The sequence below is a fragment of the Nocardia sp. NPDC058518 genome (assembly GCF_042719655.1).
Taxonomy (GTDB): domain Bacteria; phylum Actinomycetota; class Actinomycetes; order Mycobacteriales; family Mycobacteriaceae; genus Nocardia.
In genome coordinates, this window is sequence record NZ_JBHXNJ010000002.1 from 106795 (window position 1) to 158997 (window position 52203).

The 52203-nt window shown below is 66.9% G+C and carries 48 protein-coding genes; 17 read left to right on the forward strand and 31 right to left on the reverse strand.

The window, feature by feature from the left end; genetic code table 11:
• Positions 1 to 168: 168 nt before the first annotated feature.
• Both greA and ACFWPX_RS05240 read right to left on the reverse strand, forming a co-directional pair.
• On the reverse strand, positions 169 to 660 hold the full coding sequence (gene greA / locus ACFWPX_RS05235; RefSeq protein ID WP_056813695.1) for a transcription elongation factor GreA: 492 nt from the start codon (positions 658 to 660) through the stop codon (positions 169 to 171).
• Between the two features lie 239 nt (positions 661 to 899).
• Entirely contained in the window at positions 900 to 1358 is a 459-nt protein-coding gene (locus ACFWPX_RS05240; RefSeq protein ID WP_378926302.1) for a DUF4307 domain-containing protein, read from the reverse strand.
• Between the two features lie 120 nt (positions 1359 to 1478).
• Between ACFWPX_RS05240 and mca the strand changes: the two genes are divergently transcribed.
• A complete protein-coding gene (mca, locus tag ACFWPX_RS05245) occupies positions 1479 to 2345 on the forward strand; it encodes a mycothiol conjugate amidase Mca (RefSeq protein WP_378919424.1) in 867 nt (288 codons plus the stop codon).
• Positions 2345 to 2590, forward strand: coding sequence for a hypothetical protein (locus ACFWPX_RS05250; RefSeq protein ID WP_378919586.1), 246 nt, complete (start codon positions 2345 to 2347; stop codon positions 2588 to 2590). The genes mca and ACFWPX_RS05250 overlap by 1 nt, the downstream gene beginning before the upstream one ends.
• Before the next feature lie 60 nt (positions 2591 to 2650).
• On the opposite strand, the gene ACFWPX_RS05255 is transcribed toward ACFWPX_RS05250, so the two are convergent.
• From ACFWPX_RS05255 to ACFWPX_RS05295, 9 genes are all read right to left on the reverse strand, one after another.
• The gene (locus ACFWPX_RS05255) at positions 2651 to 2824 is read right to left on the reverse strand and encodes a hypothetical protein (RefSeq protein ID WP_378919422.1); all 174 of its coding nucleotides are present in this window, start codon (positions 2822 to 2824) and stop codon (positions 2651 to 2653) included.
• 90 nt (positions 2825 to 2914) lie between these two features.
• On the reverse strand, positions 2915 to 3313 hold the full coding sequence (locus tag ACFWPX_RS05260; protein WP_378636247.1) for an NUDIX domain-containing protein: 399 nt from the start codon (positions 3311 to 3313) through the stop codon (positions 2915 to 2917).
• Between the two features lie 75 nt (positions 3314 to 3388).
• On the reverse strand, positions 3389 to 4225 hold the full coding sequence (eutC, locus tag ACFWPX_RS05265; protein ID WP_378926303.1) for an ethanolamine ammonia-lyase subunit EutC: 837 nt from the start codon (positions 4223 to 4225) through the stop codon (positions 3389 to 3391).
• 58 nt (positions 4226 to 4283) lie between these two features.
• The gene (locus ACFWPX_RS05270) at positions 4284 to 5696 is read right to left on the reverse strand and encodes an ethanolamine ammonia-lyase subunit EutB (RefSeq protein ID WP_378926305.1); all 1413 of its coding nucleotides are present in this window, start codon (positions 5694 to 5696) and stop codon (positions 4284 to 4286) included.
• A gap of 31 nt (positions 5697 to 5727) precedes the next feature.
• Complete coding sequence (gene eat, locus ACFWPX_RS05275) at positions 5728 to 7155, reverse strand: ethanolamine permease (protein ID WP_378926306.1); 1428 nt, start codon at positions 7153 to 7155, stop codon at positions 5728 to 5730.
• A 162-nt stretch (positions 7156 to 7317) separates the two neighbouring features.
• Positions 7318 to 7695, reverse strand: coding sequence for a DUF779 domain-containing protein (locus ACFWPX_RS05280; protein ID WP_378919412.1), 378 nt, complete (start codon positions 7693 to 7695; stop codon positions 7318 to 7320).
• Positions 7695 to 9212 (reverse strand): aldehyde dehydrogenase, encoded by a 1518-nt coding sequence (gene adh / locus ACFWPX_RS05285; RefSeq protein WP_378926307.1) that lies wholly within the window; start codon positions 9210 to 9212, stop codon positions 7695 to 7697. The genes ACFWPX_RS05280 and adh overlap by 1 nt, the downstream gene beginning before the upstream one ends.
• 87 nt (positions 9213 to 9299) lie before the next feature.
• Positions 9300 to 10511: a transcriptional regulator gene (locus ACFWPX_RS05290; protein ID WP_378926309.1), complete on the reverse strand. Its 1212-nt coding sequence runs from the start codon at positions 10509 to 10511 to the stop codon at positions 9300 to 9302.
• A 251-nt stretch (positions 10512 to 10762) separates the two neighbouring features.
• A complete protein-coding gene (locus ACFWPX_RS05295; RefSeq protein ID WP_378919406.1) occupies positions 10763 to 11548 on the reverse strand; it encodes a helix-turn-helix domain-containing protein in 786 nt (261 codons plus the stop codon).
• Positions 11549 to 11630: 82 nt separating this feature from the next.
• On the opposite strand from ACFWPX_RS05295, the gene ACFWPX_RS05300 reads away from it, so the two are divergent.
• Positions 11631 to 12251, forward strand: a complete 621-nt coding sequence (locus ACFWPX_RS05300) for an alpha/beta fold hydrolase (RefSeq protein WP_378926310.1) — start codon at positions 11631 to 11633, stop codon at positions 12249 to 12251.
• Between the two features lie 74 nt (positions 12252 to 12325).
• On the opposite strand, the gene ACFWPX_RS05305 is transcribed toward ACFWPX_RS05300, so the two are convergent.
• Positions 12326 to 12907, reverse strand: coding sequence for a TetR/AcrR family transcriptional regulator (locus tag ACFWPX_RS05305; RefSeq protein WP_378926311.1), 582 nt, complete (start codon positions 12905 to 12907; stop codon positions 12326 to 12328).
• Positions 12908 to 12994: 87 nt separating this feature from the next.
• Between ACFWPX_RS05305 and ACFWPX_RS05310 the strand changes: the two genes are divergently transcribed.
• Both ACFWPX_RS05310 and ACFWPX_RS05315 read left to right on the forward strand, forming a co-directional pair.
• Entirely contained in the window at positions 12995 to 13198 is a 204-nt protein-coding gene (locus ACFWPX_RS05310) for a hypothetical protein (RefSeq protein WP_378926312.1), read from the forward strand.
• Positions 13199 to 13224: 26 nt separating this feature from the next.
• Positions 13225 to 13395 (forward strand): hypothetical protein, encoded by a 171-nt coding sequence (locus tag ACFWPX_RS05315; RefSeq protein ID WP_378919400.1) that lies wholly within the window; start codon positions 13225 to 13227, stop codon positions 13393 to 13395.
• A 127-nt stretch (positions 13396 to 13522) separates the two neighbouring features.
• On the opposite strand, the gene ACFWPX_RS05320 is transcribed toward ACFWPX_RS05315, so the two are convergent.
• From ACFWPX_RS05320 to ACFWPX_RS05355, 8 genes are all read right to left on the reverse strand, one after another.
• The gene (locus ACFWPX_RS05320) at positions 13523 to 15136 is read right to left on the reverse strand and encodes a dipeptide ABC transporter ATP-binding protein (RefSeq protein ID WP_378926313.1); all 1614 of its coding nucleotides are present in this window, start codon (positions 15134 to 15136) and stop codon (positions 13523 to 13525) included.
• Positions 15133 to 16002, reverse strand: a complete 870-nt coding sequence (locus ACFWPX_RS05325; RefSeq protein ID WP_378926314.1) for an ABC transporter permease — start codon at positions 16000 to 16002, stop codon at positions 15133 to 15135. Before ACFWPX_RS05325 ends, ACFWPX_RS05320 begins: the two co-directional genes overlap by 4 nt.
• A 91-nt stretch (positions 16003 to 16093) precedes the next feature.
• Positions 16094 to 17104 (reverse strand): ABC transporter permease, encoded by a 1011-nt coding sequence (locus ACFWPX_RS05330; RefSeq protein WP_378926315.1) that lies wholly within the window; start codon positions 17102 to 17104, stop codon positions 16094 to 16096.
• Between the two features lie 183 nt (positions 17105 to 17287).
• Positions 17288 to 18925 (reverse strand): ABC transporter substrate-binding protein, encoded by a 1638-nt coding sequence (locus ACFWPX_RS05335; RefSeq protein WP_378926553.1) that lies wholly within the window; start codon positions 18923 to 18925, stop codon positions 17288 to 17290.
• Positions 18925 to 20931: an acetyl/propionyl/methylcrotonyl-CoA carboxylase subunit alpha gene (locus ACFWPX_RS05340; protein ID WP_378926316.1), complete on the reverse strand. Its 2007-nt coding sequence runs from the start codon at positions 20929 to 20931 to the stop codon at positions 18925 to 18927. The genes ACFWPX_RS05335 and ACFWPX_RS05340 overlap by 1 nt, the downstream gene beginning before the upstream one ends.
• Positions 20928 to 22493 (reverse strand): acyl-CoA carboxylase subunit beta, encoded by a 1566-nt coding sequence (locus ACFWPX_RS05345; protein ID WP_378926318.1) that lies wholly within the window; start codon positions 22491 to 22493, stop codon positions 20928 to 20930. Before ACFWPX_RS05345 ends, ACFWPX_RS05340 begins: the two co-directional genes overlap by 4 nt.
• On the reverse strand, positions 22490 to 23725 hold the full coding sequence (locus tag ACFWPX_RS05350; protein WP_378926319.1) for an aminotransferase class I/II-fold pyridoxal phosphate-dependent enzyme: 1236 nt from the start codon (positions 23723 to 23725) through the stop codon (positions 22490 to 22492). Before ACFWPX_RS05350 ends, ACFWPX_RS05345 begins: the two co-directional genes overlap by 4 nt.
• Before the next feature lie 6 nt (positions 23726 to 23731).
• Positions 23732 to 24910: an MFS transporter gene (locus ACFWPX_RS05355; RefSeq protein WP_378926320.1), complete on the reverse strand. Its 1179-nt coding sequence runs from the start codon at positions 24908 to 24910 to the stop codon at positions 23732 to 23734.
• Between the two features lie 266 nt (positions 24911 to 25176).
• Here ACFWPX_RS05355 and ACFWPX_RS05360 point away from each other — a divergent pair, with 266 nt between their 5' ends.
• Positions 25177 to 27228, forward strand: a complete 2052-nt coding sequence (locus ACFWPX_RS05360) for a thioredoxin domain-containing protein (protein WP_378926321.1) — start codon at positions 25177 to 25179, stop codon at positions 27226 to 27228.
• A 98-nt stretch (positions 27229 to 27326) separates the two neighbouring features.
• On the opposite strand, the gene ACFWPX_RS05365 is transcribed toward ACFWPX_RS05360, so the two are convergent.
• The 6 genes from ACFWPX_RS05365 to ACFWPX_RS05390 all read right to left on the reverse strand — a co-directional run bounded on the left by ACFWPX_RS05365 (position 27327) and on the right by ACFWPX_RS05390 (position 37147).
• The gene (locus ACFWPX_RS05365) at positions 27327 to 30719 is read right to left on the reverse strand and encodes an SAV_2336 N-terminal domain-related protein (protein WP_378926322.1); all 3393 of its coding nucleotides are present in this window, start codon (positions 30717 to 30719) and stop codon (positions 27327 to 27329) included.
• Positions 30716 to 31678 (reverse strand): AAA family ATPase, encoded by a 963-nt coding sequence (locus ACFWPX_RS05370; protein WP_378926323.1) that lies wholly within the window; start codon positions 31676 to 31678, stop codon positions 30716 to 30718. Before ACFWPX_RS05370 ends, ACFWPX_RS05365 begins: the two co-directional genes overlap by 4 nt.
• Positions 31675 to 33612: a caspase family protein gene (locus ACFWPX_RS05375; protein WP_378926324.1), complete on the reverse strand. Its 1938-nt coding sequence runs from the start codon at positions 33610 to 33612 to the stop codon at positions 31675 to 31677. The genes ACFWPX_RS05370 and ACFWPX_RS05375 overlap by 4 nt, the downstream gene beginning before the upstream one ends.
• Positions 33609 to 34760 (reverse strand): hypothetical protein, encoded by a 1152-nt coding sequence (locus ACFWPX_RS05380; RefSeq protein WP_378926326.1) that lies wholly within the window; start codon positions 34758 to 34760, stop codon positions 33609 to 33611. The genes ACFWPX_RS05375 and ACFWPX_RS05380 overlap by 4 nt, the downstream gene beginning before the upstream one ends.
• 127 nt (positions 34761 to 34887) lie before the next feature.
• Complete coding sequence (locus ACFWPX_RS05385; protein WP_378926327.1) at positions 34888 to 36378, reverse strand: adenylate/guanylate cyclase domain-containing protein; 1491 nt, start codon at positions 36376 to 36378, stop codon at positions 34888 to 34890.
• A gap of 115 nt (positions 36379 to 36493) precedes the next feature.
• Positions 36494 to 37147, reverse strand: coding sequence for a hemolysin III family protein (locus ACFWPX_RS05390; RefSeq protein WP_378926554.1), 654 nt, complete (start codon positions 37145 to 37147; stop codon positions 36494 to 36496).
• A 118-nt stretch (positions 37148 to 37265) separates the two neighbouring features.
• Here ACFWPX_RS05390 and ACFWPX_RS05395 point away from each other — a divergent pair, with 118 nt between their 5' ends.
• Both ACFWPX_RS05395 and ACFWPX_RS05400 read left to right on the forward strand, forming a co-directional pair.
• Positions 37266 to 38048 carry an isoprenyl transferase gene (locus ACFWPX_RS05395; protein ID WP_378926328.1) on the forward strand — a complete coding sequence of 261 codons (783 nt, stop codon included), beginning with the start codon at positions 37266 to 37268 and terminating at the stop codon, positions 38046 to 38048.
• A gap of 248 nt (positions 38049 to 38296) precedes the next feature.
• Positions 38297 to 39412 carry a hypothetical protein gene (locus tag ACFWPX_RS05400; protein WP_378926329.1) on the forward strand — a complete coding sequence of 372 codons (1116 nt, stop codon included), beginning with the start codon at positions 38297 to 38299 and terminating at the stop codon, positions 39410 to 39412.
• Between the two features lie 34 nt (positions 39413 to 39446).
• On the opposite strand, the gene coaA is transcribed toward ACFWPX_RS05400, so the two are convergent.
• Positions 39447 to 40379 (reverse strand): type I pantothenate kinase, encoded by a 933-nt coding sequence (coaA, locus tag ACFWPX_RS05405; RefSeq protein ID WP_378919376.1) that lies wholly within the window; start codon positions 40377 to 40379, stop codon positions 39447 to 39449.
• Positions 40380 to 40578: 199 nt separating this feature from the next.
• Between coaA and ACFWPX_RS05410 the strand changes: the two genes are divergently transcribed.
• The 4 genes from ACFWPX_RS05410 to ACFWPX_RS05425 all read left to right on the forward strand — a co-directional run bounded on the left by ACFWPX_RS05410 (position 40579) and on the right by ACFWPX_RS05425 (position 44894).
• Positions 40579 to 41790, forward strand: coding sequence for a DUF885 domain-containing protein (locus ACFWPX_RS05410; RefSeq protein ID WP_378926331.1), 1212 nt, complete (start codon positions 40579 to 40581; stop codon positions 41788 to 41790).
• A 139-nt stretch (positions 41791 to 41929) separates the two neighbouring features.
• The gene (glyA, locus tag ACFWPX_RS05415) at positions 41930 to 43225 is read left to right on the forward strand and encodes a serine hydroxymethyltransferase (protein ID WP_378926332.1); all 1296 of its coding nucleotides are present in this window, start codon (positions 41930 to 41932) and stop codon (positions 43223 to 43225) included.
• 153 nt (positions 43226 to 43378) lie between these two features.
• Positions 43379 to 43591, forward strand: coding sequence for a hypothetical protein (locus ACFWPX_RS05420; RefSeq protein ID WP_378915301.1), 213 nt, complete (start codon positions 43379 to 43381; stop codon positions 43589 to 43591).
• 4 nt (positions 43592 to 43595) lie between these two features.
• A complete protein-coding gene (locus ACFWPX_RS05425; protein ID WP_378926333.1) occupies positions 43596 to 44894 on the forward strand; it encodes a hypothetical protein in 1299 nt (432 codons plus the stop codon).
• A 6-nt stretch (positions 44895 to 44900) separates the two neighbouring features.
• On the opposite strand, the gene ACFWPX_RS05430 is transcribed toward ACFWPX_RS05425, so the two are convergent.
• The 3 genes from ACFWPX_RS05430 to ACFWPX_RS05440 all read right to left on the reverse strand — a co-directional run bounded on the left by ACFWPX_RS05430 (position 44901) and on the right by ACFWPX_RS05440 (position 47099).
• Positions 44901 to 45884 carry an LLM class F420-dependent oxidoreductase gene (locus tag ACFWPX_RS05430; protein WP_378915305.1) on the reverse strand — a complete coding sequence of 328 codons (984 nt, stop codon included), beginning with the start codon at positions 45882 to 45884 and terminating at the stop codon, positions 44901 to 44903.
• Positions 45885 to 45954: 70 nt separating this feature from the next.
• Positions 45955 to 46845, reverse strand: a complete 891-nt coding sequence (locus ACFWPX_RS05435) for an FAD-dependent oxidoreductase (RefSeq protein WP_378926334.1) — start codon at positions 46843 to 46845, stop codon at positions 45955 to 45957.
• Positions 46845 to 47099: an FAD-dependent monooxygenase gene (locus tag ACFWPX_RS05440; RefSeq protein ID WP_378926335.1), complete on the reverse strand. Its 255-nt coding sequence runs from the start codon at positions 47097 to 47099 to the stop codon at positions 46845 to 46847. Before ACFWPX_RS05440 ends, ACFWPX_RS05435 begins: the two co-directional genes overlap by 1 nt.
• A 109-nt stretch (positions 47100 to 47208) precedes the next feature.
• On the opposite strand from ACFWPX_RS05440, the gene ACFWPX_RS05445 reads away from it, so the two are divergent.
• Both ACFWPX_RS05445 and ACFWPX_RS05450 read left to right on the forward strand, forming a co-directional pair.
• Positions 47209 to 47958 (forward strand): TetR/AcrR family transcriptional regulator, encoded by a 750-nt coding sequence (locus ACFWPX_RS05445; RefSeq protein WP_378926336.1) that lies wholly within the window; start codon positions 47209 to 47211, stop codon positions 47956 to 47958.
• Positions 47959 to 47967: 9 nt separating this feature from the next.
• A complete protein-coding gene (locus ACFWPX_RS05450; RefSeq protein ID WP_378926337.1) occupies positions 47968 to 48387 on the forward strand; it encodes a limonene-1,2-epoxide hydrolase family protein in 420 nt (139 codons plus the stop codon).
• Here ACFWPX_RS05450 and ACFWPX_RS05455 read toward each other — a convergent pair whose 3' ends face one another.
• On the reverse strand, positions 48388 to 48660 hold the full coding sequence (locus tag ACFWPX_RS05455) for a hypothetical protein (RefSeq protein WP_378915313.1): 273 nt from the start codon (positions 48658 to 48660) through the stop codon (positions 48388 to 48390).
• A 308-nt stretch (positions 48661 to 48968) separates the two neighbouring features.
• On the opposite strand from ACFWPX_RS05455, the gene ACFWPX_RS05460 reads away from it, so the two are divergent.
• From ACFWPX_RS05460 to ACFWPX_RS05470, 3 genes are all read left to right on the forward strand, one after another.
• Positions 48969 to 50363 (forward strand): PhoH family protein, encoded by a 1395-nt coding sequence (locus ACFWPX_RS05460; RefSeq protein WP_378926338.1) that lies wholly within the window; start codon positions 48969 to 48971, stop codon positions 50361 to 50363.
• 185 nt (positions 50364 to 50548) lie between these two features.
• Positions 50549 to 51175, forward strand: a complete 627-nt coding sequence (locus ACFWPX_RS05465) for an LGFP repeat-containing protein (RefSeq protein WP_378915317.1) — start codon at positions 50549 to 50551, stop codon at positions 51173 to 51175.
• An 82-nt stretch (positions 51176 to 51257) separates the two neighbouring features.
• Positions 51258 to 52112, forward strand: coding sequence for an acyl-ACP desaturase (locus tag ACFWPX_RS05470; RefSeq protein WP_378926339.1), 855 nt, complete (start codon positions 51258 to 51260; stop codon positions 52110 to 52112).
• Positions 52113 to 52203: the final 91 nt, after the last annotated feature.

Below are 52203 nucleotides of genomic sequence, written 5' to 3' on the forward strand. Positions count from 1 at the left end.
AACGAAGGGATGCGAGAGATGGCGATCGAGGTCGGAACCAAGGCCCCGGACTTCGAGCTCAAGGACAACCACGGCGCCACCGTGCGGCGCGCCCCGCGCGGGCGCCCCCCCCGGGCGGGGGGGGGCGCCCGCTTGCGTTCGGGTTCTGGACCTACGGGTTCAGCGGGCTCAGCTGTGGTACGGCTCCGCGCTGACCAGCGTCACCTTCATGGTGTTGCCGTTGGGGAGTGTGTACTCGCGGGTCTCGCCCACCTTGGCGTCGATGAGCGCGCCGCCCAGCGGCGAGTTCGGCGAGTAGGCCTCGAGGCCGGTGGCGCCGAGTCCCTCTTCGCGGGTCGCGATGAGGAAGGTCTCGGTATCGCCTTCGTCGCCGTCGTAGTAGACCGTGACGACCGAGCCCGGCAGCGCCACGCCGGATTTGGTGGGGGCGACGCCGACCTTGGCGTTGTTCAGCAGTTCCTGCAGCTGGCGGATACGCGCCTCCTGCTGACCCTGCTCTTCACGCGCGGCGTGGTAGCCACCGTTCTCCTTGAGGTCGCCCTCTTCGCGGCGCTCGTTGATCTCGGCGGCAATGACCGGACGATTGGCAATGAGCGAGTCCAACTCGCCCTTGAGCCTGTCGTGCGACTCCTGGGTAAGCCAGGTCACATTCTCGGTCATCTCGATCACTCCCTAGTAGTTGTTCCCGGCGCACCGGGATTCCTGAGAAACCAGTGCGATTCCTCCCGGAGGAGGGCATGCACCAGCCCGACGGCTGGAGCGATCCTGGGGGTGAACCCGATACCCGCAAACAGCACCGCTGGCCGCCAATGCAGCAAACACGGCTCCGAACCCCGGAACCGTGTATCAACCCATTTTAGCATGTCTCATAAAAATGCAGGTCAGGCTAGTCAGGCAGGCTATTCGGTGCGCAGATACCCAGGAATCTGGTCGCTGCAACCATAAATATCGCCCGCCGAAGCGCGTGCCGATGTCTTGACCGTAGTGCTCACCTGCACGCTGGTCGAGTCCGAACCGGGGACCAGTACTTCGCGCCGTCCCACTTCGGCGCTGTCGCGATCCATCGCCCGCACGAAGCAGACCACGGCCTGCTGTGGGTCGTCACGGGTGACCTTGATCCGCACCTCCAGGGTGGCATCGTCGACGACCACATAGCCGAGCTGCTCGGTTTCGACCGCCTTCGGACCATATTTCTGGAAGCCGAGATAGGCCACGGCGAAACCGGCGACAACGACGCCGACACCGAGCAAAACCATCACCCACAGGCGACGCGCAGGTGGTTTTGTGCCGTATCGGTCGGCGTGTCGCGCTGCTGCGGCGGCCGAGGTCGCGGCGGAGTCCGGTGCGGGCTCGGTCATCGGTTTCGCGCTCCCGGGGGTGGTCGGAACAAACGGGGGGTCGGATGGAACTATAGGTAACGACATCTGACACCCGCGAGCGAGAGCGACGGTGAACGAGAAGTGAGTGGCCTTCGCCTCATGGCAGTGCACGCCCACCCCGACGACGAATCGAGCAAGGGCGCCGCGACGACCGCAAGGTACGCCGCGGAGGGCGTCGAGGTGCTCGTCGTGACGTTGACCGGTGGCGAGCGCGGCAGCATCCTGAACCCGGCCATGGACACCCCCGGTGTGCTCGACCGGATCAACGAAGTGCGGCGCGAGGAGATGGCCGCGGCCGCCCACGCGCTCGGCGTGCGCCAGCACTGGCTGGGATTCGTCGACTCGGGCCTGCCAGAGGGCGACCCGCTGCCGCCGCTGCCGGAGGGCTGCTTCGCGCTGGTGCCGCTCGAGGAGTCCACCGAGGCGCTGGTGCGCGTGATCCGCGAGTTCAAGCCGCAGGTGATCACCACCTACGACGAGAACGGTGGCTACCCCCACCCGGACCACATCCGCTGCCACGAGGTGTCGATGGCCGCCTACGAGGCCGCGGGCGATCCGACGAAGTTCCCCGCGGCGGGCGAGCCGTGGACGCCGCTCAAGCTCTACTACGACCACGGTTTCAGCATGAAGCGCCTCGAGGCCTTCGCCGAGGAGTACGAGCGCATCGGCGAACCGTTCCCGCTGCAGGAGTGGCTGGACCGGATGAAGCAGTACCAGGCGGCGCGCGGCGACATCATGGGCCGGGTCACCACCCAGATCGAATGCTCGAAATACTTCCCCCAGCGTGACGACGCCCTGCGCGCCCACGCGACCCAGATCGATCCCAACGGCGCGTTCTTCGCGATCCCGTTGGAGATGCAGCAGCGGCTCTGGCCGACCGAGGAGTTCGAATTGGCCAAGACGCGCGTGTCCACCGCCATCCCGGAGACCGACCTGTTCGCCGGCATCGAGGACAACGACCGGTGATGTTGGCCTACCTCGCACAGCAACCGACGGGCCCCGAATTCGGCAAGGCCTCACCCCTCGGCCTGCTGGTCATCCTGATCCTGCTGGCAGGCACGGTGCTGCTGGTCCGCTCGATGAACAAGCACCTCAAGGGTCTGCCCGAAACGTTCGAACCCGAGCATCCGGAACCGGATCAGAAGGCCGACGACGGTACCGAGCCCGGTGTGATCACGGTCGAGGATTCGGAACCGAAGCAGAGTACGTAGGCGGCACAGGCGCGCAGCGGTCCTCAGCCGCGCATGGCCGGAGCGAATGCGGAGGTACGCCTAGCGCGCCGCGGCCAGGTCGGCGACGAGTTCGCCGACCAGGTCGCGCGCGGTGGCGGCGTGCTCGGCCACCGACCGCGGCGCCCCGCTGGCATTCAACTCGATCATCGTGTTCATCAGGCCGAACAGTGCGACGAGTCGGCGTAGCGCTGCGCTGCGCTCCGACACTGTCATCGGCGCGGTGGATATGGGGATGTTCACAGCTATGGGATCGTCGCCGTTCGAAGGTTCGTTTCGGCCGATATCCAATCGAGGCCGTTCGCGCTACCAGTCGATGAGGTCGAGTTCGTGCAGGCGCCGGAACACCATCATCGAACCGGGTGCGACGTGCTCCATCGCGGCGTATTCACTCACGGTGAAGTAGCGGAATTCGGCGATTTCGCCGGTGGCGTGGGGTTCTCCGGTGAGTTCGGCACGGAAACAGGTCATGTGCAGACCGGTGTTGCGGCGGTGTCCGAAGGCTTCGGCTTCGAAGACGCCGAACTCGGCGACACCGGCCAGTCCGACGCCGAGTTCTTCCTCGATCTCGCGATGTAGCGCCTGTAAAGGGGTCTCGCCGGGGTCGATCTTGCCGCCCGCCATGTAGAAGACATCCTTGCCTTCGGGACGCGTCTGAATCAGCCTGCGGTCGCGGACATGGGCGAGGGCGGCGGTGCGGATCATGGGGATCACTCTAGGGAGCGATAGGCCCCGTCTCATGCCGAACGTGCTCCGCGTCACGCTGGTGTCTGGGTCAGCTCAGCGAGTCGGTGCCTGCGTCGGCGCGTCGACGGTCAGCGTTTCGGCTGCGGTCAGCGAGTCGGTACGCGAGGTGTCTTTGAGGTCGACTCCCGAGCGGCCGAGTGCGCGGGCCCCCGCGATCAGACCTGCCACCACGCGGGCGGCGTCGGCGTAGGCGAGGCCGTCTGGTGGGTGGATGTTGGAGATGCAGTTGCGTTCGGCGTCCGCGCGGCCGGGGCGCGGTAGGTGGGTCAGGTAGATGCCGAGGCTGTCGGCGACCGAGAGGCCGGGACGCTCGCCGATCAATACCAGAACAGTGCGCACGCCCATGGCTTCGGCGATGTGGTCACCCAGCGCCACTCTGGCCTGGGTGGCGATCACCGGTGGGGCCATGGTGTAGCGGTCGCCGAGTTCGGTTGCCAGGGCGGCGAGCAGATCGGGGGCGTGCTCGGACAGTGCCAAGGGGGACAGCCCGTCGGCGAGAACGAAGCCGATGTCCGCGTCGGTAGCGGTGACGGGGGTGAGATCGTCGGGCACTCGGCCGAGATCGGGGCGGCGCAGGTACTCGGCGCGATCGGCTGCCCTGCTGGCTACGGAGACCGGAGTGCCGAGGCCGAGTGCGGCGATGTGTTCGGTCAAGGTCGCGACGTCGAGAGGAAGGTGCACGGCGTCACGGGCCGCGGCATGTGCGGCGCGCAAGGCTAGGACGTCGGTCGTCGGCAACGCGTCGCCCGTGCGGCCGAGCCCGATTCTGGCTTGCGTACTACCCCGAAGATCTCGCCAGAAGTCCTCGGCGACAGGCGATTGCGTCTCGTGCCCAGCGGCCACCGGTGGGGCCGGAACAGGTGGGGTCACAGGCGGTTCCGTTCTGCGTCGATGTTCGTGAGCGGCTCGTTCGGCTGACGCGGTGCGCTCATCGAGTGGCTGTCAGGGCTCGCAAGGGTGAGGACAGCGGTTCCACCTGTCGCACACGGCCGTTCGCGTCGAGCATGCCGAGGCCTGACAGCCAGGCCTCGAATTCCGGTGCGGGGCGCAGGTTCAGGACCTGGCGGGCATAGAGGGCGTCGTGGAAGCTGAGGCTCTGGTAGCCGAGCATCACGTCGTCGGCGCCGGGAACCGCGATGACGAAGGCGCAACCGGCCGCACCCAGCAGCGTGAGCAGGGTGTCCATGTCGTCCTGGTCGGCCTCGGCGTGGTTGGTGTAGCAGACATCCACACCCATCGGCAGGCCGAGCAGTTTGCCGCAGAAGTGGTCCTCGAGTCCGGCGCGGATGATCTGCTTCCCGTCGTAGAGGTACTCCGGCCCGATGAAGCCGACGACCGTGTTCACCAGGAGCGGTTGTAGATCCCTGGCCACGGCATACGCGCGAGCTTCCAGGGTCTGCTGGTCCACCGGCCGATCACCGACGCCCAGATGGGCATTGGCGCTCAGCGCCGACCCCTGCCCGGTTTCGAGGTACATCACGTTGTCGCCCACGGTGCCGCGCCGCAGCGATCGCCCCGCCTCGTTCCCCTCCCGCAACAGCGAGATGTTCACGCCGAAGCCGGTATTCGCGCCCTCGGTACCCGCCACGGACTGGAACACCAGGTCCACCGGCGCCCCGGCCTCGATCAGCCCGATGGTCGTGGTGACGTGGGAGAGCACGCACGACTGGGTCGGGATATCGAAGCGCGATCGCACCTCGTCGAGCAGATGCAGCAGATCCGAGGTGGCCTGCGGTGAATCGGTGGCGGGGTTGATCCCGATCACCGCATCGCCACAGCCGAGCAGCAGCCCGTCCAAGGTGGCGGCGGCGATCCCGCGCGGATCATCGGTGGGATGGTTGGGCTGCAATCGCGTGCTCAACCGGCCGGGCAGGCCGATGGTGGTGCGGAATCCCGCGGTCACCTCGGCCGCCTTGGCCACCGCGATCAGGTCCTGATTGCGCATGATCTTGCTGACCGCGGCGACCATCTCCGGCGTCAGCCCCGGCGACACCGCGGACAGCGTCGCCGCTGAATCCTCGGTGGCGGCGACCGCGAGCAGCCAATCCCGCAGCCCGCCGACCGTCAGCTGCGCGATCGGCCCGAAGGCCACCCGGTCGTGACTGTCGATGATCAGCCGGGTGACCTCGTCGGTTTCGTAAGGCACAAGGACCTCGTTGAGGAATGTGGTCAGCGGCAACTCCGCCAACGCCCACTGCGCCGCGGCGCGCTCGGCATCGGTGGCGGCCGCGCATCCGGCGAGTTCGTCGCCGCTGCGCAGGGGCGTGGCCTTCGCCATCAGGTCGATCAGACCGTCGAAACTGTAGGTCGTGACACCGATTGTGCTGCGGTACAAGGTCATCGGCTGTCGTCTCCTTTCGAAGCGTTCGCAGTTATCCGAGTTCGGATTCCGCCTCGGCGATCGCCGCGAACTCCTCATCCGGCGACTTGGCGACCAGGTGTTTGCGACTGTAGAGCCCGAAGTAGGCCATGAAGGCGACGAACACACCGAGGGTCCACAGTGCGGCCTCCGGGTCGACGAGGAAGGTGGCGGCCACCGCGATGGCCGCGATGACCAGGGCGAACGCCGTGGTGACAATGCCGCCGGGTGTGCGGTACGGACGCGGCATTGCAGGCTCGCGCACGCGGAGCACGATGTGGCTCACCATCATCAGCACGTAGCTCAGCGCCGCGCCGAACACGGCCATGTTCAGCAGCATCGCGCCCTCGCCGGTGAGCGAGAGGGCGAAGCCGATGACGCCGGGCACGATCAGCGCCAGCACCGGTGCCTTGCGGGAGTTGGTGACCGACAGGCTGGTCGGCAGGTAGCCGGCGCGCGAGAGGGCGAAGGTCTGCCGGGAGTAGGCGTAGACGATGGAGAAGAAGCTGGCGACCAGACCGGCCAAGCCGATGTAGTTGACCACCTTGGCTGCCGAGCTGTCGCCCAGCGCCTCCACCAGGGGGTTACCCGAGGCCGACGCGTCCTGGGCGCCGAGTGCGCCGGTGACCAGGAACAGCACCACCGCGCCGGTGACGACCAGCAGCAGCATCGCGACGATGATGCCCTTCGGCACGTTCTTCTCCGGCTCGCTGGCTTCCTCGGCGGCCAGCGGCACGCCTTCCACCGCCAGGAAGAACCAGATCGCGAACGGGATGGCGGCCCAGATACCCATGTATCCGAACGGCAGGAACGACGACGATCCGGTCGCCGCGGGATCGGCCGCGATATCGGTCAGGTTGGCCACGTCGAACCTGCCGAGTGCCGCCACCGCGAAGATCGCCAGCCCGACCAGCGCGATGGCGGTGATCACGAACATCGCCTTGAGCGCCTCGCCCGCACCGGCCAGGTGGATGCCGATGAACAGTGCGTATACCGCCAGATACACCCACCAGCCGTCGGTGATCCCGAACAGGTTCAGCGATTCCACATAGGCGCCGATAAAGGTGGCGATGGCGGCGGGCGCGATCGCGTACTCGATGAGAATGGCTGTGCCGGTGGCGAATCCGCCCCATGGTCCGAGCGCGCGCCGGGCGAAGGTGTAGCCGCCGCCCGCCGCTGGCAACGCCGAGGACATCTCGGCCATGCCGAGCACCATGGCCAGATACATCGCGGCGATCACGACGGTGGCGATCAGCAGACCACCGAAACCGCCTTCGGCGAGACCGAAGTTCCAGCCGGAGAAGTCGCCGGAGATCACGTAACTCACGCCGAGGCCGGCGAGCAGCACCCAGCCCGCCGAGCCCTTGCGCAGGGTGCGTTTGGCGAGATAGTCGTCGACCGGTACGCCCTCGCCGGTGGCGGGGCTGGTTTCTGTACTCACGTGGAGCTCCTCATCAACAAGCAATGCGCGTTCGCCAGGCAACGGTGATCGTCGAGGGTTGAAGAATGGTTGACGACTGTTACGCGCGTGGATCCGTCAGGTCAGCGGTGCGTATCGAGCACCGCTGACCTGCGGAAACGAACTGATTACGGGTGTTTCAGATCACCCGGTTGGCGGCGGCGCCGACTCCAGCGCGGCCGCTTCCTCGTCGGTGAACAGACGTGAGCGGATCAGGAACCGCACGCCTTCGGGAGCCTCGAGGGAGAACCCGCCGCCGCGGCCCGGCACCACGTCGACGGTGAGGTGGGTGTGTTTCCAGTATTCGAACTGGTCGGCACTCATCCAGAACGGGGTGTCGCCGGGCAGGTACCCGAGCAGCACATCCGAACCGCCGACGCGGAATTCCCCACGCGGGTAACACATCGGCGAACTGCCGTCGCAGCAACCACCGGACTGGTGGAACATGACCGGGCCGTGCTGCCCGGTCAAGTCCCGCAGCAGCGCCGCCGCCTGTTCGGTGAGGTCGACGCGCTGCACCATCAGAAGAAGCCGAGCTTCGTCGCCGAGTAGCTGACCAGGATGTTCTTGGTCTGCTGGTAGTGATCGAGCATCATCTTGTGGTTCTCGCGCCCGATGCCGGACTTCTTGTAGCCGCCGAACGCCGCGTGCGCGGGGTAGGCGTGGTAGCAGTTGGTCCACACCCGACCGGCCTTGATGCCCCGGCCGAGGCGGTAGGCGGTGTTCATATCGCGTGTCCACACGCCGGCACCGAGGCCGTAGAGGGTGTCGTTGGCGATCGACAGCGCCTCCTCGGTGGAGTCGAAGGTGGTGACCGCGACGACGGGGCCGAAGATCTCCTCCTGGAACACGCGCATGTCGTTGCTGCCCTTGAAGATCGTCGGCTCGATGTAGTAGCCCTCGGCCAGCCCGTCGACACTGCGGACCGCGCCACCGGTGAGTACCTCGGCGCCTTCCTTCTTGCCGATATCGATGTAGGACAGGATCTTCTCGAACTGATCGTTGCTGGCCTGGGCGCCGATCATGGTCGCTTCATCGAGGGGATTGCCGCTGATGATGGCCTTGGTGCGCTCGATACAGCGGGCCATGAACTCGTCGTAGATCGACGAGGCGATCAGCGCGCGTGACGGACAGGTGCACACTTCGCCCTGGTTGAGGGCGAACATGACGAACCCCTCGATCGCCTTGTCCAGGTAGTCGTCGTCGGCGGCCATCACATCGGCCAGGAAGATGTTGGGGCTCTTGCCGCCCAGCTCGAGGGTGACCGGGATGATGTTCTCGCTCGCGTACTGCATGATCAGCCTGCCGGTGGTGGTCTCACCGGTGAACGCGACCTTCGCCACGCGCGGGCTGGAGGCCAGCGGCTTACCGGCTTCGACACCGAAACCGTTGACCACGTTGAGAACTCCCGGCGGGAGCAGATCCGCGACGAGTTCGACGACCTTCATGATCGAGGCCGGGGTCTGCTCGGCGGGCTTGAGCACCACCGCGTTGCCCGCGGCGAGGGCGGGAGCCAGCTTCCAGGTGGCCATCAGGATCGGGAAGTTCCACGGAATGATCTGTGCGACAACGCCGAGCGGCTCGTGGAAGTGGTAGGCGATGGTGTCCTTGTCGACCTCGCTGATGCCGCCTTCCTGCGCGCGCAGCACCCCGGCGAAGTAGCGGAAGTGGTCGACCGCGAGGGGGAGGTCGGCGGCCAGGGTTTCGCGGACCGGCTTGCCGTTGTCCCAGGTTTCGGCCACGGCGAGGGCCTCGAGGTTGGCCTCGATCCGGTCGGCGATCTTGTTGAGGATGTTGGCGCGCTCGGCGGCCGAGGTCTCACCCCAGGCAGGCGCCGCGCGGTGGGCGGCGTCGAGCGCCAGTTCCACATCGGCGGCGCTCGAGCGGGCGATCTCGCAGAACGGCTGCCCGTCGACCGGGGAGGTGTTCTCGAAATAGCGGCCTTCTACCGGCGGAATCCACTTGCCGTCGATGAAATTGTCGTATCGCGGCGCGTAGCTGACGATGCTGCCCTCGGTGCCCGGCTTGGCGTAGATCATGTGCGGTGGCTCCTCGCTGATTCCGGTGAAGCGTGACGCCCATCACTATCCCCGCTGAGGGTTGATGAAACGTTGAAGCCGGACCGATCAGGCGCGAAGGGCGCTGTGCAAGCGTGCCGCGGCCACCGCGCGACGTGCGTCGCGGGCGGGGAGCAGGGCGAGTGCGTGTTCGTGGACGGCGATGTCGTCGGGGGCGCGATCGCCGTATGCCAGTGCGTGATTCGCGTCCGGGCTGTTCAGTACCGCGTTGCGCATGGCGACTTCGAGGTAGTCGCGCCATTCGCTGATGCCCGGCGTATCCGAATCAGGAAGCAGCGGACCGTGATACAGGCGAACGGCGGTGTCGAGATCGCCTCGCTCGATGGCGCGCAGCACGTCGACGGCGTCGCAGGACAGGGGAGTGGTGAAGCGGTAGACGCGGCTGGTGATGTCGCCGCCGGTGGCGCGGCGCAGGTACGACATCTCCGATTTCAGCGTGCTCGCGCCGACCGCGCGATCGCCGTAGACGGCGTAGTGCAGGCGTTCGTGGCTGTAGCCGTCGTCGTCGAGGGCGAGCAGGGTCAGGATCTCGAGGTGGCGTGGCCGCAACCGGATCTGCTGACCGTCCCGCATCAATCTGCCGGTACCGAGGCTGGTCAGCCGCATCCCGGCGGGCGCGGGCACGGCGGCGTGCAATTTCGATTCGATGGCGCTGGTCATGGTGCGCACGGTGGCCATGGCCAGCGGATGCGAGCGCTTCCAGGTGGTCGACAGGTCGAGCACCCCGAGCAATGTCCCGTCGGCGGCGCGAATCGGCGCGCAATAACAGACCCAGCCGTGCAGTGCCGCCACCAGATGTTCGGCCGAGAACACGGTGTGCGGTTGGTCGGTGCGCAATGCCAAGGACAACGCGTTGGTCCCCATGTGCGCCTCGTCCCACCGGCCACCGGGCGCGAAGTTCACCTGCTCGGCCCGCCTGCGCATGACGGGCCCGCCATAGGTCCACAGAATCGTTCCCGAAGCATCGGTGACCGCCGCGACGTACCCCGCGTCATCGGCCACACTGTGCAACTGCTCTTTCAGCTCGGTAACCGGCCCCCGCAACGGCGACTCCGCCCACCGTGGCCCGATATCGGTCTCACTGACCGGCGCGTGATCGCGCCCCGGATCCACCGTCCGCAACGACCGCGTCCAGGACTGCGCCACCTCGGTCCGCACCCCCGAACTCCCCGCCCCCGAAACCCCCACCCCACCTGGCACCCACATGGCCCATTCCCGCTCCAGCGCAGCCCGCTGCGCGGAAAGCGTGAGCTGCACCATCTCGGGTCTTCCTAACTAGACGAACCGGGCAAGGATTCCACATTTCATCATGCCTCAGCACCGCCCGCTGAGCAGCGGTTTCGCCAGCCCATACTGCCGCAACGGCGAGGCGGTGACCGGGACTACATTGTTGGAATGAGGCAGATCAGCCAGCGTGAACTGGTCGCCCGCCATCGAGCGTTGCCGCGGGTGGATCCGTACCTAGCCCCCGAGCTTCTATCGAGCCGCTGAAGCTGTCGCGGCCATGACGCTCAGCCGGGCTGGACGATGCGGGTTCCGAGGTCGAAGTGGATGCCGGATCGGAGCATTGTGGTGGCGGGCAGGCCGATCATGGCGCGGAAGGATTCGCTGAAGTGTGAGGGGGTGGCGAAGCCTGCGTCGAGGGCGGAGCGGGTGAGGTCGTGGCCGTTGACGGCGCTGCTCACCGCGCAGACCATGCGATTCCAGCGTTGGTAGCCGCGGAAGGTGGTGCCGCAGTGCTGGGTGAACAGGTGCAGGAAGTGGCCGGTGGACAGGCCTAGGTTCGCGGCGATCTGGTCGGCGCGCAGGGCGTTGGCGGGCTGGTCGCGGATCGCGGCTGCGAGCCTGGAGATGCGTGCGTCGGTGCCGAGGTTCGGGCCCGCGATGGCGCGGCTGTAGAGGAGATCCGGGTCGGCGACGGGTTCGCGGCCCAGCTCGACGAGTTCGCGCTCGCGGCGATGGCTCAGGCCGAAAGTGCCTGCTGCAGCGGTCATCTCGTCGGCAATCATGGTCGCTGGCGCACTCGACGGGTCGATGAACAGCACCAGAATCCACCCCTGCGTGGCAACGACGCGGTGCGCGGTGCGGGCAGGCGCGAAGGAGCTGCCGGTGCGAATCGGACCGCGGGAGGTGTGCACGATCAGCGGCCCGTCCAGCCCCACGGTGAGCATCGCGACCGGCGGCGAATGCGTGTCGGGCAGCAGATCCGGCCCGATGTACCCGATGTGCCCCGGCCGGACCCACGCGATCGGCGTCCGCACCGATCCGCGGATCTCCGAACGGGTATCGATGCTCACCCTCACCAGGGTATCGACGTGTCGCCGGGTGCGCCGCAACAGCAACGCTCACTGTTGTCGGTGGGCCTTGCTATCAAGGTGCATGAGCACATTCATGCTGATCCCGGGAGCCGGGTGCGATGCGGGTTATTGGGGGCAGGTGGCAGACGAGCTGCGCGGGCTCGGCCATGACGCGATCCCCGTGTCGTTGCCGAGCGAGGACGACAGCGCCGGGTTGGGGGAATACGCCGACGCGGTGGTCGAGGCGATCGGCGAGCGACGGGATGTGGTTGTGGTGGCGCACTCGTTCGGGGGGTTCACCGCGCCGCTCGTGTGCGATCGGGTACCGGTGGAGCGAATGGTGTTGGTATCGGCGATGATTCCGGCGCCTGGCGAGGCGCCGGGCGACTGGTGGGCCAACACCGGGCATGCGACCTCGGGTGATGACGACGTGTTCTACAACCAGCTCACTCCCGCGCAGCGGGCCGAGGCGGAGAAATACGAGTGCGGCCAGTCCGAAACCCCGATGGAGTCCGCATGGCCGCTGGCGTCTTGGCCCGAGGTGCCGACCCGGTTCATCTTGCTGCGCGACGACCGGTTCTTCCCCGCCGACTTCATGCGTGGACTCGTAGCCTCCAGGCTGGGGATCGAGCCGGTCGAAATGGATGGCGGGCACATGGTCATGATGTCGGGCCCCGCCGAATTGGCTCGTCTCCTGCTCTGATCATGCGGGAATGCGGCAAATTCTAGATCGTTCGGTCTTGTATAGATGCGGCGCCGATCAGACCGTAGGAGTGCTCAGCTCAGGATCGACACGGCTACTCGGCCCGCGTCGCGCAGGCGGGTGGCGGCGTTGGGGGTGCGTTCGAGGACCCAGATTCCCTGGAAGAAGACCAGTAGGAAGCGGGCAAGGGCGCGCGGGTCGGCGTCGGGGGGCAGTTCGTCCTGGGCGTGGGCGCGCGACAGGGCGGAGGCCAGTGCGGTTTCGGTACGCGCCCAGCTGGATTCGACCAGCCGGGCGACGTCGGGGTCGCGGGCGGCCAGTTCGACCGCGGCGGTGGTGACCAGGCAGCCGAGGAATCTGTTCTCCGCGCACGACTCGTTCACGAACCGGTCGATCAGGCCCTTGACCGCGGGTAGCGCCGGGCCGGGGCGGGCCAGTTCCGCGGTGATCCGCGCGTCGACGAGCTCGAGGTGACGTTGCAGCGCCTTCATGAAGAGCTCGTGTTTGCAGCCGAAGGTCGCGAACATGCTGGCCCTGGCGATGCCGAGATGCTCGACCAGATCCGCGATCGACGTCGTCTCGTAGCCGCGCTGCCAGAACAGGTCCAAAGCGCGATCCAGGGCGACATCGGGGTCGAATTCCTTGGTGCGCGCCATATTTCATGATGCTAGGTCTATTGCGACCGATCGGTCAAATATGTCAAACTTCGTCCCGCCATCCACAACTACAGAACAGGACACGTGATGAAGAAGCTTGTCGTTGTTGCCGCTGTGCTCGCAGGGCTCGTCGCACCAGCAGGTGCGGCCGCCGCGGAATCTGTTGCCGCACCTGTCGCTACGACATCGGCCCCCGCTCCGGTGGGTTCCTCGTCGGCGGACGTGTTCTGTGCCGTCCTCGTTTTCCTGAAGGGCGGCTGGGCAGGTCGGCCGGCCGACTGCTCATTCTGACGAGCTCAACTTTTCGAGGAGTTCCCATGCATGTCTTCCGTGCGATCGTCGTCGGCGCCATGATCGGTGCCGCGACCCTGGCTGGTGGCGGCACCGCGATGGCCGAGGTCCGCCCGATCGGACCGCCTATGCCATCACTGTGCGAGGGCCACCCGCTGCTCGCCGCGTGGTGTTTCATCAACAGCCAATCGGCGTAGAGGTCGAAGTCGCGTATCGGCAAATAGCGAGTGTGGTTGCCGCCCTGTGGCATTCGTCGAACTCGGGGCGGCAGCCGTCCGCTGAGGGCCGGTGAGATGAGTTGCCGGGGTCGCGGACCTATGATGGTCATCCGCGATCGGCGACCTCGGGGAGGCGGGGGACCGAGGCTACGAGTTGGCGGGTGTATTCGTGTTGAGGGGAGCGTAGGACGGTGTCGGCCTCGCCGGATTCGACGATTTGGCCGTTCTTCATCACGAGGACGCGGTCGGCGAGGTGGTGGACTACGCCGAGGTCGTGGGAGATGAGGAGCAGGGCGGTGCCGAACTCGGATTGGAGTTCGGCGAGCAGGTCGAGGATCTGGGCTTGAACGGAGACGTCGAGGGCGGAGAGGGGTTCGTCGGCGACGAGGAGGGCGGGGTTGGGGGCCAGGGCGCGGGCGATGGCTACGCGTTGGCGTTGGCCGCCGGAGAGGGTGCGGGGGTGGCGGGGGAGGAGGTCGCGGGCGAGGCCGACGGCGTCGAGTATTTCGTGGACCCGCTGGGTGCGGGCCTTGCCGCGAAGGTCGACTGTGTCGAGGCTTTCGCCGATGACGCGCTCCACGGTGTAGCGGGGGTCGAAGGAGCTGAGTGGGTCCTGGGCGATCAGTTGCGCGGCGCCGCGGTGGGGGCGTAATTCCTTGTCGGAGAGCTCACTCCATGGTTCGCCGTCGACGACCACCCGTCCGGACGACGGTGCGATGAGCCTCAGCGCGAGACGAGCCGTCGTGGTTTTGCCCGAACCGGATTCGCCCACGATGCCGAGGGTTTCGCCGCCGAACAGGTCGAAGTCGACATTGTCGACGACCGTGCGGGCGGCTGATCCCGAGCCGTAGGTTTTGCGCAGGTTGCGGACCGAGAGCACGACTCGGGTGTTGTCCACCGTGCGCGGCGGCAGCAGTGGGCGCTCGGACACCGCCAGCTTCGACCCGCGTGAGGCCGCCGACGGTACGGCCGCGAGCAGCTTCTTGGTGTACGGATGCGTCGGCCGGGTCAGTACATCGTGCGTGCTGCCCTCCTCGACGACCTCCCCGTCACGCATGACCAGCACCCGATCCGCCACCTCGGCCACGACCGCGAGGTCGTGGCTGATCAGCAGAAGTGCCGTTCCCGCGGCTTTTCGGGCACGAAGCAGATCCAGGATCTGTTGCTGCACAGTCACATCGAGCGCGGTGGTCGGCTCGTCGGCGATGATGAGACGCGGATCGCCTGCCAGCGCCGTCGCGATCAACACGCGCTGACGCAGCCCGCCGGACAGCTCGTGGGGATACTGACGCAGCCGCAGTTCGGGTTCGGGGACGCCGACATCGGTGAGCAGCCGCACGCTGCGGGCGGTGAGCGCCTGCCCGCGCAGCCCGGTCAGTGCGCGTTGCGCTTCGGCGAGCTGACTGCCGATCGAGCACAGCGGATCTAGGGAGACCAACGCGTCTTGGAGCACGAATCCGATGTCGGTGCCCCGGATTCGCCGCCACTGCCGCGTCCGATGGTCACGTGCGTCCTGCCCGAAGAGTTCGAGACGGTCGGCGCGCACGGCAGCGCCCGAGCCTGCCAGACCGACCAGCGTGCGTGCCGTCACCGACTTGCCCGACCCGGACTCGCCGACGAGAGCGACGGCTTCACCCGGCTCGATCCGCAGATCGATGCCGCGCACCACATCCTTCGCCGCGAACCCGACCCGCAGATTCTCGACCTCGATCAGACTCATACCATTGGCCTTCCGTCGTAGTGCCGCTGCCAGCGTCGGCCCAGCGAGCTCACCGCGATGACCGTGGCGGTCACGGCCACACCGGGCAGCACGCCGATCCACCAGGCATTGCGCAGATAGTTGCGGCCTTCGGCGAGCATCGCGCCCCATTCCGGTTCCGGCGGTTGCGGGCCCATCCCCAGGAAGCTCAGACCGGCCGCGCCGAGAATGGCGGTGCCGAGGCCGATGGTGGCCAGGATGGGGACCTGCGCGACCGCGTGCGGCAGGACATGCCGCCGCACCAGTGTTGCCCTGGTGAGGCCGAAAGTTCGTGCCTGCTCGACATACCCGGACTCCTGTACCACGAGGGTCTGCGCGCGAACCACACGGGCGAACCTGGGGATCGAGGCGATACCGAGCGCGAAGATCAGGTTCGTGGTGCCGGGGCCGGTGAACGAGATCAGGACCAGCGCGAGCAGCAGATCGGGGAACGCGGAGACCACGTCGAGGAACCGGGTGATCAGCTCGTCGAGCGGCCCGCGCGCCAACCCGGACAGCAGGCCGAGCGCCGTGCCGGCCACGACCGCGATCGCGACAGCGGTGACGCCGATGAGTAGCGAATAGCGCGCGCCGTGGACGACGCGGGTGAAGACGTCACGCCCCAGGTGATCGGTGCCGAACCAATGCTGCGCACTCGGTGGCAGCTGGGCGGCGAGGGGATCGGCGGCCAGCGGGTCGGTACCGGCCAGCAGGACAGGGGCAACCACCGCGATCGCGACCAGCCCCACTGTCAGTGCTGCGACGGCTACACCCGGCGCTACAGTGAAACCCTTCGCGCGCAAGTTGATTCGTGCGATTGCCGCGTGCGGAAGATCTGCGATCGTCATAGCGCCGGTCCTCGCTGGAAGTCGGGCAGTGAGCGTGAATATGTTGTAGGCATGGCGATTCGACCAGCCATGCGCCGCGTTCCGATGGCAGTCATCGCTCCCCTCCATTGCCGGCGTCGCGACGTAGCCGTGGGTCGAGCCACAGGTAGAGCAGGTCGACCAGCGTGCTGATCACGACGTAGACGAACGCCGAGAGAATCGCCACGGCCAGCACAACGGGAAGATCCTGTGCGAGAACGGCTTCGACGGTTACCCGCCCTAGTCCGGGCCGTCCGAAGACCTCCTCGATGATCACCGCCCCGCCGAGCAAACCGCCGACCAGCCAACCGGTCAAGGTCACCGCGGGCAGGGCCGCGTGGCGCAAACCGTGCCGCAGCCGCAGCGCGCTCTCGCTCACCGACCACGACCGCACCGTCACCGCGAACGGTTCGTCGAGCGCCCGCTCCAACCCGTCGCGCAGCACCTGGGAGATCACCGCGCCCAGCGACAGCCCGAGCGCGAGTGCGGGCAGTACCAAGGCGGACAGTCCCTTGTTCGCCGCCACCGGAAAGATCTTCAACTGGAAGCTGAACACCGAGAGCAGCACGATGCCGAGCCAGAACGCCGGTGTCGAAACAAGTGCCAGCTCAACAGCATTCGCGACGGCACGGGATCGCCGCCGCTGCGCTGTGCTCGTCGCCACGACAACCGCGAACACCAGCGCCACCATCAACGCGGCACCGGTCAGCGCCAGCGTCGGCCCGGCCTGCGAGCCGATGATCTCCGACACCGGCCGCTGCAGCACATACGAACGCCCGAAATCCCCCTGCGCCACATTCCACAGGTAGCGGGCGTACTGCACGACGGCCGGACTGTCGAGTCCCCATTCGGCGCGGATGGCCGCCTCGACCTCCGGGGTGCGCGGTTGTTCGCCGAGCAACACATCGACCGTGTCGCCCGGCGCGAGCCGCACACCGAGGAACGACAGCGTGGTCGCGCCCCACAGCACGCCGATCCCCGTGATCACCCGCAGCGCCACTGCTTTGGCGAGATCGGCCCGCCCGCCACGCTCGCTGTCCGCGATCGGCGCCGCTGTTTCCGGCGCGACAACCTCCGCTGTCACGGGCGCAGGACCGATCCGGTACACCAGCGATCCACCGGAGCAGAGCCGACCGCCGACTGCCGGGCCGGACCTCCGGGCAGCCGACCCTGGTCGCCCGGGCGGACCACTGCGCCGGACCGCCGCCCCGACTCGCACGCCCCGCCGCGCACAGCGGGCCGACCCCCGCGCCGGCGGCGGATCCCGCTATCCACGATCGACCCAGATGTCGTACGCGTTCTCCGGAAGCTGCTTGTACGGACGGTATCCCGCGCCGTACACGTGCGCGCCCGTGGCGATCTGGTTCTCGGGAATGTAGAGCGGCAGCCCGTACGCCTTGTCGACGAGCGCGAACCGCTGCAACTGCGCGTACTGCTTGGCGCGCTCGGCGTTGTCGGTGGTCGAGGCGCCGGCTTTCAGCCAGGTGGACAGTTGGGGATCGGTCGCGCGGCTGTAGTTCAGCGTGCCGAGCGGCGTCGGTGGGTACCAGTGGTTCTCGATATCGATGCCGCCGGTGATGGTGTCGGAGTTGGCGATCGACCCGAAGGCGTTCTTCTTGCGGAGCTCGGCGTAGGTGCCGAGGTCGACGTAGGACAGCTTCAGATCGATGCCCGCGTTCTGCTTGGCCTGCGCCTGCACCGCCTGCAACAGGACCTCACGCTGATCGCGCAACGTCGACTGGGCTTGCACCAGTTCGATGGTCAGCCGCTGGCCGTCCTTGGTCCGGAAGCCATCGGAATCCTTTGCCGTCCAACCGGCTTCGTCGAGCAGCCGGTTCGCGGCGGCCTTGTCGGCGCCGTAGGTGCCCTCGATGCTCTTGTCGTAGAACAGTGTGTCGACGCTGGAGGCGATACCCCAGCCGCGGGTGCGCTCGCCGCGATAGATCGACTGCAGCACCGCGTTCACGTCGACGGAGTTGTTGAGCGCCTTGCGGACCTTCTCGTCGGTGGCAGGACCGAAGGTCGCGTTCCAATACAGCGTGTACGGGCTGCCGTTGTTCAGCCCGGTCGAATACGTGAAATCGGGGTTGTCCCGGAACAGCGAGGCATCGTTGCCGGAGACGCCCTCGATGAGGTCGACCTGACCGGAGGTGAGCGCGCCGGTGCGCACCGACGACTCGGGCAGGAAACGGTAGGTCACCTCGTCGAGGTAGGCCGGACCCTGATGCTTGGCGCTCTGCGGCGCCCAGTTGTAGTCGGGGTTCTTGCGGAAGTGCAGTTCCTGACCTTTCACGTAGCGGTCGAGGAGGAACGGCCCGGTACCCGCGATCTCCGGCCCACCCGCCTTGAGCTGCGGCTTGTCCCACGCAGCCGAGGAGATGATGGGGAACCCGGCGGCGAAGTCGAGGAACGGCGCGTACGGGTCCTTCAGGGCGAACACCACAGTGCGCTCGTCGCGGGCGGTCACCGCGGCCAGGTGCGACAGCGGCCCGGCGGACCAGCCGCCGGAATAGGACACGTCCTGCATCGTGGTGAAGTTGCGGGCAACGGCGGCCGCGGTGAGCGGATTACCGTCGGTGAACTTCACGTCCTCGCGCAGGGTGAATGTGTAGGTGAGCCCGTCGGGCGAGATCTCGTGGCCGGCGGCCAGCCACGGGACGAATCCACCCTCGGCGGTGCGCGCCAGCAGCGACTCGAAGACGTTGCGCAACATCAGGTGCGTGTTGCTCTGCCCGTTGAGGTGCGGGTTGAGGGTGGTCGGCTCGGTTTCCACCCCCCACGTCAACGAGCCGCCGCTGACCGGTTGCGCCGAGTCGCGTGCTGCGGTGTCCGTTCCACCACACGCGGTCGCCAGCACGGCCACCGCCGATACCAGAGCTGTGGCAAGTAGTCGCCGATGTCGCATCACAGCGCGGCGCCCCTCTCTTCGATGAGAAACAATGATTGAGCTGTGGTGACCACGGCACCTTCGGCCGCGTTCACGGTGACGATCCCCGCATGGGTGGCGGTCAGTTCGTGTTCGAGCTTCATGGCCTCGACCACGCCGAGCAGCTGTCCCTTCTCGACCGGGTTGCCCGATTCGACATGGAGCTGCACGAGGGTGCCCGGCATGGGCGAACGGATCTCGGGATCCGTCGCGGTCGTGCCGAGCGAGCGGTATTCGGCGTAGCGCACCTGCCGGGAAACCCCGGCTACCTGGGAGATCCAGCCCTCACCCGAGCGCCGGACGACGCAGGGGGTCGCGCCGACCGAGATCGTGTCGCCGGCGGTTCGCCGAGCTGCGACACCCGGGTCGGTCTTGCGCCGGGCGGGGACGCTCGGGCCGGTGTCGGTGTTCGCGTCGATCGTGTCGGCGCGGACCAGCACCGCCTCGCCCTCGTAGCCGCCGACTCGCACCGTGAACGCCCGCCCGTCGACCGACAGACCGAGACTGCCGAGATCGCGATCGGCGGGATCGAGCCAGGCCCGGTCGCCGCCGGGAGCCCCGGTCGACCACGGCGTCGCGCGGTCGGGCGCGGCCAGCGTGGCGGCCACCGCGAGGGCACTCAGCTCGTCGGGATCGGCGAACTCGGCGACCGGATCGATCCGGTCCAGGTAGGCGGTGTCGTGCTCCGCGGCCACGACGATCGGGGCGGCGAGGATGCGTCCCGCAAAACCGAGATTTGTCGAAATGCCCTGCCAGCGAAGGTCTTTACAGGCGCGGCGCGCGGCGGTGAGTGCCTCGTTGCGGGTGGCGCCGGTCGCGACGAGTTTGGCGATCATCGGATCGAACCCGCCGGTGACGTCGAGCCGGCGGGTGAAGGCGCGTTCGACGCGAACATCCGGCCAGTGGGTGACCTCGATCGCGCCCGGGCACGGCAGAAACGACCGGAACGGGTCCTCGGCGTACATCCGCACCTGCACCGAGGCGCCCGAATACGCGATGTCGGCCTGCTCGGCGGGCAGCAGTTCACCCGCGGCGACCAGCAATTGCCACTGCACCAGATCGATGCCGGTGATCTCCTCGGTGACGGTGTGCTCCACCTGCAACCGTGTGTTCATCTCGATGAAGAAGAACTCGGCACCGACCAGCAGGAACTCGAAGGTGCCCGCGCCCACGTACTGCAAGGCCTTCGTGCCACCCACGGCGGCGGCGAACATCGCCGCCCGCACCGCATCGGGAATCCGTGGCGCCGGAGCTTCCTCGATCACCTTCTGATGCCGTCGTTGCAGCGAGCAGTCACGGTCGAAAAGGTGGACGGCATGGCCGAATTCGTCACCGAAGACCTGCACCTCGATGTGGCGTGCGCGCTCGACGTACCGCTCCAGGTGCAGGCGGCCATCGGCGAAAGCCGCTGTCGCGGTGCGTGAAGCAGACGCCAGTGCCTCGCGCAGTCCGGCGGCCGAGCGCACCACCGACATGCCCTTGCCGCCGCCACCGCCCGCGGGCTTGACGATCAGCGGATACCCGATCTCGGCTGCCGCTCTCACCAGTGCATCGAGGTCTTCGCTTGCCTGCTCGGTGCCCGGCAACACGGGCACACCCGCCGCGGCCATGACCTGACGCGCGGAGGCCTTGTCGGCCATCGTGTCGATCACCCGCGAACTCGGGCCGACGAACACCAGCCCGGCCGCCCGGACCGCACGCGCGAAATCGGCGTTCTCGGACAGGAACCCGTATCCGGGATGCACCGCGTCACAACCGGTTTCGGTCGCGGCACGTACCAGCGCGTCCGCATCGAGGTAGCCGCGGGCAGCGCCGCTCGAATCGAGTTCGGGTAGCGCCACGGTCGCCACGGCCGCGCCGTGATAGGTGAGCGCCCGGTCCGCCTCGACGCTCACCGTCACGTACTCGATGCCGAGACGGTCGCAGGTGCGCGCGATCCGGGCGGCGATCTCGCCCCGGTTCGCGATGAGTAGTCGCGAGATCACAGCCGGAACACCCCGAAGTTCGCGGCCGCGGGTTGCGGCCGATCCCAGCGTTCATGTGCCAGCGACAAGCACCGCGCCAACCACGACCGGGTGTCCTCCGGTTCGACAACGGCATCGATCCACATGCGGGCCGCGATGTAGGTCGGCAGCGATTGCCGTTCGAAACTGTCGATGATCGGCTGCTTGATGGCGGCTTCCTCGGCCGCGCTGAGTTCCTTGCCCTCGCGGCGCAACCGGTCCCGCTTGAGGATCGCCATCACCGCCGCGGCCTGCTCGCCACCGACCCCGGTGGAGCGGGCATTGGGCCACATCGCCATGAACTGGCCGCCCATCGACCGCCCCGACATCGCGAAATTGGCGGCGCCGAAACTGCCGCCGATCACCAGCGAGATCTTCGGCACCGTGGCGCACGAGACCGCGTTCACCATCTTCGCGCCGTGTTTGGCGATCCCGGCCCGCTCGTACTCCTCGCCGACCATGAACCCACTCACGTTGTGCACGAACAGCAGTGGGATGCGGCGCTGCTCGCAGATCTGGATGAAGTTGGTGGCCTTGAGCGCGCTGTCGGGGAAGATCACGCCCTGATTGGCGATGATCCCGACCTCGTAGCCCGCGATCCGGGCGGTCGCGCACACGATCGTGATGCCGTAGTCCTTGCGGTACTCGACCCACGAGCCGGCGTCGACGACGCAGCGCAGAATCGCGCGAACGTCCATCTCCTTCTTGGTGGTCGCCGGAATCAGATCCGGCAGCCGCGCCGGATCGTCGGCGGGCTCGAGCACTTCGAACGCGGGCGGATGCACGCGGTCACCGGGGGTGCGGGACACGATGTCGCGCACCATCGCCAGCGCTTCCAGCTCGTTGGCCGCGAGATGGTCGGCCACCGCGGTTTCGCGCACGTGCAGATCGGCACCGCCGAGGGTTTGCGCGTCGACCACCACGCCTGTAGCGGCCTCCACCAGCTGCGGACCGCCGAGGAAGACGGTGCTGAGGTCCTTCACCATCACCGTCTCGTCGCTCATCGCGGGGATGTAGGCGCCGCCCGCGGTGCAGATGCCGAGCACCGCCGAGATCTGTGGCAGACCGAGCGCCGACATCTCCGCGATATTGCGGAACATCTTCCCGAGGTGCTCCTCGTCGGGGAAGATCTCCTCCTGCAACGGGAGGTAGATGCCTCCGGAGTCCGCCAGATACACACACGGCAGGCGGTATTCCCTGGCCAGCTTCTGCCCGCGCAGGTGTTTCTTGATCGTGAGCGGGTAGAAGGTTCCGCCTTTGACGTGCGGATCGTTGGCGAACACCATGCACGGCCTGCCGTGGATGGTGCCGATGCCCACGATCAGGGCGGCGGCGGGCAGATCGGTGTCGTACACCTCGTGGGCGGCGAGCCTGCCGATCTCCAGGAACGGCGTCCCGGGGTCGAGGATGCGGTTGACCCGTTCGCGCACAGGCAGTTTCGCGTCGCCGTGGCGCCGACGCGGTGCCACGATCCCGGCGGTGTGATCGCGCAGCAGGGTGCGCTGGGCTTCGAACCCGATGTTTTTCTCGATGACGGCGGTCATGCTGGTAGTTCCTCCCGGTCCTGATGCGCGGCGAGGCTCGAGCTCAGGGTGTCGGCGAAGCGGCGGATCGTGTCGGGTTCGAGGTCGGCCCGCAACATCAGGCGCAGGCCCGCGCTGCCGCGGCGGATGATCGGGAAGAACACCGGCGAGGTGTAGAAACCGGCGTCGAGCATGTCCCGTGCCACGGCGACCGTGACGTCCTCCTGGCCGATGCTGACGAAGCGGATGGGCAGTCCGTCACCGGCGAGATCGGTATCGACGAGCGAGTCGAACAGCCGGACCCGCTCCTGGAGCGCGACCTGGAGTCGATCGACGGTGCCGTCGTCGTGCAGCTCGCACGAGGCGATGATCGCGCCGAGTCCGGCGGTGTTGATGCGCTGCGACCACATCAGCGGACCGCTGGTGCGCAGCAGGGTGGGTGTGCGCGACGCGTCACCCGCCGTGCCGAAGAAGATCACGCCACCGCTGGCGCCGAAACCTTTGTTGAGCGAGGCGATCACGAGGGTCCGCTCTCGCCAGCCCGTATAGGCGCCGAGAACGTAGCCGCGGCCGTGACTACCCAGAGTCGAAAGGCCGTGCGCCTCATCGAAATACAAGAACAATCCGTAGCGATCCTGAAGGCGGTGCAACTCCGCGAGCGGCGCCCCACCGCCCGTGCTGTACACGCCGTCGGCGACATAGGCCACGTGGGAGTGCTTGCGGCACAACTCTTCCAAGGCGGCGATATCGTTGTGCTCGATCGTGACCAGTTCGGTCTCGTCCGCGACCAGTGGCTTCATCGCGTTCAGGCAGAAATGCGCGTTCTTGTCGAAGACCACCAGCGGCGGGTGCCCATCGGTGAGCTCACCGGAGGCGAGCAGCGGCAAGGTCGCCCACGCGGCGGCCGCGCACGACGACACGGTCACCGCCTGCGCGTCGAAGGTCCGGGAGAGTCGCTGCTCGGCCTCCTCGAGCAGGCCGAGCCGAATGCGCATCCGGGAAATAGAGGAATTGACCGTCGCGGTTTCGTCGAGCCCGCGATGGGCGCCCTCGATGATTCGTGGATCGCTGTCCAAGCCGAGATAGGAATAGGACGAGAAATTGACGATCGTGCGACCGTCGCGGGAATGGACTATTCCGTCGCGCATATCGTCGGCGATGATGTCGACAAGTCCGTGAGCGGTGCTGTCGTCCCAAAATGTGTTGCTCAATTGCAATTGCCTGCGGATATTAGCGAAATGGTTTCTGGCCATCGATCTTCATTCCTTTGCTACGACGAGCACGTTGACAGCGGCGAGCAGGGTGATGGCGATGGACCAGGCCAGGAGCCCGGACAGGGTGGGGCCTGCCAGCGAGGCGATGCCCGCGAGGCCCTGTTGGATCAGCGCGCACCACGAGACCGCGATGGCGGCGCCGGTGGCGAGGTGGCTGACAGCGTGCGCGGCGCTGTTGGGGAACAGCGTCGCCTGGCCGAAGGTCGTCGTGATGTACCCGGCGAGGAAGACCGGCAGCGCGATCGCCCGTGGCAGATCGAGGGCCCACACGGCGGTGATGAGCGCGCAGCCCGCGAGCATGATCCAGGCGCCCTGCCGCATCATGGCGCGCGCGCCCACCCCTCGCACGCGCTGTCGCACGTAGGTCGCGCCGCCGAGGTAGGCCGCACCGTAGAGGACGCCGAACAGGCCGAACGCCCAGGGTGAGAGCGCGAAACGGTCGGTGAAGATGAACGCGGACTTCTGCTGGATCATCACGATGACGGCGAATCCGATGCCGCCCGCGACCGCGCTCACGACGAAGACCCGGTCCGTGAAAAGGCGTCTAGCTGTGCCTTTGTCCTTCGAACCGGGTTCGCGCCGTGGCAACGAGATGCGCAGGGCGAACGCGACCGGCACGGCGGCGAGCACGGCGAGCACGACGAATCCGTACCGCCACCCGACCGTCGAGGTGACGATGCCGCCGATCACCTGCCCGCCGCCGAGCGCGACGACGAACGCCATCGACAACAGCGCGAGTTGGCGCGCGAGCTCCGCGCCGGTGAACAGGTCCTTGATCATCATCCGCCCGACGACGGCGATACCGCCCGCGCCGATCGCCTGCACCACGCGCAGGCCGAGCAGCTCCGGCGCATTGCTGATCAGCGCCAAGCCCGCGCTGGCGAGGACGAAACACAGCCCCGCCGCGACGAAGGCGGGCACCCGGCCGAACCGCTCCGCCGCCCTGCCCCACGCGACGACCGGGAGCGCGGCGAACACCACGAACACGGCCACCGACAGTTGCAGAGTGGTCTCACTGGCACCGATATCAGCACCGAGCGCGGGCATACTCGGCAGATAGATGGTGGTCGCCATTTGGGCGACCGCGACCGCGACACATGCCGTTGCGACAACTGCTCGGCGTGTTGCCGCGGAAGCCGGGCTTTCGCCGGTTTCCGCTTGCACAAACAATGCACTCCCCTATGGCCGAGCGAATCACGCGAGACGCTTGATCCGACCTCTAGATATACGGCGAGGGGAAGCGGCCGAACACCGTTGCGATCGTGTTGATTCGAGCTCGAAGACCAATATTCGAGGGTGGATTCGCGACGCCATGATGCGTCACATGGGGATGGATGCGAAGAAATCTGCTTGCGCGCACTGGGCGGGGCGCAGGATCCACACGCACCGGGGTCTCGATCTCCGCTCGGCGGGTGTGGCAGGGTGGAACTGTGAACCGATTGGCCGGTGCGACCTCGCCCTATCTGCGTCAACACGCCGACAACCCCGTCCATTGGCGGGAGTGGGACGCCGATGCCCTGGCCGAGGCGGCCGAGCGCAACGTGCCGATCCTGCTGTCGATCGGGTACGCGAGCTGCCACTGGTGCCATGTGATGGCACACGAGTCGTTCGAGGACCTCGCGACGGCCGAGCAGATGAACGCTGACTTCGTCTGTGTGAAGGTGGATCGGGAGGAGCGCCCGGACCTGGACGCGGTGTACATGAATGCCACCGTGGCCATGACCGGGCAGGGCGGCTGGCCCATGACGTGCTTCCTCACGCCCGACGGTGCGCCGTTCTACTGCGGCACCTACTACCCGAAGCAGCCGCGCGGGGGGATGCCGTCGTTCACGCAGTTGCTCAGCGCGGTGACCGATACCTGGCTCAATCGGCGCGATGACGTGGACAAGGCCGCGCGTCAGGTGACCGATGCGCTCCAGGCGCAGGCTTCAGGTCTTCCCGACGCCGAATTCACTGTTGTCCCCGAGCTTCTCGACAAGGCTGTGCTGGCGATCGCCGCCGACGAGGACTCCGCACACGGCGGATTCGGTGGGGCACCGAAGTTCCCGCCGTCGGCGCTGCTGGAAGGACTGCTGCGGCACTGGGAGCGGACCGGCGACCAGGCGGTGTTCGATCTGGTCGAGCGCACGGCCGAGGCGATGGCGCGTGGCGGGATCTATGACCAGTTGCGCGGTGGGTTCGCGCGCTACTCGGTCGATGCCGGATGGCTCGTACCGCACTTCGAGAAGATGCTCTACGACAACGCCCTGCTGCTGCGCGCCTACGCACATCTCGCACGTCGTGCGCCCGTCACCCCGCTGGAATCGTTGCCGCACAGGGTGACTCGGGAGACGGTCGAATTCCTGCTGGGTGATCTCGGGACCGCCGACGGCGGTTTCGCCTCGGCGCTCGATGCCGACACCCACCTCGAACCGGGCGGTCCCGGTGTCGAGGGCGCCACCTACGTGTGGACGCCCGCCGAGCTGATCGGCGAACTCGGCCCGCTCGAAGGGATGTGGGTGGCAGACGCTCTCGGCGTCACCACCGGGGGCAATTTCGAACAGGGCACCTCGGTGCTCACCCGCCACAGCGACCCCGTCGACGCCGAACAGGCGTCTCGCTTCGATCGACTGCGCGCCCAGCTGTTCGAGGCCCGCACCAAGCGCCCGCAGCCTGCCCGCGACGACAAAGTGGTCACCGCCTGGAACGGCATGGCCATCACCGCGCTCGCGGAATCCGGTGCGGCGCTGGAAGAACCCTCGTGGATCGCCGCCGCCGTGCGCTGCGCCCGCTACCTGCTCGACGTCCATCTCGTCGACGGCAGACTGCGCCGCGCCTCCCTCGACGGTGTCGCGGGCTCCCCGCCCGGTGTCCTCGAGGACTACGCCTGGTTCGTCACCGGCCTGCTCGCCCTCTATCAGGCCACCGGCGAACCGGACTGGCTCGCCGCCGCACAGTTGTTGCTGGACAACACGATCGACCACTTCGCCGACACCGAACGCCCCGGCAACTGGTTCGACACCGCCGACGACGCCGAAACCCTGGTAGCCCGCCCGCGCGACCCCGTCGACGGCGCCACCCCCGCCGGCGCGTCCGCCCTGGCCGAGGCCCTGCTCACCGCCTCCGCGGTCGCCGACACCGAACGCGCCGTCCGCTACCGCGAACTCGCCGACCAGACCCTGGCCCGCGGCGCGATCCTGCTGGCCCGCGCACCCCGCACGGCGGGCAACTGGCTGTCGGTCGCCGAAGCCTCCGTCCGCGGCCCGTATCAGGTAGCCATCGCCGCCACCGAAAAGTCCGCCACCACAATGGAACTCCTCGCCGCGGCCCGAGCCTGGGCCCCCGGCGGCTCGATCATCCTCGCCGCCCCACCGAACACCGCCCCCCTCCTCGCCGACCGCCCCCTGGTCGACGGCGCCCCCGCCGCCTACGTCTGCCGAGGCTCGGTCTGCGACCTCCCGGTCACCGATCCGGCCGCCCTGACCGCTGCGCTACGCCACTGACGAAACGCTGCGCTGGCACTGCGCGTAGGCGTGTCCGGCGAGGCTCGGCTTGCCGGTCGCGACACCGACCCGACGGATCACTGCCCGCACGCCGCAGGTCAGGCCATGTCAGTGAGCCCGTAGGCGATGGTCGGCCAGGTGGTGGTGAGGTTGAGCCACTCGGTCGCACCGAGGAACTGCTCGGAAGGATCAGCATGCTGATACAACGCCCGGATCGATCGGGCAAAGACGTCGGTGTATTCCAGGTACTCCGGTGTGTGCCACTCGGTTTCATTGCCATCGCACACCACCGGACTCCGGTAGTCCAGGAAACTCATGGCGCGATCGACCAGATGAGCGATCAGCGCCTCCGGTTGTGTCTCGACATCCGTCCACTGGTCTTGGGCTTCGACGGAAACTCGTAAACGTAGCTCGACGGCATCGGCGAGCTCCTCCAGCGAATACCGGTCCCTCAACCCGGTCAGCCATGGTCGATCCGGGTTCGGTGACGGACGCCCTACCAGGTGCGCGGTCGCGAGCAGTTCCAACCAGACGACGATTCCGGGATCTTCGGACAACGATGTAGATGATGTGGAATCCGTTGTTGGATCGGCTGATTGTGCAGTCGAGTACGCAAGATAGCTCCGAATGTGACGAATCCGATCATGAGTCGGGCCGAGGACTCGGATGCAGTCGGCGAGCATTGAGCGGTACATGGCTGTGGCGCGTTGTGCGTCACCACTTTTGCGGGCTTCCCAAGCGATGTTGCTGCGAGTGTTGAGTGTGTCGGGGTGGTCGGTGCCGAGGGCTCGGGTGTTGTCTGGGAGCAAGGCTTCGTATAGGTCGAGAGCGGTGGTGTGGTCACCCGTTTTGCCGGTCCAGTAAGCGATGTTGCTACGGACGCTGAGTGTGTCGGGGTGGTCGGGGCCGAGGGCTCGGGTGCTGTCGGAGAGCAAGGCTTGGAATGCCGCGACGGCAGCGTTGTGGTTGCCTGCTCTGCCTGTCCAGTAGGCGATGTTGTGGCGGGTGGTGAGGGTGTCCGGGTGGTGAGCTCCGAGGACTCGAGTGCGGCCGAGGAGTACGGACTGATAGAGCTCGATGGCGGCGGTGTGGTTGCCTGTTTCGCCGTTCTGATAGGCGAGTTGGCTTCGGGTGATGAGAGTTTCTGTGTCGTCGGGTCCGAGGGCTCGGGTGCGGTCGGGGAGCAATGCTTGGAACAGCTTCATTGCGGCTGTGTGGTTGCCTGTTTTGCTGGTCCAGTAGGCGATGTTGTGGCGGATGGTGAGTGTGTCGGGGTGGTCAGCTCCGAGGACTCGGGTGCTGTCGAGGAGTACGGACTGATAGAGCTCGATGGCGGCGGTGTGGTTGCCTGTTTCGCCGGTCCGGTAGGCGAGTTGGCTTCGGGTGATGAGAGTTTCTGTGTCGTCGGGTCCGAGGACTCGGGTGCGGTCGGGGAGCAATGCTTGGAACAGCTCCATCGCGGCTGTGTGGTTGCCAGTTTCGCCAGTCCAGTAGGCGATGTTGTGGCGGATGTTGAGAGTCTCGAGATGATCGGGTCCTAGTACACGTTCCGAGACTGGCATCAGCTCCGACAATTGTTCAATCGCGGAACTCGGGTTGCCGGAATGGCCTGTGAATCGGGCCTCGCTGTGTTGTGCTGCGACCGCTATTTCATTGTCGGTGCCGAAGACACGCAGGCATTCACGTGCCAAAAGGGCAATGTGTTTCTTGGCGCGGAGAACGTCGCGCGCGTCGAGAGCGTATTCGACCAGCTTTGTCCGGGTGCGCAGTGTGCTCGGGTGGTCAGGTTCTAACGACTCATTGCAGTCGGCCAGTAGAACCTCGAGGAGGTCGTTAGCGCGGTTGAACTCCCTGGCGTCCGCGAGTGCCACCGCTACCGCCATCCGGTCATCGAATCCGGCGAGTTCTGACACCGGCTTCGGTGGCGCGGGATCCAATGGATTCCGGCCCATCAGCTTGTCCGCCAACACCCGATACTTGCCATCCATCCGAGCCAGCAGCGACGCAGCCACCCACGCGATCGGCTCGGCGCCTTCGGTGTGCGTCACCGTCTGAAGGTCGACCGAGTCCGGGTCGCTCAGCATCGCCTCCAGATCGAAGGGCGAACCGATGGTGCCTGCCACGAACTCGCTCGATGCGCGTAGCAGGTCGACGATTTCGGTGCGGGTCAATTGGTCGGCGAGAACATTGCGGACGCCGGGGAGGAAGTCGTATTCGACCTGTTCGGGGTCGGTGTCCGGGCCGGGTTCCCAGCGGACCAGGAGGCCGCCGAGGATTACCTCGGCCAGGTGGGCGAGGTGGGATTCGGGCAGCATGACGTGCTGGACCATGCGCATCACCGGTAGTACGAGTGTGGTCGCGGAGAGGTAGCAAACGAGGTGGAATGCGGTGGGGGACGCCGTCATCCGGAAGATCTCGACCAGCGTGGCCGGGTCGGCGGCCTGGTCGGACCGGGCATCGGTGTGCTCGGTCGTGCCAACGTCTTGTGTCGCGAGTAGTGCGGCACGGTGCCGGGCCGCAGACGCGGTGGTCAGCGTCGACCACTGTCGAATCCAGTCGGGTGCTATTTCGAAGACCGGGATCCGGACGTCCTGTGAATCCGCCACCTGCCATTGCGCGTTGGGTATCGCGGGGCGTGGCACCCGGAACTCCTTGGGGCGCATGCGCAATCCAGTTCCGCGCCACATGCGCTGGGGCAGCACGGTCATGATCGACACGGGTGCAGTGCGAGCCCAATGCCGGAGCAGCCGTTGGGATTCGCCATTGCGCCAGCCGACGGACACCCCATCGGTGATGACGATGACCACGCCGCGGTGTGCGTAGGTCGCCGCCCCGAGCGGGTCGGCCGGCCGACCCTCCTGCGCGGAATCCAGCCGGTAGCGACGCACATCGGTGAAGCAGCCCTGTCTGCCGAGCAGCCCGGCGAACTCGTCGACGGTGCGCCGCCACACGGCCATCGACGGTGCGGAGTCGACCACCAGTGCCACCGAGAGCCAGCGTTCCCGCTGCGGTCGCAGCACCGGAACCCACAAGCCTTCCTCGGCGATCCGGTCCGCGGTGGCGTCCTCGTCGACCTCGAACAACCGATCGCTGTCGACGCGCCGCCCGAGGGGTTTGAGCGCTCGGCTCAACTCGAGTTGATGACGCAGTGCGGGTACCGCGGCGATCCGCACCGGCACTCCCGCCATCGCGGTACCTCGCGCATCAGGACCACGGACGAACACCGAGGTCCGCGGTCCTGACCAGATAGTCGATGCGGGGAGTTCGGGGTTGTGTGTTGTAGCCATGGGTGATTCGACGATGAGGTCGTCGGCATCGAGCGTTCCCGCGGCATCGGATCTCGGCGGCACTGGCGCCGGCAGGTCGCCACCAGCGCGTGCCGGTGCAGGTTCGGTCGGCAGGTGCTCGGCCAACCACAGCGCGTCGCGGAGTTCGTCGACGTTCAGGTCGAGGCCAGCGTCGGCGAGTACTTGGGCGAGTTCGGCGATCACAACTGATTCAACGGTTTCATGACGGCTTGGACTATGTCGTCGAGCGGGCGTTCGGTCCCCGCCGACGTCGTCAGATACACCGCATTGAGTAGCTGGTCGGTCGTCACTTCGTCGGTCGTGCGACTGGCGAGGAAGTTGCTGATGAGTTCGTCCGCCGCGGCCGAGGCCGCCGAACCGAGCTGCGCGGTGAGGATTTCGGTGAGCTGAGTTCGGTCCGGCGGCTGCAGCACGAACCGCAGGCAGCGCCGCAGGAAGGGGGTGGGGAATTCTCGCTCGCCATTGCTGGTGAGGACGATGACCGGAAACGCCGAGCAGCGCACCCTGCCACGGTGGATCGGTACGAGCGCGGCCTCTGGATCGGCCGTGCGTACGCGCACTTCGGTGACGTTCTCGGGCAGCCTGGCCAATTCGTCGATCTCGAATTCGCCCTCCTCGAAAACATTCAGCAAGTCGTTGGGCAAATCGATGTCGCTCTTATCGATCTCGTCGATCAGTAGTACGCGCGGTTTGTCCGACGGCAGCAGTGCGGTACCGAGCGGGCCGAGGCGAATATGTCGTCCGATATCGTCGGCCTGGTCGGAATCTGCTGCTGTGCGATGCTTTTCCTCGCGCAGGCGACCGATCGGGTCGTAGTGGTAGAGGCCGTCGCGCAGTCGGGTCCGGCTGGTGATCGGCCAGCGGAGCACTTCGCCGAGCCCGAGCTCTTCGGCGACTTCGTAGGCCACCGTCGACTTGCCGACCCCGGGCTTTCCGGTGATCAGCAGCGGACGCCGGAGAAATAGCGCCGCATTGATGATATCGATCTCGTCCTTGGTCGGTGTTCGCTGATGCTCCCGGTCGCCCAGCCTGCGGTGGGTCCCGGTTTCACCGTCGAACTGACGCCAGTTGGGCGGGTCGGGCAGGTTCGCGATGCCGTTATGCGGTTCACCGGACCCGCGATAGATCGGCCATGCACTCATGGGTGTCCTCCTCGGCTTCGGGACTGATCTCGCAGATTCTGTTGGAACGGGCTACGTTCCGGGTCGCCCCAGAGCAGGACGAGATCATGTGCGGGATGATTCGGGTCGGTATGAGCAGCGCGGCGATGCTCCAACACCACATCGGGCAGGTCGGCGATCGCATGGTCACGGGCCAGCCGCTGTACCAGGATGCCCTGGCGCGGAATCGGTGACGGGTCTCTCCTCGGTTGCTTGGGCGGGCGATGCCACAGCGCGACCGGAATGCCCCGTTCGGACAGTGACTCCACAATGTCCCTCGACAGCTTGGTGACATCGACCATCGTGACGCAGAGGTGGTCGATGGTCAGCGCGGCGAGCCCTTCGGGGTTCGCGCCGCCGACGAGATGATGGACGAGAGCTGAGTCGGGCCTGCAAAAGTCGGTGAGAGGCTTCCTGCTGGTGCGGTCCAGAGAGCTCGGCAGATGGCGGTCGAGGAGGTCTTCCGGTCGAACCACGACGGGATAGGTGATGCCGAGGGTGTGCGGTTCTTCTGCGGTGATAGGCAGTTCCTCGTACGGATTCTCGACCTCATAGATCGGCACGATGAATTCGATGAGTGGCGTCGGCGTGGGCGAGGCCGTGTTCAGCATGGCGACGAGCGTGCCAGGAACCGCCGTGGCGGCGATGGGTGTTTCGGGAACGTCCGGTTTCGACTCGAGCCGATCGCCGACGAAGCAATTGACCGACTTCAGTACATACATGCCCGACATCGCGCCGGACTCTTCCAACCACACTTGCAGATGCGTGCGCTGCGGTTGCTCTGTCCGCTGCTGCTCGATCAATTCGGTCACTGCCCTGGTGATTTCGGCCCTCGTCGGGTATGCGCCTATCCAGTGCAGCAACTCACCACGGAATCCGGCGGACTGCTCCGGGGCGAACGCCACACGCACCAGGAACTCGAGCAGTTGCCGAGCGGAGTTGAGCCCTCGCAGCGCCGTGATCGCATCGGTGATCTCGATATCGGGTAGGTCTGCCGGTGGTCGCGGGTAGGACTGCACGAAAGGAACGCGCACATCGATCGGCGCGCTACGGGCGAGGATCGAGTGCAGCTCGGTCAGCGCGGTCGAGGAAATCTGTACTTCCTCGATTTCTCCGACCAACGTAACCAACGACTGTCCTCGGGGGCCGGTCGCGACCGTGCGATAGGGAGTCTGTGGCCGGAACACGTTGAGCCGATGCTCTTTATAGAATTCGTTCTCGGTGCGCTTCGCCAGTGTGTCCAGGTCGAGTGGCCAGACTATGGGCAAGGAGGCGAGCATAGCCTGGGAATAGGCGCCCGACCGCTGCTTCCGGATCTCCTTCGCGCGTTGGTACTTGGCGGCGGCGTACATGATGTACTGCGACTCGATGGACCAACCACGTTTGCTGGGGAAGTCGTCCTTCAACCCGTCGAAGTCGAACAATGATGCCGAGACGCGGCAGGCGTCGACGAAGTAGAGCTGTTGCGGGTGGTTCCTGGCAGTAGCCATGGTGCGGGCCAGATTTGCGAAGTTCAGCGCGCGTTGATCATGTGCCCGGGTGTTGGAGAACAGGAGATAGAAGTCATCGTGCTGGTCGGTGACACCATGTCCGCCCCAGAACACGATCAGCAGTTCGCTCGAGCACTGGTCCGGTCCGGCGGCCAGCAAGTCGAGGAAGACCGGACGGATTGATTCTTGGCGGGCATCGAGCAGTCTGATCGCCTCTGCGGCGGCGAATTCGTCGACTCTGGAACAGTCTGCCGCGGTCGGGCCTGCCAGGAAGGTGATGTTGCGCCCAGGAACGCCCCGGTCGCGCAGCCACCTGATGAACCGCATCCCATCGGCGACCGGTCCGCCCAGCTCCGACTGCTCCCCGAACTCGTAGTCGTCTATACCGACCACTACCGCGATGGTCTTGTCCGGGTCGGCCTTCATCGCAGCACGGCGTCCATCAGCTCGTGGAAGCGCGTGTTTTTCCGCGAGAAATACGCACTATGGGCGGTGGGAAACGGTGCCCGATTGTCCACCTCGTAGTCGGTGACGCGACCAGGGAAAACGCCGGATGCACGGTAGGCGAGCAGATCCCGGCGGTCGAGGATATTGCTCCACCGTGGGACATGTGGTGGCAGTGTGTCACCGAAGGCGAGGGCAGGCAGGGCGTCGATCTCGTAGAGGAACGGCGCCTGGGAGCCGACGGTGATCAAGTGTTCGACCTGCGGAATATGTTGGTGAACAAGTAGTTCGAGCGAGGCGATGCCGCCGAGGCTGTGCGCCAGTATGACTACCGGGCCGTTGTCGATCCGCTGGATCGCGTCGGCGATGCAGCCACGAATACCTGCTCCGCGGACCAGGTATTTGAGTACATCGCCCGCGGCGGGGGACGCCGAATTCGTCCACTCGGCCCTGTTCTTCTCGATCCACCGACTCCCACCAGCGCGCATCGCCAAATCCACGAGGAGTCGGGTGGAGTCGGCGAGTAGACCGCGATCCTCACCGTCGAGAGCAGCGATGACCGCCGTGATCAGCAGGTCGCGTTCGTCGCCGCTGAGCGGGGTCGCATCGGTCGCCATGGTCGCCGCGGTGGCGACGACTGCGCGCGCCAGCACCGCTGCCCCCGCGCTGTATCCACCGCTGACGCGATCCAATGCCTCGGTGCACAGGTGGTCGGTGATGACATCGCGCACCGCGTCGGGAAGCACCTCGGACATTCCGGCTTCGCTCGCCGCCGCGAGAAGATCCGGCGTCGGCAGGGCGGCGGCCGCGTCGAGAAGTTCGGCGGTTTCGGGGAATTCGCCTGGTGCCCTTCGGGGTTCGGGCTGTCCGGCGAGCTTGCGCAATTCGAACAGAGGGTCGTGGCTCAATGCCCACCACAGCGCCAGTTTCGGGTCGAGCGATACGACGTCGGCGCCGGGGATGCTCGCGCCACCGGCGTTGAGTGTCGCACCGTGCGCGCCTGCCCAATAGCAGGGTTGGACGGACCAATCTGGTCGTAAGGTCGACATGACCGCCCGCACATCGGCCAGCCGGGTGTCGTAGGAGGGCTGGCGGACTCCGGTGCCGTGAACGAACAACAGCGTCGTCATCGGCCCCGGCACCTCGGTGAGGCGATCCCATACCCGTTGACGCACATACCGACACCCCCTGTCATCGCCGCGTGCTTGCATCGTAAGGGGTTGTCGGACTTGCTGTCCGGGTATGTGGCAAGGGGTTTCAGCGGCCGTGCCCGCTGGGCGGGATATCCGTCCAGGTCCGGGTTCGGCCGGGGATTCCGCGCAGGCGTAAGTCCTTGTAGCGCTTCCACTTCGATCGTTCGGCCGGTGTCGCGGCTTGCCAGACCGAATCACTCACCAGCACGCGCCGGGAAGCTTCCTTCGCGACGGCGGTGAGCCTGGCGGCCGCGTTGACCGCGTCGCCGATGACCGTGAATTCGAGGCGGGTGTCGGCGCCGACGTCGCCGGCGAACACCTGGCCACGGGCGACGCCGATGCCGACGTCGAGTTCGCCGGTGGCGACCACTTCGTCGCGGATGCGGCGGGCGGCGCGCAGGGCGGGGGTGGCGTTGTCCTGCAGGGCGGACGGGGCGCCGAAGATGCACAGGGCGGCGTCGCCCGCGAATTTGTTCACGAGGCCGCCGTTGTCCTCGGTGGCCGCGACGACCGTGGCGAGCAGGCGGTTGAGCTTGTGCACGAAATCCTCGGGTGCCATTTCGGCGGAGAGCTGCACCGAGCCGGTGACGTCGACGAACAGCGCCGAGACGATGCGCACATCGCCGGTGAGGTCGGTGCTGCCCGCCAGCGCACGCTCGGCCACGGTGGAGCCGACGTGCCTGCCGAAGACATCCTCGGTGTGCATCTGGTCGCGCAGCGTGGCGGCGAGTTCGTTGACTGAGTGTTCGAGCCGCCCGATCTCACTCGCGCTGCCCACCGGCACCCGCACATCGAGTTCGCCGCGGGTGATCCGGTCCAGCGCCCGGTACATCGTGCGCATCGGCGTGGCCACCGAGCGCGCGAGCAGCGCGGTCGCGAACGCGCCCACACCGAGCGCGACGATCGAGAACAGCCAGGCGGCACGCACCCGGTCCGAGGCGGAGGTGGTGGAGTCGCTCAGGACGACGATGATGATCAGTCCCGGCAGCGCACTGGACACCGCCCAGGTGACGAGTACCCGAACCAGCACGGTCGAGCTGGGATGCACGGTGGGCCCGAGCACCGCGGCGACAATGGGCACGGCAGGCCGGATCAGCCGGTCCAGGATCAGATAGGTCGCGCCCGCCGCTTCCAGCCCGCCGAGGGCGAAGCCGGCCAGCAGCACGGGGACGTTGTGATAGTCGGTGAACCGGTCGACCAGCCACACGGTCAACACGACGCCCGGTGCCCACAGCACGATCACGCGCGCGGTGATCGCGGCGGGCAGCCGGATCAGGACCCGCGCTTCCTCGGGCGTCGGTTTGCGGTTGTCGTCGAGCCAGCGCATGTACCGGCGCCGGTCGTAGAGCGAGATTCCGATGCCTGCGAGGAAGCCGACCACCGGATAGATCAGGATCAGCGGCGCCGCGTCACTCCAATCGGTGCCGACCCGGCTGAACACGCCGCCCGCCCAGCTGACCAGGAAGATAGCCGTGGCCCCGACCAAATTGGCGGAGGTGACCACCAGCGCCAGTCCCCAATAGGACTGCAGCGCCCACCGGACCAGCCGGTTCACCGCGCACGCCCGACCCCGGCGCCGGAGGACGCCCGGGCATCACGAGCTGCGCTGACCGGTGACACAACTACTGAGCATAGAAGGCACGCGGGTCCACGCCACGCCCACGCGCCGTTCAGCCGAGCACGACGAGCCAGATCGCGACGTAGTGACACAGCGCCGCGACCACCGTCGCCGCGTGGAAGAACTCGTGATGCCCGAAGTCGGGCCAAGGGTTGGGCCACTTGGTCGCGTACAGCACGGCCCCCACGCTGTAGATCACCCCACCGACCGCGAGCAGTACCAGCGGCGCCACGCCGACGTTGTGCAGCAGCTCTGGCGCCACCGGCACGATCGCCCACCCCAGCAGCAGGTACAGCGGCACCCCCACCCATGCGGGCGCGGTCGGCCACAACAACTTCAGCGCGATTCCCGCGATGGCCCCCGCCCACACCACGACCAGCAGGATCTGCCCGGTCCGACCGGGCAACCCGAGCAGCGCGAACGGCGTGTAACTGCCCGCGATGAACAGGAAGATCATCGAATGATCGGCCCGCTTCATCCGCACCCTGGTCCGCACGCTCGCCCAGGTGATCCGGTGATACACCGCGCTCACGCCGAACAGCGCGCACACCGAAACCCCGTAGAGCAGCGTCGACCAGCCCGCGGTCAAGGACGTCAGGAACCCGAACACCACGAGCACCGTCACCGCGACAGCGGCGACTCCCACGGCCCACGTATGAATCCACCCGCGAAACCGCGGCTTCGAGTGCCCGTCGGCCTCAGTCAGAACCGCCTCCACGAAACCTCCCAAGCCAAAACCTACGGTACCGTAGGTTACCGGCCCAAGGTTACGGCAAGACCGGGGAGGCGGGGGAGTGAGGCAGTTCCAGGCGTAGGGTGCGGCTGTGGAGTCGTTTCTTGGTCGGGTGCGTGGATTGCCGTACCGCATCTACGAAGCCAGGCTGTCGCAGCAGCTGGCAGACAAGCAGCACCCTCGCCATGTCGCCGTGATGTGTGACGGCAATCGCCGCTGGGCGCGCGAGAACGGGTTCACCGATGTCAGCCACGGCCATCGCGTCGGCGCGCTGAAGATCGCCGAGCTCGTCGGCTGGTGTTCCGACCAGGGCATCGAGATGGTCACCGTCTATCTGCTCTCGACCGAGAACCTGCGCCGCGATGCCGATGAGCTCGAGACGCTGTTCGAAGTGATCACCGATGTCGTCGAGGAACTATCCGCCCCTGAGCAGACCTGGAGCGTGCGGATCGTCGGGTCGCTCGAGGGTTTCCCCGAGCTGATCGCCAAGCGCCTCCGGGTGGCCGCCGAGCGCACGAGCGGGCGTGATGGCGTGCATGTGAACGTCGCGGTGGGGTACGGCGGGCGCCAGGAGATCACCGACGCGGTGCGTTCGCTGGTGCGCCAGGAGATCGCCGCGGGGGAGTCGGGTGAGGATCTGGTGCAGTCGATTACGGTCGACGCGATCGGCCAGCACCTCTACACCTCCGGTCAGCCCGACCCGGATCTGGTGATCAGAACCTCTGGCGAACAGCGACTTTCAGGTTTCCTGTTGTGGCAGAGCGCCTACTCGGAGATCTGGTTCACCGAGGCGTATTGGCCGGAGTTCCGGCGCGTCGACTTCCTGCGCGCACTACGGGATTACGCCGCGCGGCACCGCCGTTTCGGCGTGTGATGTCGTAGCGGTCGTCGAACTGACCATCCCGTTGCACGTGGATCCGGCGGTCGGCCGTCCGCGATATCGACGTGGCGACCAGGCTCGACGCGGCCTGGAAGTTGTCGTCGAGAAGGCCCGATCCGGGACGCCCCCGAGCTAGGCGTACCTCCGCATTCGCTCCGGCCGTGCGCACGTCTTCGGGCGGCTGTGTCCATTAGGCTGCCGCACGAGACCGGGCCCGACGACACATTGCAGGGGTGTGAGCTGTGGGAGTTGCGACGAAGGCGAGCGGATGGCGTGCGCGGATCGCGGTGCTCGGCGCCGTGGCGGTGGTCACGGGTTGCGGCGGGGTCGACCAGCCGGCGCCGCCACGACTGACGCCCGCCGAGGAGCAGGCCGCGAAGGGCCCCGTGTTCGCCTATCGCACCGACGCCGAGCTGGCGGTGGTACACGGCGCCGAAACCGTCAGGGCGCCGGGCAGTTTCGGCTACTCATCGGCCGCGGTGTCGTTCACCAGAGACGGGCAGTACGCGTTCGCGGTGGAGACGAGCAGCAAGACACTGGTCGCGCTGGGTGTGCGGGACCGGTCGGTGACGCGCATACCGTGCGACTGCAGCGACGCGGTGGCGTTGCGTGGGTCGGTGGTCGGCTGGTGGCGGGAGCCGGGCCAGATCATGAGCATGGATCTGGGCGGTACCGAGCCCGCCGGACCCGAACGTGAGATCGTCCTGCCGGATTCGCCGAGTCCGCTGACCGGCGGCGCGTGGGACGGCGCCAAGCTGGTGGCGGCCACCGACGAATTCGTCCTGCTGGCTCGCGTCGAATCGCGCGGACTGTGGTGGGAGAAGAGCCACCTCTACGCCATCGGCGTCGACGCCATCCTGCCGCTCGGCCGCGTGCCCGGCATCGACGCCGGACTCTCGGCCGCCGCCGGACCGGACGGGCACACCTTCGTGCTGGCAGGCGCGACGGCGCGCAGCGCGACCTGTGGCAGCGGCAATGTGGCGACCATCGACGCCGCCACCAACAGCGTCCTGGCGCTGCCGACGCTGCCGGGCGAGTGCTCGGCGGCCTACAGCCCGCGCTGGAGCACCGACAGCTCGATCACGATCGCCACCCGTAAATGGGCCGACTTCGCGGGCGCGCCGAGCACGGTCGACCGGCTGCAGTCGGCGGCACAGGGGTGGGCGCCGGTCGGGGAGTACCCGGTGGTCGACATGCTCCCGAGGGCGCAGGAGTCGATGATCGAGGTGGTCGCCGGTGAGCCGACCGATGCGCGCGGCACACCGCACGGGGTGCTGGTTGTCCGCAAGGGCGACGCCCGTGAGGAATTGGCGCAGCAGGTCGTATCGCTGGGTTCGCCCACGGCCACTTCCCGCTGAGCGTGTGCGCGGAACCTGTTGCCGCGCAGGCTGATCAGAGCTTGCGCAGCCGCAGCCTGTTGATCGTGTGGTCGGAGTCCTTGCGCAGCACCAGGGTTGCGCGCGGGCGCGTCGGCAGGATGTTCTCCACCAGGTTGGGCCGGTTGGTGGAGTTCCAGATATCGCGCGCGGCCGCGGTGGCCTGCTCGTCGCTGAACGCCGCGTAGTGGTGGAAGTGTGCCTCGGGGTCGGCGAAGCCGGTCTTGCGCAACGCGAGAAAGCGCTGCACATACCAGTTCTCGATGTCCTCGATGCGGGCATCGACATAGATGGAGAAGTCGAACAGGTCCGACACCATCAGTCGCGGACCGGTCTGCAGCACGTTCAGGCCCTCGACGATGAGAATGTCGGGCTGACGGACACAGTGCTTCTCGTCGGGCACGATGTCGTAGGACTTGTGCGAATACACCGGCGCGCACACCTCTTCGGCGCCCGACTTCACCTCGGTGACGAACCGCAGCAGCTTGCGCCGGTCGTAACTGTCCGGGAAACCCTTGCGGTGCATGATGCCGCGACGGATGAGTTCGGCGGTGGGATAAAGGAATCCGTCGGTGGTCACCAGGTCGACTCGCGGATGGTGATCCCAGCGCGCCAGGAGCGCCTGCAGCACGCGCGCGGTGGTCGACTTGCCGACCGCGACACTGCCCGCGACACCGATCACGAACGGCACCTGCTTATCGGGATGCTTCTCCCCGAGGAAGGTGGCGGTGGCGGCGAACAACCGCTGCCGCGCCGCGACCTGTAGATGGATCAACCTGGCCAGCGGCAGGTAGACCTCGGCGACTTCCTCGAGGTCGATCTGCTCGCCGAGACCGCGCAGGCCGGTCAGCTCGTCCTCGGTCAGAACCAGGGGAGTCGATTTGCGCAGTGTGCGCCACTGGCTGCGGTCGAACTCCACATAGGGGCTCGGTTCACTCATCCGTGCCACCTACCCGACCCCCCGTCCGGGCGCATCCGCACAGCTTGGCTGCCCGTCTGGTGAGATCCGGGATAACTCTGACCGCATAGCGAGATTGTGCTCCGTGCTCGCCACCGGCGCGCAACAGGGGGTTTGGCTACCAGTCGGTAACTAGCAACAACCCCGAGGTACGGCGCCATTTTCGGATGGACCACGTAATGTCGGGCGGATGGGGTCACATCCACTTGTCACTGAATACCTGCGCCTCGGTTTGGCTTTCGATCGCCTCGAAGAGGGGTTCGTCGACGCCTATACCGGCGATCCGCAGCTGCGTCGCGATGTCGAGAACGCCGCCGTCCCGGAACCCGCCGAGCTGGCCCGGCGCGCCGTCGAGCTGCGGGCAGCCCTGCCCGATGCCGGGCTCTCGGCCCAGCGCACCGAATTCCTCGATGCCCACCTGGTGGCGATGGAGTGCTCGGCCCGCAAATTCGCCGGTGAGCAGATCGGCTTCGTCGACGAGGTCCGCGCCTACTTCGACGTCGACATCGCACCCGGTGACCCCGACGACTACCGCGAAGCGCACCGGCAGATGGACGAGGTGCTCGGCGGCGACGGTCCGCTCGCCGAACGCGCCGCCGCCTACCGCCGCGGCGACGAGATCCCGCCGGAAAAACTCGCGATCTGCGTCGAAGCGTTCTCCAGCGCGTTGCGCGAGCGGGTGCGCGACCGGTATCCGCTACCCGACCACGAGCACGTCACCTACGAGGTGGTCGGCGACAAGCCCTGGTCGGGCTTCAACTACTACCTCGGCAATTTCGCCTCGACGGTCGCGATCAACTCCGACCTCAAACAGCACATGGGCAACCTCCCCGCGCTGATCGCGCACGAGGCCTACCCCGGCCATCACACCGAGCACTGCCGCAAGGAAGCCGGACTGGTCGCGGCGGGTGAGGACGAGCAGACGCTGTTCCTGGTCAACACCCCGCAGTGCCTGATGGCCGAGGGCCTTGCCGACCTGGCTTTGCAGTCGATCGTCGGACCAGGCTGGGGCGTGTGGGCCCAGGAGATCTACGCCGACCTCGGCCTTCGTTTCGACGGTGAACGGGCCGAACGGTTCTCGACCGCGTCGGCGAAATTGCTGAACGTGCGTCAGGACGCCGCGCTGCTGCTGCACGATCAGCATCGCAGCGAGGACGAGGTGGCGCAGTTCCTGCAGCGGTGGATTCTGGCGACGCCGGAACGGGCGCGGCAGTCGCTGCGGTTCCTGTCCTCGCCGCTGTGGCGGGCCTACATCAGCACCTATGTGGAGGGCTACCGGTTGCTCGGTGGGTGGCTCGACGGTGCGGTCGGTGCCCAGGATCGGGTCGAGCGGTTCGGGCGTCTGCTCGACGAGCCGCTGACACCCGGGGCGATCCGGCGGATGAGTGTCGTTACTGGATGACGGCCGTGTTCGACGGCTATCGAACCTGGTCAGACGCTCGAGCATCGCGCTGTGAGCTGCGTCTCCCGGGTGGCGGCCCGGACGGCGTTGCGGTATCCCCGTGCTCGGCTCGCACAGGGTCGGCAATAGACTCACATGCGTGACGCAGACGACCGCTTCGGTGAATACCCAGTCTCTCGGTGAGCTCGATCCCGAGTTGGCCGCCGCGATGGCGGGCGAGCTCGCCCGTGAACGCGACACCCTCGAGATGATCGCTTCGGAGAACTTCGTGCCACGCGCGGTCCTGCAGGCGCAGGGCTCGGTCCTCACGAACAAGTACGCCGAGGGCTACCCCGGCCGCCGCTACTACGGTGGTTGCGAGGCCGTCGACGTGGTCGAGACCCTGGCCCGTGACCGGGCCAAGGAACTGTTCGGTGCCGAGTTCGCCAACGTGCAACCCCACTCGGGTGCCCAGGCCAACGCCGCGGTGTTGATGGCGTTGATGAACCCGGGCGAGACCCTGCTCGGCCTCGATCTCGCGCACGGTGGTCACCTGACCCATGGCATGCGGTTGAACTTCTCGGGCAAGCTCTACGACGTCCATTCCTACGGGGTGTCCAAGGAAGACCACCGTATCGATATGGACGAGGTGCGTGACATCGCGCTCAAGGCCAAGCCGAAGGTGATCGTGGCCGGATGGTCGGCGTATCCGCGTCATCAGGACTTCGCTCGGTTCCGTGAGATCGCCGACGAGGTCGGTGCCTACCTGTGGGTCGATATGGCCCACTTCGCCGGTCTGGTCGCCGCGGGTCTGCACCCCTCACCCGTGCCTTACGCCGACGTCGTGTCGTCCACCGTGCACAAGACCCTCGGCGGCCCCCGCTCCGGCCTGATCCTGGCCAAGCAGGAATTCGCCAAGAAGCTCAACTCCGCGGTCTTCCCCGGCCAGCAGGGTGGCCCGCTCATGCACGTGATCGCCGCCAAGGCTGCCGCGTTCAAGATCGCCGCTACCGAGGAGTTCGCCGACCGTCAGGTTCGTACTCTGTCGGGTGCCCGGATCCTCGCCGAGCGTTTGACCGGTGCTGACGTCAAAGACAAGGGTGTTTCCGTCCTCACCGGCGGCACCGACGTGCACCTGGTCCTGGTCGACCTGCGCAACTCCGAGCTCGACGGTCAGCAGGCCGAGGACGTGCTCCACGAGGTCGGTATCACCGTCAACCGCAACGCGGTCCCGTTCGACCCGCGTCCTCCGATGGTGACCTCGGGTCTGCGTATCGGTACCGCGGCGTTGGCGACTCGTGGTTTCGGTGATACCGAGTTCACCGAGGTCGCTGACATCATCGCTGCCGCGTTGGCGGGGACCTCCGACACAGAGACCCTGCGTGGTCGTGTCTCCAAGCTGGCTCAGAGCGTCCCGCTCTACCAGGGCCTCGAAGACTGGCGCCTGCTCGGCTGAGCCGGCCCCCCACACGAAACGCCCTCGCCGACCGATACTTTCGGTCGACGGGGGCGTCGTCGTGACAGGGGATGGTCGGTATCGATTGTCGGAACGCACAAAGTTCCGGCGAATTGCCTACGTGGCTAATGGAATACGGCATGGTCAGTCCGTATGAAATATCGACGTGCGCTCGCGCGCGAGGTCGGCGGGGAGGTGCACGCGTTCGAGCTGCTCTCCGAGGCCGAGGCCAGGGAGCTGATCGAACTGTTCCGGGCCGCGCGAGCCAACGAGGTGCGGGCACTGCGCCGGGCCATCGATGCCGCGCTCACCGCGATGCCCGTCCCCCTGCGCAAGGTCACCCGCAAGATCATTTTCGGCAGCTGAACCGATGATCGAGACCGAACTGGAAGCCCAGACCCAACTCGTGGTGCTCGCGCGCACCCTGCAGGTGCCGCCGCAACACCTCGCGCCGCTGGCTCGTCTCGGCGCGGTCCATCTTTCGGCGATGCAGCGGCAGATCCTGCGCGCGCTGCACGCCGAGCACGCGGACATGTTCCGGCGGATCAGCCCGGTCGTGCCGATCTTCCCGGTCGCTCTCGGTGTCGCGCTGTTCGAGCGGGTGGTGCCGCCGGTGGTCGCGGCCAGATTCCTCGGGGCGGTCGGGATCAAGTATCCCGAGAAGTGCGCGCAGGCGTTGTGCACGGTCGACGCCATCTACGCGGCCGACGGCGCACCGTTTCTCGACCCCGACGTCTTCGAACAGCTGATGCGATACGGCAGGCCGGAGCCGATCACCCTCATCATCAACGAGCTACTGCGGCGTCGCGACTATGTGACAGCGGCGCGGTTCCTCTCGGTGGTGAACGAACCCTTGGTCGCGGCATTGGAGCAGACCGTTCTCGACGATGCCGGTCTGATCTTCACCGCCGCCTACGCCTACCCCGCGCACACGCTGAGCCGGATAGTCCGGCAATTGCTCGCAGGCCCGCGCGGGCGGGTACCCGGCATGCTCCAGACGGTGCTGGCCGGTCCGCCCGCCCTGCATCACGCGATGCTCGCGTTCTTCTGCAAGGTCGCCCCCGATGTCGCGGCCACCCTCGGCGACATCTTCTTCGGCCGCGGTACCACGCATGAGGTCGGTCGATTCCTGCTCACCGCGGTCAACCGGAACGCCTCTCCCGCCCTGCTCACCGTCATCGGCCGACTCAATCCGGTTGCCCTGTGGGCACTGTCGACGAACCCGCAATTCGCCGACACCGACGTGCTCGGAGCACTGGTCCGCTCGCTGGACGGCAAGGACGAAGCCGACCCGTGGCGCGGCCTTTTCGCACTCTCCGCCCGCCTGAGCGAACCGGCCCGCCGCCACATCGCCGCCACCCTGGCCGAACTGGACGAAACCTCGGTAGCCGCCCTCCCCGCCCACGCGACCGACGCCACCTACTGGCCCGCCCTCCTGCAGCTGCTCGCCGAATCCGAACCGGCCGCCCAATCCAGAGTCGCCGCGATCTGGTCGCGCCTTCCCCCCGAATGGCAAGCAGGCATCGAACGCCACATCCACGAAAACCGCTACGACACCCGCCTGAGCCGCATCACCAACGCCCTCACCACCGTCACCCCCGAAGAGGTCTTCTTCCGCCGCCGCCAGCAGATCCGCCAACGAGGAGAAGACCACTTCGCATCGTGGTGAGCCGGCTCAGTTCACCAGGGGTCGCAGGGCGCGGCCTGCCTGGTCGATGATGCCGGGTTCGTGGCCGTTGGCGATCAGGTTGACGATGAGGCCGTCGATGCCGTGATCGAGGACCCGGGTTCGGATCTGTTCGGCTACTTCGTCCGGGGTGCCTGCGAATTGGCGGTCGGCCACGGTGGTGCGGCGTTCGGCTTCGGTCATGGTGGACAGGTCGATGCCGAGGCGGGACAGCATGTCGGACTGGGTCTTTCGGGCGCGGTCGCCGTCTTCGTCGACGATGGCCATGGCGAGGAAGCTGGTTTCGAGGGTGGCGGGGTCGCGGCCGGCTTCGTCGCAGCGCTGGTGCAGGGCGTCGAGTTTGCGTGGCAGTTCGGAGGCGTTGCAGATGATGTTGAGGTGGTCGGCGAAGCGGGCGGCCATGCCGAAGGTCTTCTTCTCGCCGCCACCGCCGAGCAGAATCGGCAGGTCGTCGCGGATGCGTGGCTCGTTCATCGCGTCCTCGGTGCGGTACCACTTGCCGTCCAGGGTGGAGCGCTGTCCGCGCAGCATCGGGGTGATGATCTGCAACGCCTCGTCGAGCCGCTCGAATCGCTCGGTGAACGTGCCGAACTCGAACCCGTACTGCCGATGCTCCAGCTCGAACCACCCGGCCCCGATCCCGAGCACCGCCCGCCCGCCGCTCACCACATCGAGCGTGGTGACGGTCTTGGCCAGCAGCGCCGGATTCCGGTAGGTATTGCCGGTTACCAAGGCCGACAATTGGATTCGCTCGGTCGCGGTAGCGAGTCCGGACAGTGCCGAGTAGGCCTCGAGCATCGGCTCCTCCGGCCCGCCGATCAACGGCAGCTGGTAGAAGTGATCCATCACGAAAGCGGCGTCGAACCCCGCCGCCTCCGCCTCCCTTGCCTGCGCGATCACCGCGGGAAACAGCTCACGCACCGAAGCGGTGTTGCTGAAGTTGGGCATCTGGTAACCGAGTCGAATGCTCATGAAATCGACCATATGACCTGGAGTGCACTCCAAGTCAAGGGCTACACGCCGACTGTCTGCGGGTAGTCGATCAGGTCGATGTCGTTGGCGGCCTGTCGCCGTATTTCATCATCATGGTGAAGAAGCGGGATCCGAGGAACCAGTTGCGGACCTTGATGCCATGGGCGGTCTTCGGTGTGAGGAAGCGGCCCGCGTTGCTGCTGCCCGCGATTTTGGCGTAGCGCTTCATGATCCGGTCGTAGTTGACGAACGCGGTGACGTGATCGCCTGCGGCGGCGGCGAGTTCGCCCGCGAGGACGTAGGCGCCGACGATGGCGAGGCCGGTTCCGAAGCCTGCCAGGGTGTTTCCGTAGGCCGCGTCGCCGATGAGGGCGATGCGGCCGCGGGTGTAGGTGCCGTTCATGCGGACCTGGCTGATCGAGTCGAGGTAGATGTCGTCGAAAGCGGCCAGGTCGGTGAGCATGCGTGGGGCGTGCCAGCTCATGTCGGCGAAGGTCGCTTCGATGATGCGGCGTTGGGCAGCGGGGTCGTTGCGGGGGTAGTCGAGTTCGGGGGCGGCGAACATGTACATCTGCTGGGCCTTCGGACCGCCGTCGATGGCGAGTTTGCCCGGGGTGTTGTGGGCGTAGCCTGCCGCTTTGTCGCGGGAAGTGGCCGCATCGCTCCAGTGGCTGGCACCCGCCACGCAGTAGTGGTAGCCGAGGTGCGTGACGTAGTCGGATTCGGGGCCGAACGCCAATTTTCTTACCCGCGAATGGATTCCGTCGGCGCCGAGGACGAGGTCGAAGGTGCGGGGCGGGTTGTTCCCGAACCGCACCGCCACTCCGTCGCCGGTGTCGCGCAGGTCGGTGATGGTGTCGCCGAAGAGGTACTCGACGGTGCCTGCGGTTTTGCGGTACATGATCTCGGCCAGGTCGCCGCGCAGGATCTCCACGTCACCGCCGGTGAACTCGCCCGGCATCACCCCGAGCTCGCGCCCGTCCTCGTCGACGAAAACCAGGTCGGTGGTGCGGTGCGCCTGGTGCGAACCTCGTCGAGAATGCCCATCCGCTCGAGCACTGTGAGGTGGGTCTTGCCCTTGAAGTCCACCGCCTGGCCGCCCGCCCGCAGTGCGGGGGCGCGCTCGACGACGGTGACGGAAAAGCCGTATCGGTGCAGCCAGTAGGCCAGGGCGGGGCCGGCGACACTGGCGCCGGAGATGAGGACGGTACGCACGACGAACTCCTAGAAGATCTGTGTCCGGTGTAATCTGTATCCTGTGGATACAGATAAGAGTATGGTAGACACAGTTTCGCGTCAAGACGGATTCCGAGAGGATGGACAGATGCCGCCGCCGACCACAGTCGAGCTGTTGTGGGGGACCACGCAGCGCCCCAAGCGCGGGCCCAAACCCGCGCTCACCCTCGACGGGATCGTCGCGGAGGCCATCGCGCTGGTCGATGCCGAAGGACTGTCCGCGCTGTCGATGCAGCGACTGGCCGAACGCCTCGGCTTCACCAAGATGTCGCTGTACCGGTACGTGCCGGGCAAGGAGCAGCTGACCGCGCTGATGCTCGACGCGGCGATGGGTGAGCCGCCTGATACCGCGGGTTCGCAGCAGAACTGGCGCACAGCTCTGCGCGACTGGGTCGAGGCGATCTTCGCGCGCTACCTCGCACACCCGTGGACGATCGAGCTCACCCTCGGTGTGCGCCCCTTCGGCCCGAACGAGATGGGGTGGACCGAAGCCGCGCTCGCCGCGTTGGCTCAGACCGGCTTCACCGGCTCGGAAAAGCTCGACACGATCGTCGTGCTCAACGGGCACGCCCGCAACCTGGCCCAGCAGGTCGCGTCGATGAGCGGCGACGGCGAACTTCGGTTCACCGAGCAGTTCGCCGAGATGATGGCCGCCGCGGCAGGCCGCTATCCCGAGGTGCTCGCGGCCTTCACCGAGGAAGCCGCCGCTGCGGCGGGCAGCGGCGGACCGAACGACGCCCTGCGTTTCGGTGTCGACCGCATTCTCGACGGACTCGCCGCGCTGGTCGATCAGCGAAACTTCAGCAGCCCCCTGGTCCCGCCGCGATCGTCGTCCTAGGCTCTTCCCATGACCGACGAGCCGGAACTGCCGGAGCCCGCTGTCACCATCGTTCGCGAATTCTTCGCCGCGCTCGAGCTCAGCGCTGTCGACGAGGCGCTCGATCTCCTCGATCCCGCGATCGTCTGGAAGAACGCCTCACTGCCGTCCGTGCGCGGCAAGCAGCGGGTGGCCGCGGTGTTGCGCGGCCTGGATCGGCCCAAGCTCGGGTTCTCCGCGCAGATCCACCACATCGCCGCCGACGGCGACATCGTGCTCACCGACCGCACCGACTACCTGCACTTCGGCCCGGTGCGGATCGGCTTCTGGGTGAGCGGCACCTTCGAGCTGCGCGAGGGCCGAATCGTGCTGTGGGACGACCACTTCAGCAAGGGCAACGTCCTGCGCGGCACCATAGTCGGCGTGGCGAAGGCGATCACCGGGCGCTGACTACCGGCGCTTGCGCAGATAGTCCAGGTAGGTCGGTCGCAGCACGTCGGCGAGTTTTCCGTCGCCCGCGTGGAAGTAGTCGTCGATCATCGGCAGCACGTATTTGATGTCGGCCGAACTCTCGCCCAGGTCGCCCGCCTCGGCTCGAGCTGCCGGGATCGACTTGAGCAGCTCCCACAGGAACTTCACATCACCGTGGCGTACGGCCGTCGACACCGCACGATCGTGCAGTTCCTTCGACGACAGCTTCTCCAGATCCTGGTCATCGGCCATGCCATCGACTCTAGCGCTCGGCGGCGCACTCGTGCCGGATCCGCCCGCGACAGCGCCGGTTAACGACAAATTCACGGACACGTGCGCCGGTCCAGCAGCGCGGCTACGAATTCGGCGGTAGCGTCGGTGATGCGAGTCGCGTCGGTGTGATTCGTACGGGAGGTCCTGACCGTGACTGAGCTACTCAGTGCGAGAGGGCCGGCACCTGGCCCTCGTGGCGGTTGACTCAGCGTCAAACGCCCACAAGGACGGACCGGTCCAGCGAGATCGTTCGCGCGGGTGCCGTGCGAACACATAAGGAGCCCACCGTGACTGCTGCACGCTCCGTTTCCGCTTCCGCGAAGCACACGGCCTCGGCCTCGGCCTCGAGCAATTCGGCCTCGAAGAAAGGGGCTCGCCCCTCACGTTCCGGTCGCAAGACTTTTGTCGTCGACACCTCTGTACTCCTGTCGGATCCCTGGGCCGTCACCCGGTTCGGGGAACACAGTGTGGTCCTACCCCTGGTCGTGATCAGTGAGCTGGAGGCGAAACGGCACCACCACGAGCTCGGCTGGTTCGCCCGCGAGGCTCTTCGCATGCTCGATGACCTGCGTGTGCAGCACGGCAGGCTCGACCAGGCGCTGCCCATCGGCACCGACGGCGGCACCCTGCAGGTGGAGCTCAACCACACCGATTCGTCGGTGCTGCCCGCCGGATTCCGTTCCGACACCAACGATTCCCGCATCCTCGCCTGCGCGCTGAACTTCTCGGCCGAGGGCGAGGACGTGGTGCTGGTGTCCAAGGACATCCCGCTGCGGGTCAAGGCCAGCGCGGTCGGCTTGTCGGCCGACGAGTACCACGCGCAGGACGTGGTGACCTCCGGCTGGAGCGGGATGGTGGAACTCGACGTCGCGGGCGCCCAGATCGATCAGCTCTACACCGATTCGGTGATCGATCTCGACGATGCGCGAGAGTTGCCGTGCCACACCGGCGTTCGGTTGCTGGGCAGCAGCTCGAGCGCACTGGGCCGGGTCACCGCCGACAAGCGGATTCAACTGGTCAGGGAGCGGGAGGCATTCGGTCTGCACGGGCGTTCGGCCGAGCAGCGCATCGCACTCGATCTGCTGCTCGACGAGAGCATCGGGATCGTGTCGATGGGTGGGCGCGCCGGTACCGGTAAGTCGGCGCTGGCGTTGACCGCCGGGCTCGAGGCGGTGCTGGAGCGGCGGACGCAGCGCAAGGTGGTCGTGTTCCGGCCGTTGTACGCGGTGGGCGGGCAGGAACTGGGCTATCTGCCGGGTTCGGAGAGCGAGAAGATGGGCCCGTGGGCACAGGCCGTCTTCGACACGCTCGACGGCCTGGCCAGCCGCGAGGTGCTCGAGGAGGTGCTCAGTCGGGACATGCTCGAAGTGTTGCCGCTGACCCACATTCGCGGTCGGTCGCTGCACGATTCGTTCGTGATCGTCGACGAGGCGCAGTCGCTCGAGCGCAATGTGCTGCTCACGGTGTTGAGCCGCCTCGGCACGGGTTCGCGGGTGGTGCTCACCCACGATGTCGCCCAGCGCGACAATCTGCGGGTGGGCAGGCACGACGGTGTGGCGGCGGTGATCGAAAAGCTCAAGGGCCACCCGCTTTTCGCGCACATCACGCTCACGCGCAGCGAGCGCTCGCCGATCGCGGCACTGGTGACCGAGATGCTCGAGGAGTACGGACCGAACGCGTAATCACCGGCAATCGGGCCGCGTCACGGCCCGAATCCGTTTGATTACCGCAAATGGTGGGTAATATCCGCGAGGACACCAATCCAGCAACGGCTCGGCGAACACTGTTCCGCCGGGCCGTTGCGGATTATCGGCCAGGCTCCATTCCGGGGGGCACCCCCGGTGGGGCCACTCGCGAGAGGATGGATATGAACCACTTCGCTCGACGTACTGCTGCCGGGAGCGCCGCGATCCTGGCCGCGGCGGGTCTGCTGCTCGCTGCCGGTTGCACCGACGAAAACAAGGACAAGGCCAAAGACGCCGTCGCTTCGGTGACCTCCGCCGTCGGCGCTCCGGGAGCGAGCGCCACGACCGAGCCGGGAATGGGCGGGATGACCACCACCCCCGCTGCGGGAACCACCACCGATTCCGATACCACCTCCGGCCCGGCCACCACCGGCGCAGCGGCCGGCGAATCGACCACCGTCTCCACCCCGAACGGTGACATCACCATTTCCGGTGAGGTGTACAAGAAGTACGTGGCGGCCGGCGGCGCGAGCAGCCCGCTCGGCGCACCGGAAGAAGCCCAGGAAGCCGGCCCCGATGGTGGCGAGTACCAGGACTTCACCGGCGGCACCATCTACTGGAGCAAGAACACCGGCTCCCACATCGTGTGGGGCGAGATTCGCGAGGCGTGGGAGGAGAACGGCGGCGCCAACGGCACGCTGGGCTACCCGACCAGCGACGAGAAGGACATCACCGGCGGCAAGCAGAGCGACTTCACCGGTGGCACCATCACCTGGGTCAACGGTGAGACCACGGTGACGCCCAAGTAAGAGCATTGCGCTCCGCCCAGCGCGGGGGCCTGGATCACCCCGTAGGTCCCCGCGCTTGCGCACGAGGTACTAGGTTGTCTGGGTGCAGAAAACTTTGACCGACCGCGAGCTGCTGGATTCGCTCGCGGACGAGGTGGAAATCAACCTGCGTCGCCACATCGAGTTGGCCGACGGCTGGCAGCCGCACGAGCTGGTGCCGTGGTCGGACGGGCGCAACTTCGCCTTCCTCGGCGGCACCGACTGGACCCCGGAACAGTCCGAGCTCAGCGACACCGCCCGGCTCGCGCTGACCGTGAGCGTCCTGGTCGCCGACAATCTGCCATCCTACCACCGTGAGCTCGGCAAGCACCTGCGCACCGGCCCCTGGTGGCGCTGGGTCGGCCGGTGGACGGCGGAGGAGAACCGCCACGAGATCATGATCCGCAACTACCTCATGCTCACGCGCGCGGTGGACCCGATCGCGCTAGAGCGGGCCCGCATGCAGCACATGACCGACGGCTTCAACCGGCCGCCGATGCACCTGATCGACGTGCTCGCCACCTGCGCGTTCGAAGAGGCCGCCGCCGCGATCCGGCATCGCAACACCGCCGCGCTCGGCGAGAACCCGATCGTCACCGCGATGGCCGAGAAGCTGGCCGCCGACGACGAACTGCAGGCCGAGTTCTTCGCCGTGCTCGTCGCCGCCGCCCTCGACCTGGTTCCCGATCAGGGGGTGCGCGCGATCGCCGATCGGGTCGCCGACTTCCGTGTACCGCACGTGGATCTGCCCGGTGGCGGATCCAGCGATGAGGCGCTGGCCGAGGCGGGCATCTACGACCGTGCGAACGAGGACGAACTGGTGTTCAAGCCGCTGCTGCGGCGCTGGAACATCTTCTCCCGCACCGATTTCAGCGAAGCGGGCGAGAAGGCTCGCGCCGAACTCGCGCACCTGGCCTGAGCTTTTCCACGAACGGGCCTGAACGACCGGCGGGGGTGGGCCCGTAGGGCGCGGAGCGGGGGGCGGGCGCCCGGTGCAGCACAGCGGGCGT

Coding starts and splice junctions, on each gene's coding strand:
- greA (WP_056813695.1), bottom strand. CDS start 660: ATGACCGAGAATGTGACCTGGCTTACCCAGGAGTCGCACGACAGGCTC.
- ACFWPX_RS05240 (WP_378926302.1), bottom strand. CDS start 1,358: ATGACCGAGCCCGCACCGGACTCCGCCGCGACCTCGGCCGCCGCAGCA.
- mca (WP_378919424.1), top strand. CDS start 1,479: ATGGCAGTGCACGCCCACCCCGACGACGAATCGAGCAAGGGCGCCGCG.
- ACFWPX_RS05250 (WP_378919586.1), top strand. CDS start 2,345: ATGTTGGCCTACCTCGCACAGCAACCGACGGGCCCCGAATTCGGCAAG.
- ACFWPX_RS05255 (WP_378919422.1), bottom strand. CDS start 2,824: ATGACAGTGTCGGAGCGCAGCGCAGCGCTACGCCGACTCGTCGCACTG.
- ACFWPX_RS05260 (WP_378636247.1), bottom strand. CDS start 3,313: ATGATCCGCACCGCCGCCCTCGCCCATGTCCGCGACCGCAGGCTGATT.
- ACFWPX_RS05270 (WP_378926305.1), bottom strand. CDS start 5,696: ATGACCTTGTACCGCAGCACAATCGGTGTCACGACCTACAGTTTCGAC.
- ACFWPX_RS05280 (WP_378919412.1), bottom strand. CDS start 7,695: ATGGTGCAGCGCGTCGACCTCACCGAACAGGCGGCGGCGCTGCTGCGG.
- adh (WP_378926307.1), bottom strand. CDS start 9,212: ATGATCTACGCCAAGCCGGGCACCGAGGGCAGCATCGTCAGCTACGCG.
- ACFWPX_RS05290 (WP_378926309.1), bottom strand. CDS start 10,511: ATGGTGCAGCTCACGCTTTCCGCGCAGCGGGCTGCGCTGGAGCGGGAA.
- ACFWPX_RS05300 (WP_378926310.1), top strand. CDS start 11,631: ATGAGCACATTCATGCTGATCCCGGGAGCCGGGTGCGATGCGGGTTAT.
- ACFWPX_RS05305 (WP_378926311.1), bottom strand. CDS start 12,907: ATGGCGCGCACCAAGGAATTCGACCCCGATGTCGCCCTGGATCGCGCT.
- ACFWPX_RS05310 (WP_378926312.1), top strand. CDS start 12,995: ATGAAGAAGCTTGTCGTTGTTGCCGCTGTGCTCGCAGGGCTCGTCGCA.
- ACFWPX_RS05315 (WP_378919400.1), top strand. CDS start 13,225: ATGCATGTCTTCCGTGCGATCGTCGTCGGCGCCATGATCGGTGCCGCG.
- ACFWPX_RS05320 (WP_378926313.1), bottom strand. CDS start 15,136: ATGAGTCTGATCGAGGTCGAGAATCTGCGGGTCGGGTTCGCGGCGAAG.
- ACFWPX_RS05325 (WP_378926314.1), bottom strand. CDS start 16,002: ATGACGATCGCAGATCTTCCGCACGCGGCAATCGCACGAATCAACTTG.
- ACFWPX_RS05335 (WP_378926553.1), bottom strand. CDS start 18,925: ATGCGACATCGGCGACTACTTGCCACAGCTCTGGTATCGGCGGTGGCC.
- ACFWPX_RS05345 (WP_378926318.1), bottom strand. CDS start 22,493: ATGACCGCCGTCATCGAGAAAAACATCGGGTTCGAAGCCCAGCGCACC.
- ACFWPX_RS05350 (WP_378926319.1), bottom strand. CDS start 23,725: ATGGCCAGAAACCATTTCGCTAATATCCGCAGGCAATTGCAATTGAGC.
- ACFWPX_RS05370 (WP_378926323.1), bottom strand. CDS start 31,678: ATGAGTGCATGGCCGATCTATCGCGGGTCCGGTGAACCGCATAACGGC.
- ACFWPX_RS05375 (WP_378926324.1), bottom strand. CDS start 33,612: ATGAAGGCCGACCCGGACAAGACCATCGCGGTAGTGGTCGGTATAGAC.
- ACFWPX_RS05380 (WP_378926326.1), bottom strand. CDS start 34,760: ATGACGACGCTGTTGTTCGTTCACGGCACCGGAGTCCGCCAGCCCTCC.
- ACFWPX_RS05410 (WP_378926331.1), top strand. CDS start 40,579: ATGGGGTCACATCCACTTGTCACTGAATACCTGCGCCTCGGTTTGGCT.
- ACFWPX_RS05420 (WP_378915301.1), top strand. CDS start 43,379: ATGAAATATCGACGTGCGCTCGCGCGCGAGGTCGGCGGGGAGGTGCAC.
- ACFWPX_RS05425 (WP_378926333.1), top strand. CDS start 43,596: ATGATCGAGACCGAACTGGAAGCCCAGACCCAACTCGTGGTGCTCGCG.
- ACFWPX_RS05430 (WP_378915305.1), bottom strand. CDS start 45,884: ATGAGCATTCGACTCGGTTACCAGATGCCCAACTTCAGCAACACCGCT.
- ACFWPX_RS05435 (WP_378926334.1), bottom strand. CDS start 46,845: ATGCCGGGCGAGTTCACCGGCGGTGACGTGGAGATCCTGCGCGGCGAC.
- ACFWPX_RS05445 (WP_378926336.1), top strand. CDS start 47,209: ATGCCGCCGCCGACCACAGTCGAGCTGTTGTGGGGGACCACGCAGCGC.
- ACFWPX_RS05450 (WP_378926337.1), top strand. CDS start 47,968: ATGACCGACGAGCCGGAACTGCCGGAGCCCGCTGTCACCATCGTTCGC.
- ACFWPX_RS05455 (WP_378915313.1), bottom strand. CDS start 48,660: ATGGCCGATGACCAGGATCTGGAGAAGCTGTCGTCGAAGGAACTGCAC.
- ACFWPX_RS05465 (WP_378915317.1), top strand. CDS start 50,549: ATGAACCACTTCGCTCGACGTACTGCTGCCGGGAGCGCCGCGATCCTG.